Annotated in this window: 53 protein-coding genes and 1 tRNA gene (2 of these 54 only partly in view); 22 read left to right on the top strand and 32 right to left on the bottom strand. The window is 63.4% G+C overall.

Annotated features, from left to right (window positions below; translation table 11 throughout):
* The 3 genes in view from moaB to ACMC5O_RS10670 are tightly spaced (each overlapping or abutting the next) and all read left to right on the top strand, a layout consistent with a single transcriptional unit that may run on beyond the window.
* On the top strand, positions 1 to 158 hold the 3' end of the coding sequence (moaB, locus tag ACMC5O_RS10680) for a molybdenum cofactor biosynthesis protein B (RefSeq protein ID WP_426692829.1). It extends 379 nt beyond the left edge of the window; 158 of the gene's 537 nt are visible here — the last part of the coding sequence; its start codon lies beyond the left edge, outside the window; its stop codon occupies positions 156 to 158.
* On the top strand, positions 155 to 640 hold the full coding sequence (gene moaC, locus ACMC5O_RS10675; protein WP_187708806.1) for a cyclic pyranopterin monophosphate synthase MoaC: 486 nt from the start codon (positions 155 to 157) through the stop codon (positions 638 to 640). The genes moaB and moaC overlap by 4 nt, the downstream gene beginning before the upstream one ends.
* Positions 637 to 1821 (top strand): molybdopterin molybdotransferase MoeA, encoded by a 1185-nt coding sequence (locus ACMC5O_RS10670; RefSeq protein ID WP_246444286.1) that lies wholly within the window; start codon positions 637 to 639, stop codon positions 1819 to 1821. Before moaC ends, ACMC5O_RS10670 begins: the two co-directional genes overlap by 4 nt.
* On the opposite strand, the gene mobA is transcribed toward ACMC5O_RS10670, so the two are convergent.
* Together mobA and ACMC5O_RS10660 are read right to left on the bottom strand one after the other, a co-directional pair.
* Positions 1818 to 2396, bottom strand: coding sequence for a molybdenum cofactor guanylyltransferase (gene mobA / locus ACMC5O_RS10665; protein ID WP_426692828.1), 579 nt, complete (start codon positions 2394 to 2396; stop codon positions 1818 to 1820). The two genes, ACMC5O_RS10670 and mobA, sit on opposite strands and share 4 nt — an antisense overlap.
* On the bottom strand, positions 2393 to 3133 hold the full coding sequence (locus ACMC5O_RS10660) for a sulfite exporter TauE/SafE family protein (protein ID WP_426692827.1): 741 nt from the start codon (positions 3131 to 3133) through the stop codon (positions 2393 to 2395). The genes mobA and ACMC5O_RS10660 overlap by 4 nt, the downstream gene beginning before the upstream one ends.
* A 108-nt stretch (positions 3134 to 3241) precedes the next feature.
* Here ACMC5O_RS10660 and ACMC5O_RS10655 point away from each other — a divergent pair, with 108 nt between their 5' ends.
* Positions 3242 to 4483, top strand: a complete 1242-nt coding sequence (locus ACMC5O_RS10655; protein WP_426692826.1) for an alginate export family protein — start codon at positions 3242 to 3244, stop codon at positions 4481 to 4483.
* Here ACMC5O_RS10655 and ACMC5O_RS10650 read toward each other — a convergent pair.
* From ACMC5O_RS10650 to moaA, 9 genes are all read right to left on the bottom strand, one after another.
* Positions 4480 to 4686: a hypothetical protein gene (locus ACMC5O_RS10650; RefSeq protein ID WP_187708808.1), complete on the bottom strand. Its 207-nt coding sequence runs from the start codon at positions 4684 to 4686 to the stop codon at positions 4480 to 4482. The two genes, ACMC5O_RS10655 and ACMC5O_RS10650, sit on opposite strands and share 4 nt — an antisense overlap.
* Complete coding sequence (locus ACMC5O_RS10645) at positions 4683 to 5021, bottom strand: hypothetical protein (protein WP_187708809.1); 339 nt, start codon at positions 5019 to 5021, stop codon at positions 4683 to 4685. The genes ACMC5O_RS10650 and ACMC5O_RS10645 overlap by 4 nt, the downstream gene beginning before the upstream one ends.
* Positions 5021 to 5929 (bottom strand): peptidylprolyl isomerase, encoded by a 909-nt coding sequence (locus ACMC5O_RS10640; protein WP_187708810.1) that lies wholly within the window; start codon positions 5927 to 5929, stop codon positions 5021 to 5023. The genes ACMC5O_RS10645 and ACMC5O_RS10640 overlap by 1 nt, the downstream gene beginning before the upstream one ends.
* Entirely contained in the window at positions 5926 to 6720 is a 795-nt protein-coding gene (narI, locus tag ACMC5O_RS10635; protein ID WP_187708811.1) for a respiratory nitrate reductase subunit gamma, read from the bottom strand. The genes ACMC5O_RS10640 and narI overlap by 4 nt, the downstream gene beginning before the upstream one ends.
* Positions 6717 to 7415, bottom strand: a complete 699-nt coding sequence (gene narJ, locus ACMC5O_RS10630) for a nitrate reductase molybdenum cofactor assembly chaperone (RefSeq protein WP_187708812.1) — start codon at positions 7413 to 7415, stop codon at positions 6717 to 6719. Before narJ ends, narI begins: the two co-directional genes overlap by 4 nt.
* A complete protein-coding gene (gene narH / locus ACMC5O_RS10625) occupies positions 7412 to 8947 on the bottom strand; it encodes a nitrate reductase subunit beta (RefSeq protein WP_187708813.1) in 1536 nt (511 codons plus the stop codon). Before narH ends, narJ begins: the two co-directional genes overlap by 4 nt.
* Positions 8944 to 12744: a nitrate reductase subunit alpha gene (locus ACMC5O_RS10620; RefSeq protein WP_426692825.1), complete on the bottom strand. Its 3801-nt coding sequence runs from the start codon at positions 12742 to 12744 to the stop codon at positions 8944 to 8946. Before ACMC5O_RS10620 ends, narH begins: the two co-directional genes overlap by 4 nt.
* A gap of 12 nt (positions 12745 to 12756) precedes the next feature.
* Complete coding sequence (locus tag ACMC5O_RS10615; protein ID WP_426692824.1) at positions 12757 to 15489, bottom strand: nitrate/nitrite transporter; 2733 nt, start codon at positions 15487 to 15489, stop codon at positions 12757 to 12759.
* Between the two features lie 91 nt (positions 15490 to 15580).
* Complete coding sequence (moaA, locus tag ACMC5O_RS10610) at positions 15581 to 16588, bottom strand: GTP 3',8-cyclase MoaA (RefSeq protein WP_187708816.1); 1008 nt, start codon at positions 16586 to 16588, stop codon at positions 15581 to 15583.
* 109 nt (positions 16589 to 16697) lie between these two features.
* Between moaA and hemN the strand changes: the two genes are divergently transcribed.
* Positions 16698 to 18056, top strand: a complete 1359-nt coding sequence (hemN, locus tag ACMC5O_RS10605) for an oxygen-independent coproporphyrinogen III oxidase (protein WP_222949872.1) — start codon at positions 16698 to 16700, stop codon at positions 18054 to 18056.
* Between the two features lies 1 nt (position 18057).
* Here hemN and ACMC5O_RS10600 read toward each other — a convergent pair whose 3' ends face one another.
* The 3 genes from ACMC5O_RS10600 to ACMC5O_RS10590 all read right to left on the bottom strand — a co-directional run bounded on the left by ACMC5O_RS10600 (position 18058) and on the right by ACMC5O_RS10590 (position 21416).
* Positions 18058 to 20265, bottom strand: a complete 2208-nt coding sequence (locus ACMC5O_RS10600; protein ID WP_426692823.1) for an adenosylcobalamin-dependent ribonucleoside-diphosphate reductase — start codon at positions 20263 to 20265, stop codon at positions 18058 to 18060.
* Between the two features lie 112 nt (positions 20266 to 20377).
* Positions 20378 to 20470 (bottom strand) — tRNA-Ser (locus tag ACMC5O_RS10595).
* Between the two features lie 61 nt (positions 20471 to 20531).
* Positions 20532 to 21416, bottom strand: a complete 885-nt coding sequence (locus ACMC5O_RS10590) for an aldose 1-epimerase (RefSeq protein ID WP_246444292.1) — start codon at positions 21414 to 21416, stop codon at positions 20532 to 20534.
* A gap of 126 nt (positions 21417 to 21542) precedes the next feature.
* Here ACMC5O_RS10590 and ACMC5O_RS10585 point away from each other — a divergent pair, with 126 nt between their 5' ends.
* Positions 21543 to 21872, top strand: a complete 330-nt coding sequence (locus tag ACMC5O_RS10585; RefSeq protein WP_187708818.1) for a hypothetical protein — start codon at positions 21543 to 21545, stop codon at positions 21870 to 21872.
* 4 nt (positions 21873 to 21876) lie between these two features.
* Here ACMC5O_RS10585 and dgoD read toward each other — a convergent pair whose 3' ends face one another.
* Both dgoD and ACMC5O_RS10575 read right to left on the bottom strand, forming a co-directional pair.
* On the bottom strand, positions 21877 to 23016 hold the full coding sequence (gene dgoD, locus ACMC5O_RS10580; RefSeq protein ID WP_187708819.1) for a galactonate dehydratase: 1140 nt from the start codon (positions 23014 to 23016) through the stop codon (positions 21877 to 21879).
* Entirely contained in the window at positions 23013 to 24320 is a 1308-nt protein-coding gene (locus tag ACMC5O_RS10575) for a family 1 glycosylhydrolase (protein ID WP_187708820.1), read from the bottom strand. Before ACMC5O_RS10575 ends, dgoD begins: the two co-directional genes overlap by 4 nt.
* A gap of 116 nt (positions 24321 to 24436) precedes the next feature.
* Between ACMC5O_RS10575 and ACMC5O_RS10570 the strand changes: the two genes are divergently transcribed.
* The 4 genes from ACMC5O_RS10570 to ACMC5O_RS10555 all read left to right on the top strand — a co-directional run bounded on the left by ACMC5O_RS10570 (position 24437) and on the right by ACMC5O_RS10555 (position 27738).
* Complete coding sequence (locus ACMC5O_RS10570; protein WP_187708821.1) at positions 24437 to 25324, top strand: 2-dehydro-3-deoxygalactonokinase; 888 nt, start codon at positions 24437 to 24439, stop codon at positions 25322 to 25324.
* Positions 25321 to 25950 carry a 2-dehydro-3-deoxy-6-phosphogalactonate aldolase gene (locus ACMC5O_RS10565; protein ID WP_187708822.1) on the top strand — a complete coding sequence of 210 codons (630 nt, stop codon included), beginning with the start codon at positions 25321 to 25323 and terminating at the stop codon, positions 25948 to 25950. The genes ACMC5O_RS10570 and ACMC5O_RS10565 overlap by 4 nt, the downstream gene beginning before the upstream one ends.
* Entirely contained in the window at positions 25950 to 26879 is a 930-nt protein-coding gene (locus ACMC5O_RS10560) for a Gfo/Idh/MocA family protein (protein WP_426692822.1), read from the top strand. The genes ACMC5O_RS10565 and ACMC5O_RS10560 overlap by 1 nt, the downstream gene beginning before the upstream one ends.
* A gap of 97 nt (positions 26880 to 26976) precedes the next feature.
* On the top strand, positions 26977 to 27738 hold the full coding sequence (locus ACMC5O_RS10555) for a Crp/Fnr family transcriptional regulator (RefSeq protein ID WP_187708824.1): 762 nt from the start codon (positions 26977 to 26979) through the stop codon (positions 27736 to 27738).
* On the opposite strand, the gene pyrC is transcribed toward ACMC5O_RS10555, so the two are convergent.
* Positions 27735 to 28763, bottom strand: a complete 1029-nt coding sequence (gene pyrC / locus ACMC5O_RS10550) for a dihydroorotase (protein WP_187709809.1) — start codon at positions 28761 to 28763, stop codon at positions 27735 to 27737. The genes ACMC5O_RS10555 and pyrC overlap by 4 nt on opposite strands.
* A 28-nt stretch (positions 28764 to 28791) precedes the next feature.
* On the opposite strand from pyrC, the gene ACMC5O_RS10545 reads away from it, so the two are divergent.
* The gene (locus ACMC5O_RS10545; protein WP_187708825.1) at positions 28792 to 29499 is read left to right on the top strand and encodes a YgfZ/GcvT domain-containing protein; all 708 of its coding nucleotides are present in this window, start codon (positions 28792 to 28794) and stop codon (positions 29497 to 29499) included.
* Here the strand turns inward: ACMC5O_RS10545 and ACMC5O_RS10540 are convergent.
* From ACMC5O_RS10540 to ACMC5O_RS10520, 5 genes are all read right to left on the bottom strand, one after another.
* Positions 29481 to 30155, bottom strand: coding sequence for a cyclase family protein (locus ACMC5O_RS10540; protein ID WP_187708826.1), 675 nt, complete (start codon positions 30153 to 30155; stop codon positions 29481 to 29483). The genes ACMC5O_RS10545 and ACMC5O_RS10540 overlap by 19 nt on opposite strands.
* Positions 30119 to 30382 carry a CBU_0592 family membrane protein gene (locus ACMC5O_RS10535; protein WP_187708827.1) on the bottom strand — a complete coding sequence of 88 codons (264 nt, stop codon included), beginning with the start codon at positions 30380 to 30382 and terminating at the stop codon, positions 30119 to 30121. Before ACMC5O_RS10535 ends, ACMC5O_RS10540 begins: the two co-directional genes overlap by 37 nt.
* Positions 30379 to 30726: a hypothetical protein gene (locus ACMC5O_RS10530; protein WP_222949877.1), complete on the bottom strand. Its 348-nt coding sequence runs from the start codon at positions 30724 to 30726 to the stop codon at positions 30379 to 30381. The genes ACMC5O_RS10535 and ACMC5O_RS10530 overlap by 4 nt, the downstream gene beginning before the upstream one ends.
* On the bottom strand, positions 30723 to 33404 hold the full coding sequence (gene acnA / locus ACMC5O_RS10525; RefSeq protein WP_426692821.1) for an aconitate hydratase AcnA: 2682 nt from the start codon (positions 33402 to 33404) through the stop codon (positions 30723 to 30725). The genes ACMC5O_RS10530 and acnA overlap by 4 nt, the downstream gene beginning before the upstream one ends.
* Before the next feature lie 95 nt (positions 33405 to 33499).
* Positions 33500 to 34480, bottom strand: coding sequence for a magnesium transporter CorA family protein (locus ACMC5O_RS10520; protein ID WP_187708829.1), 981 nt, complete (start codon positions 34478 to 34480; stop codon positions 33500 to 33502).
* Between the two features lie 65 nt (positions 34481 to 34545).
* Between ACMC5O_RS10520 and ACMC5O_RS10515 the strand changes: the two genes are divergently transcribed.
* Together ACMC5O_RS10515 and ACMC5O_RS10510 are read left to right on the top strand one after the other, a co-directional pair.
* The gene (locus ACMC5O_RS10515; protein WP_187708830.1) at positions 34546 to 35139 is read left to right on the top strand and encodes a DUF2585 family protein; all 594 of its coding nucleotides are present in this window, start codon (positions 34546 to 34548) and stop codon (positions 35137 to 35139) included.
* A gap of 22 nt (positions 35140 to 35161) precedes the next feature.
* Positions 35162 to 35686: an acyloxyacyl hydrolase gene (locus ACMC5O_RS10510; protein WP_187708831.1), complete on the top strand. Its 525-nt coding sequence runs from the start codon at positions 35162 to 35164 to the stop codon at positions 35684 to 35686.
* On the opposite strand, the gene ACMC5O_RS10505 is transcribed toward ACMC5O_RS10510, so the two are convergent.
* The 3 genes from ACMC5O_RS10505 to ACMC5O_RS10495 form a co-directional block, all read right to left on the bottom strand.
* Positions 35687 to 36079 (bottom strand): hypothetical protein, encoded by a 393-nt coding sequence (locus ACMC5O_RS10505; RefSeq protein ID WP_187708832.1) that lies wholly within the window; start codon positions 36077 to 36079, stop codon positions 35687 to 35689. It abuts the gene before it with no gap.
* 13 nt (positions 36080 to 36092) lie between these two features.
* Positions 36093 to 37484, bottom strand: coding sequence for a class II fumarate hydratase (fumC, locus tag ACMC5O_RS10500; protein WP_426692820.1), 1392 nt, complete (start codon positions 37482 to 37484; stop codon positions 36093 to 36095).
* Between the two features lie 105 nt (positions 37485 to 37589).
* Complete coding sequence (locus ACMC5O_RS10495) at positions 37590 to 38072, bottom strand: SspB family protein (RefSeq protein WP_426692819.1); 483 nt, start codon at positions 38070 to 38072, stop codon at positions 37590 to 37592.
* 48 nt (positions 38073 to 38120) lie between these two features.
* Here ACMC5O_RS10495 and ACMC5O_RS10490 point away from each other — a divergent pair, with 48 nt between their 5' ends.
* Positions 38121 to 38498: a histidine triad nucleotide-binding protein gene (locus ACMC5O_RS10490; protein ID WP_426692818.1), complete on the top strand. Its 378-nt coding sequence runs from the start codon at positions 38121 to 38123 to the stop codon at positions 38496 to 38498.
* A 69-nt stretch (positions 38499 to 38567) separates the two neighbouring features.
* Positions 38568 to 40142: an amino acid permease gene (locus tag ACMC5O_RS10485; RefSeq protein ID WP_246444295.1), complete on the top strand. Its 1575-nt coding sequence runs from the start codon at positions 38568 to 38570 to the stop codon at positions 40140 to 40142.
* Positions 40143 to 40193: 51 nt separating this feature from the next.
* Here the strand turns inward: ACMC5O_RS10485 and ACMC5O_RS10480 are convergent, their stop codons facing one another.
* The gene (locus ACMC5O_RS10480) at positions 40194 to 41189 is read right to left on the bottom strand and encodes an adenosine kinase (RefSeq protein WP_187708834.1); all 996 of its coding nucleotides are present in this window, start codon (positions 41187 to 41189) and stop codon (positions 40194 to 40196) included.
* Between the two features lie 102 nt (positions 41190 to 41291).
* Between ACMC5O_RS10480 and ACMC5O_RS10475 the strand changes: the two genes are divergently transcribed.
* Entirely contained in the window at positions 41292 to 41648 is a 357-nt protein-coding gene (locus ACMC5O_RS10475; protein ID WP_187708835.1) for a hypothetical protein, read from the top strand.
* Here ACMC5O_RS10475 and queG read toward each other — a convergent pair.
* Positions 41612 to 42700, bottom strand: a complete 1089-nt coding sequence (queG, locus tag ACMC5O_RS10470) for a tRNA epoxyqueuosine(34) reductase QueG (RefSeq protein ID WP_187708836.1) — start codon at positions 42698 to 42700, stop codon at positions 41612 to 41614. The two genes, ACMC5O_RS10475 and queG, sit on opposite strands and share 37 nt — an antisense overlap.
* 34 nt (positions 42701 to 42734) lie before the next feature.
* Between queG and ACMC5O_RS10465 the strand changes: the two genes are divergently transcribed.
* A complete protein-coding gene (locus ACMC5O_RS10465; RefSeq protein ID WP_187708837.1) occupies positions 42735 to 43700 on the top strand; it encodes an ABC transporter ATP-binding protein in 966 nt (321 codons plus the stop codon).
* Complete coding sequence (locus ACMC5O_RS10460; protein WP_426692817.1) at positions 43697 to 44899, top strand: ABC transporter permease; 1203 nt, start codon at positions 43697 to 43699, stop codon at positions 44897 to 44899. The genes ACMC5O_RS10465 and ACMC5O_RS10460 overlap by 4 nt, the downstream gene beginning before the upstream one ends.
* Here the strand turns inward: ACMC5O_RS10460 and ACMC5O_RS10455 are convergent.
* Entirely contained in the window at positions 44896 to 45771 is an 876-nt protein-coding gene (locus tag ACMC5O_RS10455; RefSeq protein ID WP_246444299.1) for an isocitrate lyase/PEP mutase family protein, read from the bottom strand. The genes ACMC5O_RS10460 and ACMC5O_RS10455 overlap by 4 nt on opposite strands.
* 151 nt (positions 45772 to 45922) lie before the next feature.
* Between ACMC5O_RS10455 and ACMC5O_RS10450 the strand changes: the two genes are divergently transcribed.
* Positions 45923 to 46189, top strand: a complete 267-nt coding sequence (locus tag ACMC5O_RS10450) for a hypothetical protein (RefSeq protein ID WP_187708838.1) — start codon at positions 45923 to 45925, stop codon at positions 46187 to 46189.
* A 77-nt stretch (positions 46190 to 46266) separates the two neighbouring features.
* On the opposite strand, the gene ACMC5O_RS10445 is transcribed toward ACMC5O_RS10450, so the two are convergent.
* On the bottom strand, positions 46267 to 47070 hold the full coding sequence (locus tag ACMC5O_RS10445) for a LytR/AlgR family response regulator transcription factor (protein ID WP_187708839.1): 804 nt from the start codon (positions 47068 to 47070) through the stop codon (positions 46267 to 46269).
* Complete coding sequence (locus tag ACMC5O_RS10440) at positions 47067 to 48251, bottom strand: sensor histidine kinase (RefSeq protein WP_426692816.1); 1185 nt, start codon at positions 48249 to 48251, stop codon at positions 47067 to 47069. The genes ACMC5O_RS10445 and ACMC5O_RS10440 overlap by 4 nt, the downstream gene beginning before the upstream one ends.
* Before the next feature lie 86 nt (positions 48252 to 48337).
* Between ACMC5O_RS10440 and ACMC5O_RS10435 the strand changes: the two genes are divergently transcribed.
* The 3 genes from ACMC5O_RS10435 (at position 48338) to ACMC5O_RS10425 (ending at position 53254) form a co-directional block, all read left to right on the top strand.
* Positions 48338 to 48922, top strand: coding sequence for an HD domain-containing protein (locus ACMC5O_RS10435; protein ID WP_187708840.1), 585 nt, complete (start codon positions 48338 to 48340; stop codon positions 48920 to 48922).
* A gap of 9 nt (positions 48923 to 48931) precedes the next feature.
* Positions 48932 to 50848: a M1 family metallopeptidase gene (locus tag ACMC5O_RS10430; RefSeq protein ID WP_187708841.1), complete on the top strand. Its 1917-nt coding sequence runs from the start codon at positions 48932 to 48934 to the stop codon at positions 50846 to 50848.
* Between the two features lie 69 nt (positions 50849 to 50917).
* The gene (locus ACMC5O_RS10425; protein ID WP_187708842.1) at positions 50918 to 53254 is read left to right on the top strand and encodes a putative bifunctional diguanylate cyclase/phosphodiesterase; all 2337 of its coding nucleotides are present in this window, start codon (positions 50918 to 50920) and stop codon (positions 53252 to 53254) included.
* Positions 53255 to 53259: 5 nt separating this feature from the next.
* On the opposite strand, the gene ACMC5O_RS10420 is transcribed toward ACMC5O_RS10425, so the two are convergent.
* Both ACMC5O_RS10420 and ACMC5O_RS10415 read right to left on the bottom strand, forming a co-directional pair.
* Positions 53260 to 53544 (bottom strand): hypothetical protein, encoded by a 285-nt coding sequence (locus tag ACMC5O_RS10420; protein ID WP_187708843.1) that lies wholly within the window; start codon positions 53542 to 53544, stop codon positions 53260 to 53262.
* A 35-nt stretch (positions 53545 to 53579) separates the two neighbouring features.
* Positions 53580 to 55250 carry the 3' portion of a PAS domain-containing protein gene (locus ACMC5O_RS10415; RefSeq protein WP_187708844.1) on the bottom strand. The gene runs 690 nt beyond the window's last position, so 1671 of the gene's 2361 nt are visible here — the last part of the coding sequence; its start codon lies off the right edge, out of view; it ends in the stop codon at positions 53580 to 53582.

The raw sequence follows: 55250 nt of genomic DNA, 5'->3' as shown, positions 1-55250 counted from the left end.
CCGGTCAGATCGACGATACGTTCGTCTTTTGCCTGCCGGGCTCGACCGGGGCTTGCCGGGACGGCTGGGACCTCGTGCTGCGCCACGAGCTCGACAGCCGCTATCGCCCCTGCTCTCTAGCCGGACAGATCCCCCGTCTGAGGCATTTGTGCGCGTGAGCAAGCTCACCCATCTCGACGAGCAAGGACGCGCGCGGATGGTCGACGTGTCCGGAAAGGATGTGACCGCGCGCGTTGCGGTGGCTGAGGGCGCGCTTTCGTGCAGTGCCGTCACGCTTGAGCAGGTGAAGGCCGGAACGGCGCCTAAAGGCTCTGTCATTCGGACTGCCGAACTTGCGGGCATCATGGCCGCGAAGCGCACCGCCGAGCTGATCCCGCTCTGCCATCCGCTGCCGATCACGAAGGCGGACGTGAAGATCGAAATGGACGATTCGCTTCCCGGCTTCCGGGTCGCGGCCGAGGTGCGCACCAACGGCGTAACCGGCGTCGAGATGGAGGCGCTGACCGCCGTATCCGTCGCCTGCCTCACCTTGTTCGACATGCTCAAGGCGATCGACCGGACGATGTCGATCGGCGCGATTAGGGTCGTTTCGAAGAGCGGCGGCAAGTCCGGCGACTGGGAGCGGTCGGAGGCGCAATGATCAGCTTCGACGAGGCACTCGAGCGCGTTCGCGGCGCTGCGCATCCGCTTGGGACCGAGACCGTCGCAATCGACGCGGCAGCCGGGCGAGTGCTCGCGGCGCCCGCCATTGCGCGAATTGCATCGCCCCGCCGGGACGTGTCGGCGATGGATGGCTATGCGGTGCGCGAGGCCGACCTCTCAACCCTTCCGGCAAAGCTGAAGATCGTCGGGGATTCCTTCGCTGGCGGCGGCTGGAATGGTGCGATCGGATCGGGCAAGTGCGTCAGGATCTTTACCGGTGCGCCCGTTCCCGAAGGAGCCGATCGGGTCGTCATTCAGGAGAATGTGCGGCGCGAAGACGACCTCGCCGTGATCGGACAGGCCGGCGACGCGCGTCATATCCGGAAGCGTGGCAGCGACTTCGAGCAGGGGCAGCAGCTTCTCGCTGCAGGCCGCCTGCTCGACAAGAGGGCTATCGTGGCCACGGCCGCTGCGGACCTCGCCCAGGTCGAAGTCTATTCGAGGCCGCGCGTGGCGATCCTCGGTACGGGCGATGAGCTCGCTGAGCCTGGGATGGCGGCGGAACTTCCGGACGCGATTCCAGAAAGCGTATCGCTTGGCATTGCAGCGATGGTGGCCGATTGGGGCGCTGACGTCGTCCGGAGGAAACGCCTTCGCGACAAGCTTCCAGTAATGGAGGAAGCTGCAGTCGAGGCCCTAACGGACGCGGATTTGGTGGTCGTCACCGGTGGCGCCTCGGTGGGGGAGAAGGACTTCGCGAAGGCGATGTTCGAGCCATTGGGCCTCGACCTGATTTTCTCGAAGGTTGCCATCAAGCCCGGAAAGCCGGTCTGGCTCGGCCGCGCCAGTTCCAAGCTGGTGATCGGACTTCCCGGAAATCCGACGTCCGCGCTCGTCACCGGAAGGCTGTTCCTCGCGCCATTGCTAGCCGGGTTGTCGGGGCGAAACCCGGACGAAGCGCTGAAGTGGCGGACCGCAAGTCTGGGCACGCCGCTGAAAGAGTGCGGTTCTCGCGAGACGTTTCACCGGGCGCGGTGGAGCGGGGGCAAGGTCGAAATCCTCGGCTTCCAGGATTCGAGCGCCCAGCAGGCGTTGGCAGACGCCGACGTACTCGTCCGCCAACTCGCAGATGCGTCAGCCGTGCCGGCAGGCGCGGAAGTCGAAGTCCTCGACTTCTAGCGCTGAACCCTTCGCTCCGCCTGAGCGAGTTCGGCCGAAGTATTGATATTGAAGAACGGGTCTTCGGGGTCGGCAGGCCAGTCGACAGCGACATAGCCGACCGTTTCCGCGAGCCCCCTAAGTGACCGCCTCCCCGATGCGAGATACTCCGGCACGAAATCGAGCGTTGCGGTGAGCCAAAGCCCGCAGACCGGATGGAGGTACCCGCCGCTCGTCGCGATCGCGGCGCCGTTATTCGCCAATCTTTCAGCAAGTCGATCGGCGAGATCCGGTGGCAGGAACGGCATGTCCGCGGGCAATGTCAGGACTGCATCCGCATCCTCATCGCGTCCGAAGCCGAGCGCAGCGACCAAGCCGGCTAGCGGACCTTCTATCGTCGGGTTGTCCCGAATGATCGCCACTCCCGCATGGCCAACCAGCTGGTCGCGCACCGCCACCGCGACCTCGTCTGACAGTCCGCTCGCGTAATCGATCGCCCGGTCCAGCAAGGTGGTTCCGCCGAGCAGTCGCATCGGTTTATCGCCGCCGATGCGGCTCCCTTCGCCGCCAGCAAGGATGACGGCGGCGATCTTCACGTCAGTAGCAGCTTGACGGCGGCAATCACGAGGACGATCGCCAGTCCCTGCAGCAGGCGATGCCTTGGCAGGCGCGACACGCCCAGCCAGGTCCCGAGAAGCGCACCGGCGAAGACCGACGCGACGAGGACCGGCAGTTCGATCGGAAGCTTCTGAACGCTCGCCAGATTGCCGAGCAGCCCCGCCGCGGAATTGAGAACAATGAACGCCGCGGCGATGCCCGAAGTCTTTCGCGCCTCCTCCCACCCAAACAGGATAATCAGCGGGCTGAGGAAGATTCCGCCGCCGGTTCCGGTCAGCCCCGCAAGCAAGCCGAGGGCTGCTCCCGCCGGTAGTGTCACCGCCAGCGAAGGCGTGTGCACCGGGCGCGCAGCGAGCCGTTCCGGCTGCCAGAAGAGCCTGGCCGCAGCGAGCAGGAGTATTACGCCGACGAGCGGTCTATAGATTTCGGGCGGAAGTTCGACACTGCCGCCGATGTAAGCAGCCGGCACCGCGGTCGCCGCAAAGGCGGCAAGCAGTCTCCAGTTCGTCTGGCCCTTCAGCGCGAAGCTTGCGGCTGCGAACGTCGCGACGACCAGGTTAAGCGCGAGCGCCGTCGGACGCATCGTCTCGGGCGCGATGGAGAACAAGGCCATGATCGCGAGATAGGCCGACGCCCCGCCATGGCCGACGCTCGAATAGAGTGCTGCAGCTATGGCCATCAGAGCGGCGATCCAGATGATCGTGGTCCCGTCCATCGCCCCTCCCTCGATGCAGCCTACCCAAAAGGCTTTGCGCTAGATCACTTCGCCAACGCTCGCCCGGACTAATGAGAATAGCGGGAAACGACAAACGGCGGGCAGCTTATGCGCAAGTTGAACCATCTGGCGGGGGCGGCGGTGGCCGTCCTGGCGACGCTCGCGATCTCGAGCCCTGCACTCGCGGCCGAAGCGGACAAGTCGACTGGAGCCGACCAGCTGCAGATCAAGCCGATCCTCGATGCGCGGCTGCGTTACGAGGCCGTCGATCAGGGCGCGCTCGATGCGGACGCGTTCACGCTGCGCCTGCGCGCCGGAGCCGAAGCGAAGCTGGGCAAGCTCTCGATCCTCGCGGAAGGCGAGGGCACGGCGGCGCTGGTCAATCACTACAATGCCTTCCCCTTCCCGATCGCCGACAGCCAGAGGCGTCCGCAATATGGGGTGGTCTCGGACCCCGAGAACATCGAGCTCAACCGGCTGCAGCTTCAGTACAAGTCGAAGAACGTCGGCGTGACGATTGGCCGCCAGCGCATCAACCTGGACGACCAGCGCTGGGTAGGATCGGTCGGCTGGCGCCAGAACGAGCAGACGTTCGACGGCGTTCGCGGCGAGGGGAAGCTTGGCCCGGTCACGGCCGACCTGACCTACGCGATCAGCCAGCGGACGATCTTCGGCGGCGATGCAGGTCCGCGAACCTCGATCGACGGCAATTTCGTATTTGCCGGTGTCGGTTCGAAGCTCGGTCCGGTGCAGGGTAAGCTGTTCGCCTATTTGATCGACTATGACGAGACCTTCGCCCTGCCGAATAGCAGCCAGACCTATGGCGGCTTTGTAAGCGGCGCCATTCCCCTGGGCGGAAAGACGAAACTGATACTCCGCGGAAGCTATGCCCGGCAGTCGGACTACGGCGATAATCCGTTCAACTATGCGGCGGATTACTGGTCGTTCGAGGCTGGCACGAAGCTCGCCGGCTTCAACCTTACGGGAGGCTGGGAACGGCTCGGCAGCGACAATGGGCGATCGGTGCAAACGCCGCTGGCCACGCTTCACAAGTTCAATGGATGGGCGGACATCTTCCTCACGACTCCGCCGGCAGGACTTGAGGACGCCTATGTCTCCGTCGGCAGGACGTTCGATAAGGTGAAGGCGCTACCCGGCCTCAACGCGGTTGTCGCCTTCCACCAGTTCGACAGCGCCAAAGGCGGTCTGGAATATGGAACGGAGTGGGACGCTTCGGCAGGCTTCAAGCTCGGCAAGATCGGCTTCCTGCTGAAATATGCGGACTACAACGCCAGGGACTTCGGGATCGACACCCGCAAGCTTTGGCTTCAGGCCGAGTGGAGCCTCTAGACGAGGAAGTAGACAGCCAAAATGAGACCCAGGAAGGTCACCAGCAGCCAGACTATCGGCCAGGTCTCGCCCTCATTCTCCTTGGCCGAAGTCGTCTCGATCGGAGCGGGCGACGAGACCTTCGTCTCGTAGACGGTTTCGGTCTCGCTCTTCAGTGCCGGATTGAGCGGGACATTTTGCCGTTCGTCTTTTCGGTCGTTCATGATCGATGCTCCGCCGACGCTCCACCGCGCGGGATTGAAGAGTGCTCCGCACACCCGCGGGCGGTCAAGCGCCAGTGCACCATTCCTAGCAGGCACAGGGTTCCCGGATCGTCCGTTGTCTTCAGACTCGAGGTGAGCGTCGCCCAATCCTCTTCGGAGGCGAAGCGGTTGAAGTCCGACATCGCGGCACGGACGTAGCCGGTCGGAGACATGCCCTGCAGGGTGGAAACTCGCTGAACTTCTTTCGCAAGTTCCGGATCGGACCGTTCGAGCCAGGCCTGGAAATGGCCCGATGAATCCCGAGCCGCCGCCAGCATGTCGCCGAGCATCGGCATCAGGGCGCTCCCGCGATCTGCACGCCCTCGACCTCGTTTCGAGCGGCGAGCGAAGCCACGTAGCGCGCCGCCTCGACCGACCAGCTGCGCGCTTCGAGCATGTCGGCGATCCTGCCCTGCACGACGTCGAAGGGAATTGTGCGTCCCTCGATGCGGCGATGGAGGCGAAGGATATGCCAGCCGAAGCGGGAGCGGATCGGCTCGCGGGCCGTGCTTCCTTCGCCCAGCGCTTCGAGCCCGGCCTGCACTTCCGGCACCAACTCGCCGCGACGGATTTGGCCTAGCGAGCCGTCCTGCTGTGCCGAAGGACATGCGGAGTGTGAGCGAGCCGCAGCGGCGAATGCTTCCGGTCTGTCGCCGACCTGCTCGACAATGCCTTGGGCGCGTTCGAGCGCTGTCTTCCAGGCCTCTTCGCTATCGCCTTCAGGCTCGATCAGGATGTGGGCCGCCTCAAACAGCTCCGGAGTCCGGAAGCGGTTTTCGTTCGCCTGATAGTAGCGAAGGCATTCGGATTCGCCCGGCTCCGCTGGAACGACTTCCTCTTCAAGCAGGGCCCGGATCGTAGCATCGTCGCCGATCTCGGAACGGCCGGAATCGTCGGTGCCCGGCTCTGCTTCGACACCGAGGCGGCGGGCTTCCTGAAGCAGCAACTCACGGACGGCGAGCGCGCGTGCCGCCTCCACCCATGCGGTCTCGGCGTCAGGTGCCGGGTGGTGCTGGATCTCCTGTGCGATCGCTTCGGGCGAAATCTCCACGCCGTTGATCCGGACTTCCCCGAATGTTGGCGGCGGCGGGATCAGCGGTTCCGCGCCGCCGCCGCATCCGCCGGTCTCGCAGGAACTCATCATCCGCGGATCCGGCCGCTGCGCCGGATCGCCGAGATTGATGACGTCGAGGCGGCGGCTCATGCGCCTTCCTGCCCGCTTTCGGCCATCTGCCGAAGCACGGTCGGCCCGCCGTAGCTGGGTGCCCCGCCTGCCGGTCCGCGGGTCGGCGATGCGGCGGTGTGCTTTGAGCGCCGGGTCCGGACGATCTGGTATCCGGGCCGCAGCAGGAACCAGACCGGCGCGCTCCAGATGTGCACGAGGCGCGTGAACGGCGTGATCAGGAACAGCGTCAGCCCAAGGATGATGTGGAGCTTGTAGACGAGCGCCACGTCCTTGAGGATTTCCGGTGCCGCAGGGTTGAGCCGAAGCATTCCGTTCGCCCAGCTCATGAACTTCACCATCTCGCTGCCGTCGAGATGCTTCAACGTCCACCAGGTAGTGAGCAAGCCGAGCGTGAGCTGGAGCCATAGCAGGACCAGGACGAGGATGTCGCCGACCGACGAACTCTTGCGGATCCGCGAATCGAATAGCCGCCGGTGGAGCAGTAAGGTGCAGCCAATGTAGGCGAAGAGGCCGGCGATCCCGCCGACCACCAGCGCCGTGGTCTGCTTGAAAGAATGGCTCACGCCGAGCGCGTCGAAGACGTTGATCGGGGTCAGCAGGCCGACGAAATGGCCCATCAAGAGCACCAGGATTCCCATGTGGAAGAGGTTGGAGCCGAGCACCATCTGGCGGCGGCGGAGGAACTGGCTCGACTGCGATCGCCAGCTGTACTGGTTGGAATCGAAACGCAGGATGCTTCCGACGACCAGCACCGTGACCGCAAGATACGGATACCAGCCGAACGCGAGCTGGTTGATGAAATCGGTCATCGTGCGGCCTCCTGGTTCACCGGGCGGTTCGAGGCCCTGATCTTGGCGACGACTCCCGTCGGGCCGCCCATTTCATGTGCTCCGCCGAGGTTGAACGAGACCGGTGCCTCCTCCCATTCGGCATCGATATCCGCGGCATCCACGGCGGGAGTGTTCTCGTCGACCAGCGCGCGGGCGTCGGCGTCCACGCGAACCTTCGACAGGGCGACGAGCGCGTGGAAGACGGCGCCGTAGGGTGCCTCCCTCTTGTCGAGGCGCTCGGCGAGGGCGGCGAAGACATGCGCGGGCTGACCGAGCATCTCGCGAGCGTCCCGAGCGGAGAGGCAGGACGCATATTCGAGGAACACCGGCACGAAGTCCGGAAGTTCGCTGGCTTCGAGGAAGAAGCCGCTTTCCATATATTGCTGGCCAAGGTCGATCATCGCCTGGCCCCGCTCGCGGCTGTCGCCATGGACATGCTCGAACAGGTGCAACGAAAGCGAGCGGGAGCGGTCGAACAACTCGCTGTAGGCGGACTGAAGGTCGAGCAATTCCGTCGTCCCGATCTTGGTTAGAAGAGTCTCCAGCCGGGCCAATTCGGCGGCGGGCAATACCGCCTCCGATCGAAGCACATGGCGGATTTCGCCGGCGTTCTCCTTCAGCTCCGCCGAAGGATAGCCGAGCAATGCGGCGAGCGATCTCAGCGTTAGCTTCATGAGGGAATGTCCAATCGAGGTTCGCGCTTTGCCCTGGCCTTGTCCGCGCCGCCGCCGAACAAATTGACCTTGGTCCTGCCCTGCGTGCCCTCGCGGAAGCCGAAGCCGGACGATCCGCGAAGGACATAGGCGTCTTCATCCAACTCGCGGCGCGCAGTCGGGATGACATAGCGGTCCTCATAGGCGGCGAGCGCCATGATCCGGTACATTTCCTCGATGCGGGTGCGGGTCAGTCCCACGCGTTCCGGGATGGACTCGTCGATGCGGCCTTCGACGCTCTTCGCACGCATGTAGGCGCGCATCGCCAGCATCCGCTCGAGCGCCGCCGCGATCGGTTCCTCGTCGCCTGCAGTCAGCAGATTGGCGAGGTAGCGCAGCGGAATCCGGAGCGACCGGACGTCCGGCATTCCGTCCTGGACCGACATCTTGCCGGCCTCCGCCGCGGACTGGATTGGCGACAATGGCGGGACGTACCAGACCATCGGAAGTGTCCGGTATTCCGGGTGGAGCGGGAAGGCGATCTTCCACTCGACGGCCATCTTGTAGACCGGCGAGCGCATCGCCGCCTCGAGCCACTGATCGGTGATCCCTTCGGCTCGCGCGGCTTCCTGCACCGCGACGTCATTGGGGTCGAGGAAAACGTCGAGTTGTGCGGGATAGAGGTCCTTCGGATCCTCAACCGAGGCCGCGGAATCGATCCGGTCCGCGTCGTAAAGGACGACGCCGAGATAGCGGATGCGGCCGACGCAGGTTTCCGAGCAGACCGTCGGCTGCCCGGTCTCGATACGCGGGTAGCAGAAGATGCACTTCTCCGACTTTCCGGTCGCCCAGTTGTAATAGATCTTCTTGTACGGGCAGCCCGAGACGCACATCCGCCAGCCACGGCACTTTTCCTGGTCGATCAGGACGATGCCGTCCTCGGCCCGCTTGTAGATCGCGCCGGACGGGCAGGAAGCGAGACAGGCCGGGTTGAGGCAATGCTCGCACAGCCTCGGCAGGTACATCATGAACGTCTTTTCGAACTGGCCGTAGATTTCCTTCTGGACGCCGTCGAAATTGTAATCGTGGCTGCGCTTCTCGAACTCGCCGCCGAGCATATCCTCCCAGTTGCCGCTCCACTCGATCTTGTTGAGCTTTTCGCCGGTGATCAGCGATCGCGGCCGCGCCGTCGGCTGCGCCTGCAGTTCCGGTGCATTTTGCAGCCATTCGTATTCGAAGGTGTACGGCTCGTAGAAGTCGTCGATCTCGGGCAAATGCGGATTGGCGAAGATCTTCGACAGGATGCGCCACTTGGCGCCCTGGCGCGGAACGATCTTTCCGTTTTTCCTGCGGACCCAGCCGCCCTTCCAGCGATCCTGGTTTTCCCAGTCCTTCGGGTAGCCGATGCCGGGCTTGGTCTCGACGTTGTTGAACCAGGCGTATTCGACGCCTTCGCGGTTGGTCCAGACGTTCTTGCAGGTGATCGAGCAGGTGTGACAGCCGATGCACTTGTCGAGGTTCAGGACCATCGCGATCTGCGCACGGACCTTCATCGCGCCGTCTCCTTTCGGGCGGCAAGGTCGCCTCTAACGCCTGTTCCCCAGTCGGCAGTCCCACCCTCGACGTTGGCGGAATCGTCGGCCGCTTTATCGAACCAGTTCACTTCGCTCATCTTGCGGACGATCACGAACTCGTCGCGGTTGGCTCCGACGGTGCCGTAGTAATTGAATCCGTAGGCGAGTTGGACATAGCCGCCGATCATGTGCGTCGGCTTCATGTTGATGCGCGTGACGCTGTTGTGGATTCCGCCGCGCTGGCCGGTGATCTCCGACCCCACCGTGTTCACCAGCTTTTCCTGCGCATGGTACATGATGGCGGAGCCCGGCATGATCCGCTGCGACACGATCGCCCGGGCGGTCAGAGCGCCGTTGACGTTGAACACCTCGATCCAGTCGTTGTCGACAATGCCTGCTGCCTTTGCGTCATCCTCGCTGATCCACACCGTCGGCCCGCCCCGGTTGAGGCTGAGCATGATCAGGTTCTCGGTGTAGGTCGAATGGATGCCCCACTTCTGGTGGGGCGTGAGGATGTTGAGCAGGATCTCCTGGTTGCCGTTCGGCAGCTTGCCGAGAACCTGGCGCACGGTCTTGGTGTCGATCGGCGGACGCCAGGTAACAAACGCCTCGCCGAACGCCCGCATCCAGTGATGGTCCTGATAGAGCTGCTGCCGGCCGGTCAGTGTCCGCCACGGGATCAACTCGTGCACGTTAGTATAGCCGGCGTTGTAGCAGACGTGCTCGCTTTCGAGCCCCGACCAGATCGGTGACGAGATGATCTTGCGCGGCTGCGCGGCGACGTCGCGGAAGCGGATCTTCTCCTCCTCCTTGCCCACGGCGAGATGCGAGTGGTCGCGGCCGGTGATCTTGCCGAGCGACTCCCAGGCCTTCACCGCGACCTCCCCGTTGGTCTCCGGAGCGAGCATGAGGATGGTCTCGCAGGCGTCGATGTCGGAATCGATCTTCGGGCGCCCGGCGGTCGTTCCCTCGATGACCCTGCCGTTGAGATCGCCGAGAAGCTGGACCTCGTGCTTGGTGTCCCAGTTGAGGCCCTTGGCGCCATTGCCGAGCTTTTCGAGCAACGGACCCATCGACGTGAAGCGCGCGAACGTCTCCGGATAGTTGCGTTCGACGATCGTCACGTTCGGCATGGTCTTGCCGGGGATCGGCTCGCATTCGCCCTTCAACCAGTCCTTCGGCTCATAGGGCTGCGCAAGCTCGGCCGGCGTGTCATGCAAGATCGGAGTCATCACCAGGTCGTGCTCGACCCTGAGAACTTCCGGCGCGACGTCGGAGAATTTCTTCGCGATCTCCCGGAAGATGTTCCAGTCGCTTTTCGTTTCCCACGCCGGATCCACCGCCGCCGAAAGCGGGTGGATGAACGGGTGCATGTCCGACGTGTTGAGGTCGTGCTTCTCGTACCAGGTGGCGGTTGGAAGGACTACGTCGGAATAGATGCTGGTGGTCGACATGCGGAAGTCGATGTTGACCATCAGGTCGAGCTTCCCGACCGGCGCGTCTTCTCGCCACACGACGTCCTTCGGGCGTTCGAGGCCCGCTGATTCTTCGTCCGTGCCGATCACTCCGTGCATCGAGCCAACGAGATGCTTTAGGAAATATTCGTGTCCCTTGCCGCTCGCGCCGAGCACGTTCGAGCGCCAGAAGAACATGTTGCGCGGCCAGTTGACCGGATTGTCGGGATCGAGGCTCGCGGGCTTGAGGTCCCCGGATTTCAGGGCGTCGACGACAACCGTCGCCGGGTCGGCGCCAATGCTCTTGATGCGGTTGCCCCATTCGATCGGATTGGCGTCGAACTGCGGCGCCGACGGAAGCCAGCCCATCCGCTCTGCCTTGGCATTGTAGTCGAGCAAACTCCCCGACCAGTCGCCTTCTGGAGCGAGCGGAGACAGAATCTCCGACATTTTCAGGCTCTCGTACCGCCACTGGTCCGTGTGCGCGTAGAAGAAGCTCGTTCCGTTCATCTGCCTCGGCGGGCGGCTCCAGTCGAGCCCGAACGCGAGCGGCAGCCAGCCGGTCTGCGGACGGAGCTTTTCCTGGCCGACATAGTGCGACCAGCCGCCGCCCGACTGGCCGACGCATCCACACATGACGAGCAGCGCGATGATCCCGCGATAGCTCATGTCCATGTGGTACCAATGGTTGAGGCCTGCCCCGAGGATCACCATCGAACGGCCGTTCGTGATCTCTGCGTTCGATGCGAATTCGCGCGCGACCTGGATGATGGCCTGGCGCGGGACACCGGTGACCTTCTCGGCCCACGCTGGCGTGAACGGTACGTCGTCATCGAAGCTCTTCGCGACGTTGGCGCCGCCAAACCTGCGGTCGACGCCGTAATTTGCGCAGAAGAGGTCGAACACCGTTGCGACCTGCGCTTTGCTGCCGTCGGCGAGCTTCAGCGTCTTGACGGGGATGTTGCGCAGCAGGACTTCGGGGTGATCCGTCGCGACGAAGTCGTGCGGGGCGTCGCCGCCGAAGTAGGGGAATGCCACGGGGACGATCTCGTCATGGTCGTCGGCCAGCGTTGTGCGGAGGCGGACGTCCTTGCCCTTCCCGTCCTTCTCCTCGAGATTCCATTTGCCCTTGTCGCCCCAGCGGTGGCCCGCCGATCCGAGCGGACAGACCAGCTTTCCACTGTTCTCGTCGTAGGCGACCGTTTTCCAATCGGGATTGGCATCTTCGCCAAGCGCCCCCTTGATGTCTGCCGCGCGGAGCAGCCGGTCCTGGACCAGGCGGCCGTCGCGTTCGACTAGCTTCACGAGCAACGGGAAGTCCGAATATTTGCGCGTGTAGTCGGTGAAGTATTCCGCCTGCCGGTCGACGTAAAATTCACGGAGCACGACGTGGCCGAGCGCCAGCGCGAGCGCGGCGTCGGTGCCCTGTTTGGGGTGCAGCCACATATCCGAGAATTTCGCGGCCTCGTTGTAGTCGGGCGCGATGACCACGCTCTTCGCGCCGCGGTAGCGAACTTCCGAGTAGAAGTGCGCGTCGGGCGCGCGTGTCATCGGGATGTTCGAGCCCCACACGAGCAGGAAGCCCGCGTTGTACCAGTCGGCGCTTTCCGGAACGTCGGTCTGCTCGCCCCAGGTCTGCGGGCTCGACGGCGGAAGGTCGCAATACCAGTCGTAGAAGCTGAGCAGATTGCCGCCGATCAGAGAGAGGTAACGGCTGCCCGCTGCGTAGGAGATCATCGACATCGCCGGGATCGGCGAGAAGCCCGCGATCCGGTCAGGGCCATATTCCTTGATCGTGTAGGCGTTGGCTGCGGCGATCAGCTCGGTCACTTCGTCCCAGCCAACGCGGACGAAACCGCCGCGACCGCGCTTCGACACCCAGTCGCGCCGCTTGTCGGTATCTTGGACGATCGACTTCCAGGCCGCGACGGGGGTCATGGTCTTCCGGGCCTCGCGCCAGTGGCGGACCAGCCGTGCGCGGACGAGCGGATATTTGATGCGCGTTCCGGAATAGAGGTACCAGCTGTAGCTCGCGCCGCGCGGACATCCGCGAGGCTCATGGTTCGGGAGGTCCGGCCGGGTGCGTGGATAATCGGTCTGCTGGGTCTCCCAGGTGACGATCCCGCCTTTCACGTAGATTTTCCACGAGCAGGAACCGGTGCAATTCACGCCGTGCGTGGAGCGAACTATCTTGTCGGCCGCCCAGCGCTTCCGATACGCATCCTCCCAATCGCGCGCCTCATCCGTCGTGATCCCGTGCCCATCCGCGAACTTTTCCTGAGTTCGACGGAAGTAAGTGAGGCGGTCGAGGAAATGACTCATCCTTGCGTCCTTTTATGCAGGCACGGCGGCGGCGGATCGGAGGGCAGGCTTCCGCTCTAGGTCACGAAGCACGCCGCGCGGGCCGCTGTAGGCAAACCAGGTCAGTGCGGCGCAGCTGAGGTAGAAGACCAGGAAGCCCCACAGCGCGGTGTCCGCGGCTCCCGTCATCTGGATCGACGAGCCGTAGGCCTTCGGAATGTAGAAGGCGCCGTAAGCAGCGATCGCAGAGGTGAAGCCGATCACCGCCGCGGATTCCCGTTCCGCCTGCGCACGGCGCTGCGGTTCCGGAAGTGCGGGCTCGGTGCGGTCGATTTCGCGGCGCATGATCCCGGGCACCATCTGGAAGGTCGATGCATTGCCGACACCGCTCGCGATGAACAGCAGCAGGACCATCGAGAAGAAGCCGGGGAAGCTCCGCGCGTCGAGGAACCAGATCATCCCGACGATCGCGACGATCTGAACGACGAACACCCAGAAGCTGACCCGCGCTCCGCCGTAGCGGTCGGAGACCCAGCCGGTGGCTGCCCGCGAGATTGCTCCGAGCAGCGGGCCGACGAAGGCATATTTGAGCGCATTGACGTCCGGGAACACGAGCTTGGCGAGCAGCGGGAAGCCCGCCGACATGCCGATGAAGGTCCCGAATGTGCCGGTGTAGAGCCAGCACATCAGCCAGGTATGAAGCCGACCGAAGATCGCCGACTGGTCGGCGAAAGAAGACTTGGCACTGAGGATGTCGTTCATCCCGAACCAGGCCGCGATCGCGCCGAGCATGACGAACGGCACCCAGACGAATCCGGCGTTCTGCATCCACAGCTGCGTGCCGTCCGAGGCGACCTGCGCCTGTCCGCCGAGCGCTCCGAACAGGCCCATGGTCACGACGACCGGAACTAGGAACTGCATGACGCTGACGCCGAGATTGCCGAGGCCCGCATTGAGCGCCAGCGCATTGCCCTTCTCTGCCTTCGGGAAGAAGTAGCTGATGTTCGCCATCGACGAGGCGAAGTTGCCGCCGCCAAGTCCGCACAGAAGCGCGAGCACGAGGAAGATGAGGTAGGGCGTGTCGGGCGACTGCACGGCGTAGCCGATCCCGAAGGCCGGGATGAGCAGCGACGCGGTCGATAGGGTCGTCCACAGGCGACCGCCGAAGATGGGTACGAGGAAAGCGTAGAAGATCCGAAGGGTGGCGCCGGAAAGGCCCGGAAGTGCTGCCAGCCAGAACAGCTGATCGGTGGTGAAGTCGAAGCCGATGGCGGGCAAGCGCGCGACGACGACGCTCCACACCATCCAGACCGCGAACGACAGCATCAGGCAGTAGGTGGAGATGCCGAGATTGCGCCTTGCGATCGCCTTGCCGCGGCTCCGCCAGAAATCCTCGTCCTCAGGACGCCAGTCGGCGATCGGTCCCGCGCGGCGCGGTGGAGCTTCGACACCCGGCTCTCCAAATCCCTGCATTTCGGGGAGCTCGGGAACGAGGGCCGCCTCGCCGCGACGCTGGGCCGAACGCTCCATTTGGCGGACCGCGAAGTGCATCCAGACCAGCGCGATCGAGACGAGCACGAACAGCAGTACGAAGCAGCTAGTCCAAACGCCGGTCAGATCATTGAGCGCTCCGAACGCAAGCGGGAGGATGAATCCGCCAAGCCCGCCGACCATCCCAACAAGGCCGCCGACGGCGCCGACATGGTTCGGATAGTAGACGGGGATGTGCTTGAAGACCGCGGCCTTGCCCAGGCTCATGAAGAAGCCGAGCACGAAGATGGTGACCAAGAACGGGATGAGGCCCATTTCGGTGCGGAAGGTGATCGGCCCCCGCACGCCCTCAATGATGTAGGTCGTCGGCGGATAAGACAGCATGAAGGTGCAGAGCACCGAGATCGCGAAAGTGACGTAGAGCACCGAGCGGGCGCCGTAGCGATCAGACAATTTCCCGCCGTAAATCCTGAACAGGCTCGCAGGCACGGAATAGAAGGCGGCGAGCATGCCTGCCGTCTTCACGTCTAGGTTGTAGACACCCATCAGGTAGCGGGGCAGCCACAGCGCAAGCGCCACGAACGCGCCGAAGACGAAGAAGTAATAAAGAGCGAACCGCCAGACCTGCAGGTTCTTCAGCACCGCAAGCTGGTTGCCCATGCTCGCGGCCTTGTGCCCCGACTTTGCGCGTCCGCGCTGTTCCGGGTCTTCCTTGGTGAACAGCAGGAAGAGGACCGCGGTTAAGCCGATCGCGCCCGCCCAGATCTGCGCGACCGCCTGCCAGCCCATCGCAACCATCACGAACGGTGCGAGGAACTTGGTCACCGCCGCGCCGACATTGCCGGCCCCAAAAATGCCGAGCGCCAGGCCCTGCTTCTCCTTGGGGTAGAATTTGGAGACGTAGGTGACGCCCACTGAGAAGGAGCCACCCGCAATGCCGACCCCGAGCGCCGCGATCAGCAGCTGCTCGTATGTGTGTGCGTAAGAAGTCAGGAACGTCGCGATCGCAGCGGCGATCATCACGCCCGCGAAGACGCGGCGGCCACCGAACTGGTCCGCCCAGACGCCAAGAACGACCCGTGTCAGCGAGCCTGTGAGTATCGGAGTTCCGATGAGCAGTCCGAACTCGGTCTCGTTCAGTCCGAGCTGATCCTTTACCCCCAACCCGACGATCGAGAAGATCGTCCAGACGGCGAAGCAGACTGTGAATGCGATGGTGCTGGACCAAAGTGCCTGATTGGCGCCTTCGGCGGGCCGTTCGGTCATCATGATCATCGGGCTTCCCCTCGCGATCCGCGATTCGTTGCAGGCGGCTTTTCGCAGCAACGAGGAGGGAGCCGATTGATCAGAATCATTTGGAGTGCGGCTATCCCCCAGTCACGCTCATGTGCCGGGCCACCGCCGGCGCGCCGCCGATTTGGAAGTCATGCCGGCGGGGCTTGCCCGCGAGCAGCCGGTCGAGCAGCCGGTCGACTTCCTCGCGCCCGCCAGACCGAAGCGCATCGCGAAGCTCGACCTTTTGGTCGTGACCGAGGCAGCCGTAGACCGTTCCGGTCGCGGCGATGCGGATGCGGTTACAGCCTTCGCAGAAATTGTTGGTCAGGGGAGTGATCAAGCCGAGCCGGGATCGCAGCTCCACGACATCGAAATAGCGCGCCGGACCGCCCGTGCGCTTTGTCGATGGCACGAGGGTGAAGCGCTCCTCGAGCCTGTGCTTTACGGCGTCGAGCGGAAGATAATGGTCGGTGCGATCCTCCTCGACTTGACCCAGCGGCATGGTCTCGATGAGGGTCAGGTCCATCGCCATCGCCGCGCACCAGCGCAGCATGCCCTCGATCTCGTCCTCGTTGATTCCGGCCAGCGCGACCATGTTGATCTTGACCGCGAGCCCTGCGGTCAGCGCCGCGTCGATTCCGCGAAGGACCTGGCTGAGATCGCCGCCTCGGGTGATGTGCCCGAAGCGTTCCGGCCGCCGGCTGTCGAGGCTGACGTTGATCCGCCGGATGCCCGCATCGTGAAGCTCGGTCGCGAATCGTTCGAGCCGGGTGCCGTTGGTCGTCAGCACCAGCTCGTCGAGCCCCGATCCGATGCGCTGGCCGAGCGAGCGGACGAGTTCCATCATTCCCTTGCGAACCAGCGGCTCGCCGCCTGTCAGCCTAATTTTTCGAACGCCACGCGCGATCAGGATTTCCGAAAGCTCGACCATCTCCTCCAGGGTCAGGATGTCGCGCTTCGGGAGGAACTGCATGTGCTCGGACATGCAGTAGCGGCACCTCAGGTCGCACCGGTCCGTGACCGACAGGCGCACGTAGGTGATTCGCCGGCCGAAGCTGTCGACAAGACCGTCCGGCCTTTCATTCGCAAGATTGGTCACGACCAATACTCACCTCGCGTTTCCACGCGCTTCGGCTAGCGCGCGGCTTAGGCCCCGATGGTGATTTGGATCAAGGCCTGTCGCTAACGCATTCGATAGCGCGATCGAAATGACCGATACGCTGTCGCCAGAACTGCTCGCCCGCTACGCAGATGCGCGGATGCCGCGCTACACGAGCTATCCCACCGCTCCGAATTTTTCGGTCGCGGTGGGCGAAGCGGATTACCGATCCTGGCTCGCGTCACTGACCCCGGGGCCCGCATCGCTCTACGTCCACATCCCGTTCTGCCGGGCGATGTGCTGGTATTGCGGATGCCACACGACGGTCGCCTCGCGCGAAGCGCCGGTCGCGAGGTATCTCGACAGCCTGACTAAGGAAATTGGACTGGTCTCGCGATACGTGCGGGGATTGCGGACGATCAGCCACCTCCATTTCGGCGGCGGCACTCCGACGATGATGAGCCCGGACCAGATGCGTTCGATCATGGGCGAACTGCGGACTCGATTCTCCTTCGAATCCGACGCGGAAGTCGCGATCGAGATCGATCCGCGCACGCTGTCGGAAGAAATGGCCCAGGCGCTCGGCGAACGTGGTTTCAATCGAGCAAGCCTTGGCGTCCAGAGCTTCGACATCCACGTGCAGCGTGCGATCAACCGTGTTCAAAGCTTCGAGCAAATCCAGGAAGCAATTCGGCTGCTTCGCGCGAACGGAATGAAGCGCATCAACTTCGACCTCATCTACGGCCTTCCGAAGCAGTCGCTGCAATCCTGCCTCGACACGGTCGAGCAGGCAGTGACCCTGCGTCCCGACCGGCTCGCTGTGTTCGGTTATGCGCACGTGCCGGCGTTCAAGCCGCACCAGCGCAAGATCCACGAGGCCGCGCTTCCGAATTCCGACGCGCGGTTCACCCATTCGCGCGCAATCGCCGACGCGCTGGTTCGCGCAGGTTACGTCGAGATCGGCCTCGACCATTTCGCTTTGCCCGACGATCCGCTTTCGCAAGCCGCAGCGAAGGGCAGACTTCACCGCAACTTCCAGGGCTATACGACCGACGAGGCCGAGGTGCTCATCGGGCTTGGCGCTTCGTCGATCGGGCGGATGCCGGAGGGCTACGTTCAGAACGAGACCCGCATACCGATCTACCAGCGGACCGTAGCCGAGGGTCGGCTGCCGATCGCGCGCGGGTATCGCTTCGAGGGCGAAGATCGCCTTCGCGGCGCAGTGATCGAGCGGCTGATGTGCGACAATCGCGTCGATGTCGCCGAGGTGTGCCGGGGGTTCGACACAGATCCCAAATGGCTTCTCCAAAGCGCAAGGCTCGAACCGTTGATTGCGGATGGATTGGTCGAACGAGACGGTGCGGAGATTGCGGTCAAGCCGCACGCGAGGCCGCTGGTGCGATCGATCGCCGCCGCTTTCGATGCGCACCTCGCGCCGTCGGCCGACCGCTACAGCCGCGCGGTCTAGCTCAACTGCACTTGGAGTAACCGCACTCCAGGCAATTGTTGCAGCCTTCGACCTTGATCAGCGACGACGCGCCGCACTGCGGGCATAGGGGCAGCGGCCGAGCCTGCGGTTCGAAGGCCTTCGCGGGCGCCTCAGCAACGATAAGGCCGGTGAGATGCCGCTCGACGATGTCGCCGATCGCCGCGAGCAGCGACGGCACGTAGCGGCCCTGCATCCAGGCGCCGCCGCGCGGGTCGAAGACCGCTTTCAGCTCCTCGGCAACGAAGGCCACGTCGGAACTCCGCCGAAACACGGCCGAGATCATCCGAGTGAGGCCCAGCGTCCAGGCATAATGCTCCATGTTCTTGGAGTTGATGAACATCTCGAACGGGCGGCGCTGACCATCCAAATCTACGTCGTTGATCGTTACGTAGACCGCGTGCGCGCTCTCGGGCCATTTGAGCTTGTAGGTGGTTCCGTGAAGCTGATCCGCGCGGGGCGCCAGCGGCTCTTCCGCCTTCGGTACAGGCTTCGCGGTCTCGGCGACGCTCAGGATTGATCCCGTAACCGGGTTCGGACGATAGGTCGTCAGTCCCTTCAGGCCAAGATGGTAGCCTTCAACATAGATGTCGGCGAACGCGCCGAAGCCGATGTCCTCGGGGCAGTTCACAGTCTTGGAGATCGAGCTGTCGACCAAAGCCTGGGCGGCCGCTTGCATGGTTAGATGGTCGGATGGCGTAAGGGTTTGCGCGCTGACGAACAGGTCCGCGGGAGGCGGCGCATCGCCCCTCACTTGCCGCCAGACGCGCATCGCGCAATCCTCGACTTGTTCCTCGCGCCTGGTCCCGTCGGGTTGGAGGATCTTGCGGGTGTAGCTGTAGGCGAACACCGGCTCGATACCCGAGGAGACATTGCCGGCGAGAAGCGACGTGGTGCCGGTAGGCGCGATCGACGTAAGGCAGCCGTTTCTCAGGCCATGCTCGCCGATGAGCGCGCGCGTCTCCTCGTCGAGATTTGCGAGGTTCGGCCGGTCGAGCATGCTTGGATCGTAGAGCGGGAAGGCGCCCTTCTCCGCCGCAAGCCCGGCCGAGGCTCGATAGGCCTCGCGCTTGACGATGCCGAGCCATTGACGCGTCAGCGCGACGGCTTCGCTGCTTCCGTAGGCCGCGCCGCAAAACAGCAGCGCATCGGCCAAGCCGGTAATGCCCAGCCCGATCCTGCGCTTGGCCTTGGCCTCCGCCTCCTGTCCCGGAAGCGGGTAGCGCGAAATGTCGATGACATTGTCGAGCATCCGCACGGCTGTACGAGTGAGGTCGGCAAGCTGCTCCTCGTCGAGCTCTCCGCCTTCAAAAGGATTGTTGACCAGCCGTGCGAGGTTGATCGATCCGAGCAGGCACGCGCCATAGGGCGGAAGCATCTGCTCGCCGCAGGGATTGCTCGCGCTGATCGACTCGCAGTGAGCGAGGTTGTTCTGCTGATTGACGCGGTCGACGAAGATTACGCCGGGCTCGGCGACATCGTAGGTCGCGCGCATCAGCCGCTCCCACAGCTCGCGAGCACGGACGGTGCGCACCGTTTCGCCGCCGAAAACGAGGGGCCAGTCCATATCGCTTCCAAGCGCCGTCATGAAGCTGTCGGTCACCAGCACCGACAGGTTGAAATTGCGGAACCTCGCTGGGTCGCGCTTCGCGTCGATGAACGCCTCGATGTCGGGATGGTCGATGCGGAGGCAGCCCATCATAGCCCCGCGCCGCTGCCCCGCGGACTGAACCGTCCGGCACATCGCATCCCAGCAGTCCATGAAGGTCAGCGGGCCTGACGCCTCCGCGCCCACTCCATGCACGGCGCTTCCCGAAGGGCGGATGGTGGAGAAGTCCATCCCGACGCCGCCGCCCTGCTGCATGGTCAGCGCGGCCTGCTTCAAATGCTCGAAGATGCCGTCGAGGCTGTCGGGGATGGTCCCCATGACGAAGCAGTTGAACAAGGTGACGCTGCGGTCCGTGCCTGCACCGGCAAGCACGCGGCCCGCCGGAATGAAGCGCATGCCTTCGATCGCATCGCGGAAGCGCGCCTGCCACTGCTCGCATAGCTCAGGAATCTCGGCTTCGGCGACGGCACGCGCGACCCGATCGGCCGTTTCCGCGAAGCTGGAGTCGCCCTCTCCATCGCCCGACCTGAAGCGATATTTCGCCGTCCAGATTTCCTCAGCGAGCGCGATTTCGAATGCCATCGTTCCCTCCAAACTTGGCGTCGAAGGAGGGTGGCACGCGCGGGCCGGTGCGCTTTTGATCCAGCGCAAATGCGGGCCGGGGATTTGCTTGGTCAGAAGCGGCGCAAGCCGGTGGCGGAGACGGAGGGATTCGAACCCTCGGTACGGGAATTCCCCGTACGGCGGTTTAGCAAACCGCTGGTTTCAGCCACTCACCCACGTCTCCGGAAGCGGCGCTAGGCCGCGGGCTATATAGGCGGCTTCCGGAAGCTTCAACCTGAACCGCGCTATTTCGCGCGGACTTCGATACGCATGTCGAGCCGCATTTCTTCGCCCGGCTCGATGATCCTCAATCCGAGCTCAGGCCAGTCGGGCTCCGGAGCATTGAGCGCTGAATTCGCGTGGGTGACCGGCTCGGCGACGAAGAAGCCCCCGCTTGTAGGCGAGAAGATCTGGAAAAAGCGGGCCTGCGGCGACGACAGCTCCAGTTCGCACGGCCAGTCGGGGTCGTTCATCACGACGCGCCCGCTCCAGCCCTCGAAGCCGTTGTCGAGGTCCTGCCCGCAGATGAGGCGGTCGCGGAGATCGTATCGTCCCGTCGCGGGGACCTTCGCGACCGGCAGGACTTGCGCGTCGATGGTCCATGCGAAACCGACTTCCGTGTCCAGTCGGGTTTGAGCAGTGCATGGAAAATAGGGATGCTGCCCAAGACCGCACGGCATGAGCTCGCTTGATTCGTTGCGGCAGGTGAGCGCCAGATCGAGAACGGGCCCGTCGAGCCGAAACTCTTGGCGCGCGGTATAGGCCCAGGGCCATTCGCCGGACTCGTGGTGATACGAAAGCGTCGCGAAACCATCGCTGGATTCCTCAACCTTCCACGGATTGAGCCAGCCCTGGCCATGCAGCGGACTCGAGTCCCCGCCCATGTTCGGCTCAAGCGAGACCGTCCGGCCCCGAAAGCTGAACGACCCGCCCCGAACCCGGTTCACGAACGGAACGAGTGGAAAGCTTGCGGCCTCCAGAACGTTTTGAAGCGGACTGTGTCCTTCGCGCAATATCGGCCGTGGGCCGCCTTCGCCGACATAGGTCAGTCGGGAAATTGCCCCGCCAATCGAAGGGCTTAGCTCCAATTCAAGGTCGGTTGAGGAAAGGGTTAGGGCATCGGAAGGCATGGCAATTCTAAACCTCACACAACCGAAACTTCACGGATGCGCAACTTCGCTGGGGATAAAACCCGATTAGACGTTGCGCCGGGATTCAGGCGATTGGTATTTTGCCCCCGGGACGGGGAGAGGGTCATGGGTAGACGCGTCAAAGATTTTATCGAGATCAGCGAGTACACCTCGCTCGACCAGCTCATCAACGCGCTGACGGCGATCAGGGACAATCTTCCGGCGGATTCCGATCCGGAACTTCGAATGAAGGGCGACGACGTGTTCGGCCGGCGCCTGTCGATCAGCTACTTCCGCGAACTGACGGAGGAAGAGGCAAGCGTGGAAGGCCGGTACAACGGTTCCGACCTGCCCGAGGCTAACGCCGAAATCGAGCAGCTTCGACATCAGCTCGACGACGTCGACTTCGAGCGCGACGACCGTGTCGCCAAGCGCCGCATCCGCCGGGTAGCATAAGAGTTCACCACTCCGCGAAGCTCCCGTCCGCCTGGCGCCAGATCGGGTTGCGCCACGAATGCGGGTCCTTGTGAGCCTCGCGCACGATGTCTTCGTCGATGTCTACGCCGAGACCCGGCCCGGCCGGAATCGGAAGGTATCCATCCTGCGGAGTCAGCTGCTCTTTCTGCTTGCAGTAGGTGAACAGGTCCGCGCCGACATTGTAATGGATGCCGAGGCTCATCTCCTGGATCGCGACGTTGGGCGCGCAGGCCGCAACCTGCAGGCAGGCCGCTAGCGCCAGCGGTCCAAGTGGGCAGTGCGGAGCGACGGCCACGTCATAGGCTTCGGCCATCGCCGCGATCTTCCGGCATTCGAGAATTCCGCCGGCGTGGCTCAGGTCAGGCTGGATGATGTCGACCGCACCTGCTTCGAAGAAGGGCTTGAAGTCCCAGCGCGAATAGAGCCGCTCGCCGAGCGCGATCGGCGTGCTGGTGAGATTGGCAATTTGCGCAAGCCCTTCCGGATTCTCGGACAGCAATGGCTCCTCGATGAAGAGCAGGCCGAGCGGCTCGAGAGCTTTCGCCAACTGCTTCGCCAACGGGCGATGGACACGTCCATGGAAGTCGAGCCCGACGTCCATTCCAGCCGCCTGCGCGGCCTCGACCCGCGCGATTACGTCGTCGAAAATCCTGGGCGTGCCGATCCAGCCTAGCTCCGCGGTCGCATTCATCTTGACCGCCGAGAAGCCCTGCTCGCTGCGGGCTCTTGCGGCTGCGCCGATCTCGTGCGGCCGATCCCCGCCGATCCACGCATAGGCTCGAACCTTGTCGCGGACGCGCCCACCCAGCATTTCCCACGCGGGAAGATTCAGCGCGCGACCCTTGAGATCCCACAGCGCCTGCTCGAACCCCGCGAGCGCGGACATCAGCACCGGCCCGCCGCGATAGAATCCGCCGCGATATCCGATCTGCCAGATGTCCTCGATCCGGAAGGGGTCGTGGCCGATGAAGCGGTCGCGAAGCGCAGCGAAGGCGCCGTCAACCGCTTCAGCCCAGCCCTCTAAGCTCGCCTCGCCCCAGCCTACGGCACCGTCGTCGGACTCCACCCGCACGAACAGCCAGCGCGGCGGGACATAGAAGGTCTCGATCTTCCCAATCTTCATGTCGTTTCCTGCGGCGAGTTGGTTTGGCCGATATCGATCTCTTCAGTCTGAAGGCGGCGACGCGCCTGTTCCTCCTGCTCCCGCGCGTGCGCCATGTCGTAATGGGATGGTGGGACGATCGGGACGACGAGGCAGAGGCTCGATGCCGGAAGCACCTCGCGCCAGTCGCGGATCAGACGTTTGTAGGCGCGGCCAACGTTCCGAATGTTTCGGTCGAGATCGTAGAGCCCGAGCGCATTCACGTTGCCGTTCTGCTCCCGAAGCGCCGTGTCCCAGTCGACCTGGTCGGTCAGCGAGTACCAGGTGAAGCCGACGGTCGGGATGCCCACGTTGCGCAGGCGGAGGACGTTCGCCCACTCCTTCCACAGCCAGTGGACTGCCTCGTCGCCGACCGGCCCTTCGACCAGATTGGTCTCGGTGTGCATGATCGGAAGCCGGTAGCGGTTGTAATATTGCCGCGTGATCTCGGTGTAGCCGAACACTTCGCCCGAAGCGGTCGTGTGGCCGTTCTCGAACACTCGGTGTTCGTTCGTCCGGTAATAGTCGTTGCCCAGGATGCAGTGCTGCTTCAGCCGGTTGTGAAGGAAGAAATGATACTCATCCTTCGTCATCCCGTTCTCCATCAGATACTCGTACATCTCGCTGTCGACGCGGCGGCCGTAGTTGAGGTCGAGACTGAGGAAGCGGCGGGAGTTCAGCACTTCCGCCTGATGGATCGCTGCCGGTGAATCGGCGTGGAAATATTCCGACGATTCCGACTGGATGAAGATGGCGTCGGCGCGGTGCTTCAGGATTTCGAGCATCGCGAGAACGTTGGCTCGTACGATGTGCTTCAGCGCGGTGACGAACCCCCGGTCCGTCTTCATCTGCTCGTTCCACCAGCCGTACTTGGCCGAGAAGATCGCGCAGATGAACATCTCGTTGACCGGCGTGTAGAGCTGCACCCACGGGAAGCGCTCGGCGAACGCCGCCGCATATTGCGCGAACAGATGCGGGAAATCCGGATTCTGGAAATTGCCGATCCAGTCGGGAACGCCGAAGTGGCAGAGGTCCACGATCGGGATGATGTCGCGCCGCTTCAGCTCCGCAAAAGTGATGTCGGCGAATTCCCAGTCATACTTGCCGGGCCCGAGGTAGGTTTTGTGAATCGGCGGGCCATAGCGGAGGTAGTTGATCCCGATGTCCTGGACGCAGTCGAAGTCCTCGCGCCAGCGCTGATAGTGCCCGCAGCTTTCCATCTCGTCGACGCGGGTCTTGCCGTTATTGATCGTGGGGATGCTGTTCTCGATCCCGGTCGCGAACATGAAGTTTGCGATGGTCCAGTCTCCTTAGGCGCCGCTATTCCGGACGGGTGCCCGCCAGTCCCGTCAAACGACAAGAAACCATGGAGCCTTGTCGCGTTCCCAATGTTCTTTGACGCATGCACTGGGCAGAAGGTTTCATTGCCGCCGATTGGGGGACGACGAACCGCCGTGCGTACCTGATCGATGGTGACGGCAAGTGCATCGACGAGTTCGAGGACGAGAAGGGCATCCTTTCGGTTCCCAAGGGCGGGTTCGAAGCTGCTGTCCAGGAAATTCGCGAACGTCTCGGCGACCGGCCGCTGTTGCTCGCCGGCATGGTCGGATCGAACCGCGGCTGGATCGAGGCGCCCTACGTGCCCTGTCCCGCCGGGATCGAGGATCTCGCCAAGGCGCTGGTGTGGGCTGAGGCTGAGCAAACGGCGATCGTGCCCGGCGTCTCCTTCATCGATGCCGACGAAGCGGACGTCATGCGTGGTGAGGAAGTCCAGCTTTTGGGCGCCTATGCGGCCGGGCTCGTCTCCGCGAATGCTTTGGTCTGCCATCCCGGCACGCACAATAAATGGGCGCGGCTGGAAAGCGGGGGAATCGCGCGGTTCACGACTGTAATGACCGGCGAGCTCTTCAACCTCCTGCGTGAGCACAGCATCCTTGCCGACTTGCTGTCAGGGAGCGCCGAGCCCGGCGAGGCGTTTGCATCCGGGGTCCGCCGAGGCCTTGATGACGAATGCCTGACCGCCGAACTGTTCAAGGTCCGAGCCAGGGTCCTGCTTGGGCAAGCCGATGCGAAGGATGCGCCATCCTATGGAAGCGGCCTGTTGATCGGAGCGGACGTCCGCGCTGGCCTCCGTCAGCGTGGTGAGGCCGAGATCGTCGTAATGGGCCGACCGGAGCTGACCCGACTCTATTCGGAAGCGCTTCGGATCGCCGGCAAACGGTGCCACGAGGTGGACGGGGAGCAAGCGTTCCTTGCCGGTGCGAAACGGATCGTGGAGTTGATCGGATGAACGCAGCCAAAGACTTTCGGACCTATCTTGCGGAGTGCCCGCTCGTCGCGATCATCCGCGGCGTGACCCTCGCCGACGCGGAAGCAATAGCCGGCGCGATCTACGACGCCGGCATGCGGATCATCGAGGTTCCGCTCAACTCGCCGGAGCCGTTCGAAAGTATCCGGATCATCGCCGAAAGGTTCGGCGATCGAGTGCTGGTCGGCGCCGGAACCGTCCTCGATCCGGCAGACGTATCTCGGGTCGCGCAAGCAGGAGGCCGTCTGGTCGTTTCGCCCAACACGAATACGGCGGTGATCGGGGCCACCGTCGCCGCCGGGCTCGTCTCGTCGCCCGGCTATTTCACCCCGTCGGAAGCCTTTGAAGCGATCCGCGCGGGTGCGCACGCGATCAAACTGTTTCCGGCCGAAGCGGCATCTCCGACGGTCGTGAAATCACAGAGGGCCGTGCTTCCTAAGAACGTTCCGCTGATCGTAGTGGGAGGTGTGACGCCCGAATCCATTCCCGGCTGGATGGCTGAGGGTGCCGACGGCTTTGGGCTTGGTGGCGGGCTCTACAAATCGGGCCAGGACCCGCAAACGACGCTCGAGAAGGCGCGTGCCTTTGTGGCGGCGGTCAAGCGCTGATGCAGCCGATCCGAATTGCCATCATCGGCTTCGGCAAGATCGCCGCGGACCAGCATGTCCCCTCGATCGCCGGGAATCCACGGTTTGAGCTGGCCGCATCGTCGAGCCGTTCCGGGCAAGGCGTCCATCCCGTCTTTACGGACTGGCGCGAACTGTTGAAGCAAGTCGAAGGACTGGAAGCGGTCGCGATCACCACGCCACCCTCCCCGCGTTACGAGATTGTCCGCGAGTGCATTGCACGCGGCCTCCACGTACTGATGGAAAAGCCGCCAACGGTGACTCTCAGCGAGACCGACGAGCTGGCCCGCCTCGCGGAAGCGAAAGGTGTAACGCTTTTTGCGACCTGGCATGCGCGGCACAACCCGGCGGTCGCGACTGCAGCGCGGTTGCTCGCGGGAAAGCGCATTTCTGAAATGCGGATTCTCTGGCACGAGGACGTTCACAAATGGCACCCGGGTCAGCAATGGATCTGGGAACCGGGGGGCTTCGGCGTGTTCGATCCCGGCATCAACGCCTTCTCGATCGCGACGGCGATTTTCCCCGGCTCGCTGTTTGTTCGGTCAGCCGAGTTAAGCTTCCCCGAGAACGCGCAAACCCCCATCGCTGCGGAGATCGAATTCGCGGGCGACGTCGCCGACGGGCCGCTCCACTGCAGTCTCGATTGGCGCCGCACCGAGGGAGAAGAATGGACGATTTCGGCACGGACGGCCGATGGCGCGGAGGTCCAGCTGACCGAAGGGGGCTCACGGCTGTTTGTTGGCGGCGTGGAACAAAATGTCGGCAAAAGCGGTGAATACTCGGACATCTATCGTGAATTCGTCGATTTGATCGACGAACGTCGCAGTTCCGTGGATGTGCGTCCTCTGCGTTTGGTGGCCGATTGCCTCCTGGCATCGCGCCGGAGGATCGTCGAACCGGTTAGCCTATGAGATGATTGGCGTGGTTAATCCTTGTTAAATGCCGTACCGCAAGCGTAATGACTTGCGAGGCGGCGCTGTCAGCGCACGCTGAGGGGTTTTGTTGCGTATGTCAGACACCACTATCAACGAGCTGGACAGGCTCGATGGGGCATTTGCGGGCAATCTCTTGCTCGCGACCTTTTCCGCTGAAGTTCGCGGATTGCTCGAGCCGCATGGCGACGTCGTCAGCCTCGCTGTCGGCGATCACGTGCAGGTCCGGGGCCAGGACGTGGAGTGGAGCTACTTTCCATTCGGGACGACGATGATCTCGCTGGTCGTCGAGATGGACGACGGACGGACCGTGCAAGTCGCCTCGATCGGACGCGAAGGCGCAGTTGGGGGCATCGTCAGCTGCGGAAGCGCGCCCGCGTTCGCGCAGGCGCAAGTCATGGTCGGCGGGCCCGCGATGCGGGTTCCGATGGAAGCGCTCGAAGAAGCGAAGAGCCGATCCGGCTTCGTCGCCAATCTCTTCTGCAGATTCTCGGACTATCTCCTTGCAGAGGTCATGCAGTCGGCCGCGTGCAACAGCTTTCATTCGATCCAGCAGCGAGCTGCACGATGGCTGCTCACGGCACAGGACCGCGCAGGCGACCGGATCGAACTGACACAGGAGGCCCTGGCCGAGTTGCTTGGAGTGCAGCGCACGACGGTGAATGCGGTGGTCGGCGCGCTCCAGGACCTGGGTCTGATTTCGGCCCGGCGCGGCCGGGTAATCGTCGTCGACCGGGCCGGTCTGAAACGTCACGCCTGCGAGTGCTATTCGATCGTCGGCGAACATTTCGGATCGGTGATCGGCCCAAGCGGGTCGGGCGGAAGCGAGGGCTGCTAGCCGGCGAACGTCCAGTTCAGCCGCTGTCCGGCGTGGAACGGGACGAGTTCGATATCGCCGATGCCCAGCCGTTCGGGCACGTATTCCTCGTCCCGCTCCAGCGTGACCGTTCCCTCGTTAAGCGGCAGGGCGTAGAAATTCGCGCCATGCTCGGAGGCAAAGCCTTCGAATTTGTCGAGTGCGCCTTCCTCTTCGAAGACCGTAGCATAGCTTTCGAGAGCGTAGGGCGCGTTGAAAATCCCCGCGCAACCACACGCAGATTCCTTGGCATGGCGGGCATGCGGTGCGGTGTCGGTCCCGAGGAAGAATTTGGGCAAGCCTGAAACGGCAGCGGCGCGCACCGCCAACCTGTGCTTCTCCCGCTTTGCGACCGGCAGGCAGTAAGCGTGCGGCCGCAAGCCACCGGCGAACAGAGCGTTTCGGTTGAGGTGGAGGTGCTGCGGCGTAATCGTTGCCGCGATATTCGGGCCGGCGTCCCGCACGAAGTCCGCCGCTTCGGCGGTCGTGATGTGCTCGAGCACGATCTTCAGATCGGGAAAGTCGCGAGTGAGGCCGATGAGCACGCGGTCGATGAACACGGCTTCCCGATCGAAGACGTCCACGTCCGGGTCGGTCACTTCGCCATGGACGCACAGCACCATTCCGATCCGCTGCATCCTTTCCAAGGTCGGATGGAGATTGTGGACGTCCGTGACCCCAAATGCAGAGTTGGTCGTGGCATTAGCGGGGTAAAGCTTGGCCGCGATCCAGACATCGTCGTTGAAGCCGCTTTCGACGACGTCCGGATTTGACTCGTCGGTCAGGTAATAAGTCATCAACGGCCTGAACTCTCGTCCTGCCGCCTCCCAGATCCGCTCGCGATAATCGGCGGCCGCCGGAATAGTCGTAATCGGCGGGACGAGATTCGGCATGACGACGGCGCGCGCGAACTGCCGCGCTGTGAAGGGCGCGACCACTCGCAACATTTCGCCGTCACGCAAATGCACGTGCCAATCGTCGGGGCGGCGGATCGTCAGGCTTTGCATCGTCACGGCGGCTCCCTAACTGAAGGTCATGGCCGCTACCACCCTGACCGATCGCGCAATCGTCCGCCTGTCCGGAGAAGATGTGGGCAGCTTCGTGCAAGGATTGGTCACAAGCGACATCACCCAGTTGCCGGTTTGGGCGGCACTGCTGACCCCGCAAGGCAAATGCCTGTTCGATTTCATGATCTGGGCGGACGGCGAGGACCTGCTTTTCGATTGCGAGGCAGATTCGGCGGACGACTTGATCAAGCGGCTGTCGATGTATCGCCTGCGTCGTCCGATCCGGATCGAGCGAGACGAAACGGTGGCAGTGCATTGGTCGCTTAACGGCGCTGAAACCGCCGATCCGCGACTTGCGGAACTTGGCCATAGGTGGCTCGCCCCCGCTTCCGAAGCGGCCAGCGGCTGGCTCGAACATCGGCTCAACCTCGGTGTCTGCGAAGGCCGCGCGGAGCTTGGCGACCTGCTCTGGCTCGAATGCAATGCGGCGGAGCTCAACGGCGTCAGCTTTACGAAAGGTTGCTTTGTCGGCCAGGAAAACACCGCCCGGATGAACTGGCGGCAGAAGATCAATCGCCGGCTCGTCGTCGTGCCTGCAACGGAAGCAGGGCCTCGTACTCGCGTGCTTTACGAGCACCTCGGGTTGGCGGTTGAGCATCGGCGCTTGGACGACTTCGCCGGCGCAATCATCCCGCAGTGGCTCGCGACCGCGCTGGCTCAGCCAAGCACGGCGTAAGCCCGCACCGGGAAGGTCCCCATCCCCTTCACCTTCGGCGGTGTCGCCGAAAATCGGAAGCCTTTATCGGGCAGGCTCCCGAGGCCCGTCATATGCTCGCAAATCGGAATGCCGGCGCGAAGCAATGCGGTGTGCACGGGGCGCGTACGCACCCGCGTATCGTCTATGTTGTGGCTGTCGATCCCAACCAGAGCAGCGCCCTCAGCGACCAGCCGTTCGGCAGCCGCCGGGGTCAGGAAAGAATGATCGTGATAATAGGCGTCCTGCCCCCAATGCCGGTCCCAGCCAGTCGCAACGAGCACCGCGCATCCTCGCAAATGAAGCCCGTCGAACGCTCCGGCGTCGACCGCCAGTCCGGACTCAAACGGATGCCGAACGACAATTGCAGGAAGGTGTGCGAAGGATTCGACGCCGACCTCGCTCAAGTCCTTGCCGTCGGCAAAACGATGGGACGGAACGTCGACATAGGTGCCGGTATTGGCGACCATGTCGATCCGGCCGATCTGGAAGGTCGAGCCGTCGTCGTAATTGGCCGCCGACTGCTCGCGCGAGATGAAGTCGCAGACGTGGGGGCCGGGCAGGCCCTTGTAGGTCACCATACCCTCGGTGATGACGTGGCTTAGGTCGACGAGCCGCGGCGCTGAGTGATCTTCCATAGAGCCACCAATCCTATTCCCATCCAGACGATGTTGAGCGCGGTCGAAGGAAGCGCTCCGTGCCACCATCCGTTGATGGTGAAGCCGGCGGCGCCGACGACGTTCATGCCTTGGTAGACGACCGACTGGCCGGTCAGCTTCCCGGCGGAAAGCAAGAGATAGGCCAGCAGGATAAGCAGCGCGCCGGCCCAGCCGACGACTTCGACGGCAATCTCGACGGCCGTCATGCCGCTCGCCCCGATCTGCGGAGCAGACTTCCAAGGGCGGCAATCAGCATTCCGGGAAGAGCCAAGACCAGCAGCATCACGACGCCCGGAATCCAGAGGCTGCCGATGCCCCTGGTGACGGCCATGACCGGAAACTGCGCCAGCATGAGGATCAGGGGCCAGCGCCAGGTCCGCTCTGGAAATGCGTAGCCAAGTAGCCCGCTAAGCGCACAGGCGACGGGTAAGTAGATCGCCCAATATTCGCCTGTGTCCCACGGCTCGCGGCCGCCGGATGAAAGGGTCGCAGCAGACCACAGCAACGTGCCGCCGGCGAAGGACACAAGCCAGCCGGCAGCGTCCCTCACGCCGCCGCGAGCCTCCGAAGCACGTAGTGCAGGATGCCGCCCGACTTGAAATATTCGAGTTCGTTGTAGGTATCGATGCGGCAGCGAGCGGTGAAGCTGAACTCGCGCCCGTCGTCCTTCACCACCTGCACGGTGACATCCTGCCTCGGCTTCAACTCGCCGATGCCGGTGATCGTGTACTTCTCGTTTCCGTCGAGCCCGAGCTTCTCCGCATTCTCTCCAGTCTGGAACTGCAGCGGAAGCACGCCCATGCCGACAAGGTTCGAGCGATGGATGCGCTCGAAGCTTTCGGCGATCACCGCTCGGACGCCGAGCAGCACAGTGCCCTTGGCCGCCCAGTCGCGCGAGCTGCCTGTGCCATATTCCTTGCCCGCGATGACGACGAGCGGACGATTATCCTGCTTGTAGAGCATGGCCGCGTCGTAGATCGCCATCGTCTCGCCGGTCGGCGCGTAGCGGGTGAAGCCGCCCTCGACATTGTCGAGCATGCGGTTGCGGATGCGGATGTTGGCAAACGTGCCCCGCATCATCACTTCGTGATTGCCGCGCCGCGATCCGTAGCTGTTGAACTCGCCGCGGCTGACCTGTCGCTCCAGCAGATAGCGGCCGGCGGGACTGTCCGGCTTGATCGCGCCCGCAGGCGAAATGTGGTCGGTGGTGATCGAATCCCCGAACACGGCTAGCGGACGGGCCGCCTCGATGTCGCCCGGCGGAACCGGCTCCATCGTCATGCCGGTGAAGTAAGGCGGGTTCTGGATGTAGGTCGATGCGGCCGGCCATCCGTAGGTGTCGCCGCCCGAGACCGGGATCGCCCGCCAGCGCTCATCGCCGCGATAGACGTCCGCGTAGCGTGTCCGGAACATGTCCGAATGGACGTGCGCGTCGATCAGCGCGCGGATTTCCTCGTTCGACGGCCAGATATCCTTGAGGAATACCGGCTCGCCATTCGTCGCAGTGCCGATCGGCTCGTGAATCAGGTCGGCCCGAACGGAACCCTTCAGAGCATAAGCGACCACCAACGGGGGCGATGCGAGATAGTTGGCGCGGCAATCCGGCGAGACCCGGCCTTCGAAATTGCGGTTGCCCGACAGCACGCTGACCGCGACCAAGTCATTGTCGCTGATCGCCTTTGAAATTGGCTCGGCGAGAGGACCGGAATTGCCGATGCAGGTCGTGCAGCCGTAGCCGACGAGGTCGAAGCCCAAGGCGTCCAGATCCTCACCAAGCCCGCTGGCGTTCAGATAATCGGTGACCACCTGGCTGCCGGGGGCGAGGCTAGTCTTGACCCACGGCTTGGGAAGCAGGCCCTTGGCGCGAGCCTTCCTCGCGACCAGCCCGGCGGCGACGAGCACGGACGGGTTGGACGTGTTGGTGCAGCTGGTGATCGCGGCGATCACGACGTCGCCATTGCCAAGGTCGAACTGCTCGCCTTCGACCGCGACGCGAGGGTCTTTGTGCTTCTTGTAGGTGTGCTCAAGCTCGGCGTTGAACTGGTCGTCGACGTCGCCCAGCACGACGCGGTCCTGAGGGCGCTTCGGTCCGGCGAGCGACGGCTCGATTGTGCTCATGTCGAGCTCGAGCGTGTCGGTGAATACCGGCTCCGGGTTTGAGATGTCGTGCCAGAAGCCGTTGGCCTGGCAATAGGCGCGGACCAGCTCGATCGTCTCGTCGGAGCGGCCGGTGAGCTTCAGATATTCGATCGTTCGATCGTCGATCGGGAAGAAGCCGCAGGTCGCGCCATATTCCGGCGCCATATTGGCGATGGTCGCGCGGTCGGCGACGCTCATCGTCGCGAGGCCCGGACCGTAGAATTCGACGAAGCGTCCGACGACGCCCTTGGCCCGAAGCAGCTGGGTGACGGTCAGCACGAGGTCGGTGGCGGTGATGCCTTCCTTGAGCTGACCCGACAGCCGGAAGCCGACGACCTCCGGAATGAGCATCGACACCGGCTGGCCGAGCATCGCCGCCTCGGCTTCGATGCCGCCGACGCCCCAGCCGAGAACGCCGAGGCCATTGACCATCGTCGTATGGCTGTCGGTTCCGACGAGCGTATCCGGGAACGCGACCGTCTCGCCGTTCTGGTCCTCACCGCTCCAGACACCCTGCGCGATGTGCTCTAGGTTCACCTGGTGGCAGATGCCGGTTCCGGGAGGCACGACCTTGAAATTGTCGAACGCGCCGCTGCCCCACTTTAGAAACTCGTAGCGCTCTCCGTTGCGGGCATATTCCAGCTCGACATTTCGTTCGAAGGCCTTGGGCGTGCCGAACTCGTCGACCATCACGCTGTGATCGATGACGAGGTGAACGGGTACCAGCGGATTGATCTTTTGCGGGTCGCCCCCGAGCTGCTTCATCGCGTCGCGCATGGCGGCAAGGTCGACGACCGCCGGTACGCCGGTGAAATCCTGCATCAGCACGCGCGCGGGCCGGTACTGGATCTCGCGGGAGATGCTCCGTTCCTTCTGCCAGTCGACCATTGCCTGCAGGTCGTCGCGAGTGACGGTCGTGCCGTCCTCGAAGCGGAGCAGATTCTCCAACAGCACTTTCATCGAGAAGGGCAGGCGGCTGATGTCGCCAAGCTGTTCCGCCGCCTTTGGCAGCGAATAATAAGCGTAGGTTCGGCTTCCGACGGTCAGGTTCGAGCGAGTGTTGAGGCTGTCCTGGCCGGTCGGAATCATCGATGAGGTCCTGTGAGTGCTTGAGTTCTGGGAGCGCCCGCTAGATGGGCAGCGCACCGGCCCTTAGCAATCACCTAGGCAGGCCGCAAACCACCTCAGATCCAGCCGCGCCGCTTCAGATACCAGATCGGCGCGACGGCGCTGATGAGGATGAGCGTAAGCGCCATGGGATAGCCGAATACCCACTGAAGCTCCGGCATGTGCTTGAAATTCATGCCGTAGATGCCGGCGATCAGGGTCGGCGGGAGAAACACGAGCGCCGCCCACGAAAACAGCTTCATCGCGGCGTTCTGCTCGATGCTGATCAAGCCGAGCGATGCGTCGAGCAGGAAGATGAGGTTGTCGCCGAGAAAGCTACTGTGTTCGATCAGGGAATGAACGTCGGTCGATAGGCTGCCGACGCGATCCTTGATGATAGCGGCCCCCTCGCTCTTCATGTGCGTAGACGCCGAAAGGAAGCTGAGCAGCCGGCCGGTGCTCACCGCAGTCTCCCGGACCTTCGCGAGCAATGTTTGCGCACGGCCTATGCGGGTCAGCAGCGCGGTCAGCCGGTCGGCCGGGATTCTGCGCGCATTCGTCTGCTTGGCAAAGATATGCGTCGAGATCTTCTCGATCTCCAAACCCGCCGATTCCAGCTCATCGGCGAGCCGGTCAACGATCGCGTCGAGGATTCCGTACAGTGCAGTCAGGGAGTCCTGAACCAGCGAGTGCTCGCGCCGCGCATGCTGCTGGAAAGCGCGCACCGGCTTCGGGGTGACATAGCGAACCGTCACGAGGCGATCCTTGGTGAGAACGAAGCCGACGGGATCGCTTTTCGGTCCGCCTTCCTCGACGCCGTAAAGGGCGCTCAAGGTCATGTAGAGCGCGCCATTCTGCTCGTAGAGACGGCTCGACGGCTCGATCTCGCGCATGTCCTCGCGGGTCGGCACCTGGACGCGAACGCACTCTTCGACGAGCTTGTCTTCCTCGCGGGTCGGTTCCTCGAGGTCGATCCAGGTCGCGTCGTCGGGAATCCGTTGGCCCTTGCCCGGATCGATGATGCTTCCGTCACAATTTGGTCCGTAGGCGCGCAACATCGTGCGTCGTGTCCACCCAACAGACCGGCTTTGCAAGCCGCTTCGCTCTGCTAAGCCTAGCAGGAATGACTCGCTCGAAGCGCGCGGCCGTCGCCGCCATTGTCCTCCTCGCTGCGACCGCCATGCTGCTGTACCTGATGGGACGGCCGCCAATCTGCACTTGCGGGGCGATCGATCTGTGGGTCGGCGAGCCGAACAGCTCGCGAACCAGCCAGATGCTGTCGGACTGGTACAGCCCGAGCCACATCGTTCACGGCTTTCTGTTCTTTGCCGGCCTGTGGCTGGTTGGGCGGCGCTGGCCGTTGGAAAGGCGATTCCTCATCGCGCTAGCCATCGAGGCGGCGTGGGAGATCGTCGAGAACACGCCCTTGATCATCAATCGCTACCGCGAAGAAACCGCGGCGCTCGGCTACACCGGCGACAGTGTGCTCAATTCCATTTCCGATATCGCGATGATGATCGGCGGCTTCCTGGTGGCGCGCAGGCTTCCGGTCTGGGCCTCCGTCGCCATCGTGCTGGTCCTCGAGCTCGTCCCATTGTTCGTCATCCGCGACAATCTGACTCTCAACGTCTGGATGTTGCTCGCGCCGAACGAAGCGCTCAAGGCGTGGCAGTCGGGCGGCTCCGCTTCGGCACTAATTGCGCACTTCATGCATTGAACCCGCCAAGGAACACACCAACGTGAAATCAATTGCCCTCGCCGCGACTGCTCTTCTTGCAACTGCCTTCGCAGCGGCCCCCGCACAGGCCGACGAGATCGTAGGCGGCGTCTATGTCCACGACGTCGACACCATCCTGACGATCGCCGGCGTCGAGAAGGGCGCGGACGTGCAGATCGGATGGCGGGGAGACCGGATCGGCAAGACCCCGCTGCAGCCCTATGCCTTCGTTGCCATCAACACTGCCGGGGAGACGAACTACGGAGCGATCGGGCTCTCAGCGAAGTTCGGCAAGCGATTCTTCATTCGCCCTGGTCTCGGCATCGCGGTCCACACGGGCTCGGCGAAAAATTACCAAATCGAGGGCAATGGCGAGCTGGAATTCGGCAGCCGCATCTTGTTCGAACCGGAACTGGGCATTGGCACGCGCATCAACGATCGAATGACGATCGAGGCGAGCTGGGTCCACATGAGCCACGGCACTCTGTTTGGAAAGCAGAACCCGGGCATCGATAACATCGGCGGCCGGCTGAGTTTCAAACTCTAGCTAAAGGCACCGATTGATCTGGGGCGCCGTGCCCTGGGTCAGCTTGAACGGCCCCAGCTCGGTCCCGTCTTCCAGCTTCACGCTAAGCGTTAGGTCCTGCTTGATCGCAAGCCCGGTGTAGGTCGCGCGTTGCGACGTGAAGATCTGCCCGGTGCGGATCGGCCCCGACGCTCCGGTCCGATGTGTCCCGGTCACGGTGAAGGGGACCTCGGCGGACGGGATGGCCTGGTCGATCGTCCCCGACGCGCAGTCGTACTCGACTGTCCCGAGGCCGCCCTCCAGCACGAGGCCGATGCCCGGTCCGCCCCAGGAGCCGCTCAATGTCGTCGGTCCCTGGCCGAGCGTTGAGCAGCCCGCCAGCGCAAATAGGGAAACTGCAAAAAGCGCTTTCATCCACCCCCCTTGTCTAGCCGCCGATCATGTTCTCCGGCTTCACTACCCGATCAAAGGTTGCCTCATCGACAAGGCCAAGCTCAAGCCCCGCCTCCTTCAGCGTCTGGCCGGTCTTGTGTGCATGCTTCGCGATCGCCGCCGCATTGTCGTACCCGATCTCCGGAGCCAGGGCGGTAACCAGCATGAGCGAGCGGCTCATATGCTCGGCGATGCGGCTCTCGTCCGGCTGTAGCCCGTCGAGCAGCCGCTTGGTGAAGCTCTCCATGCCGGTGCTGAGCAGGTTGATCGAGCGGATCACATTGGCCCCGATCAACGGCTTGAACACGTTAAGCTCGAGGTGGCCCTGAAGACCGCCGATCGTCACCGCGACGTGATTGCCCATGACCTGCGCGCCGACCATCGTCAGCATTTCCGCCTGGGTCGGATTGACCTTGCCAGGCATGATCGAGCTCCCCGGCTCGTTCTCCGGCAGCTTCAGCTCGCCGAGGCCGGAGCGCGGGCCGGAGCCGAGCAGACGGATGTCGTTCGCGATCTTGGTCAGCGATACGGCAATTGTGTTCAGAATGCCCGAAAGCTCAACCATCGTGTCATGGGCGGCGAGCTCGGCGAACTTGTTCGGGGCGCTCGTGAACGGAAGGCGCGTAAGGTTGGCCATCTCCTTGGCGAAGGCCTCCGCAAAGCCCTTGGGTGCGTTCAGGCCGGTGCCAACGGCCGTTCCACCCTGCGCCAGGCGATAGATCCTCGGAAGCACGCCTTCGACGCGCTCGATGTTGTCCGCGAGCTGTTGGGCGTAACCGGAGAATTCCTGTCCCAGCGTGAGCGGCGTCGCGTCCTGCAAGTGCGTCCGCCCGATCTTGACGATCTTGTCCCAGCGGCCCGCGAGGTCGACCAGACGGTCGTGCATCGTCTTTAGCGCCGGCAGGAGCCGGGCATTAATCGCCCTCGCGGCCGAGACGTGGAGGGCAGTCGGGAAGCTGTCGTTGGACGACTGGCCCTTGTTCACGTGATCGTTGGGGTGAACCGGCTCCTTGCCGCCGCGCGTCCCGGCCAGCTTTTCGTTGGCTCGCCCCGCAATCACCTCGTTCGCATTCATGTTCGACTGCGTGCCGGAGCCGGTCTGCCAGATGACCAGCGGAAACTGGCTGTCGAGATCGCCCTTGGCGACTTCGGCGGCTGCCTGCTGGATCGCTTCTGCGAGCTGCGGGTCCAAGCCTCCGATCCGGGCATTCACCCGCGCCGCGGCCTGCTTGATGAACCCCAAGGCGTGGACGATTTCGAGCGGCATCTGCTCGCGCGGGCCGAACGGGAAATTCTCGATCGACCGCTCGGTCTGAGCGCCCCAATAGGCGTCCGCGCGGACTTCAATCGGGCCGAAGCTGTCGGTTTCGGTGCGCGTGCTTTTCAAATGTTCCTCCGTCATCCCGGCCTCGATCCGGGACCCGCATCCTCGTTTGGGCGCATTGGAAGGCAGGCGGTCGCCGGGTCAAGCCCGGCACGACGAAAGCGCACGCTACTTCTTGCGAGTGAAGTCCACGTTGACGACGTTCGAGCCATCCTCGCCCGGCTCAACCTGGGGAGTGTCGTTCTCCGCTTCCTCATGTTCCTCGTGAAGGTCCTCGGCGCCGTTAGCCTGGAACTTGAGGCTGAAGTCGACGCACGGGTCCACGAAATCGGTGACCGCGGCGAACGGCACCTGAAGTGTCGACGGCACGCCTCCGAATGACAGGCCCACGGTGAAGCCGTCTTTCTCGACCTTCAGGTCCCAGAAGCGATGCTGGAGCACGATGGTCATCTCATCCGGGAAGCGCTCGGAGAGATGCTTGGGGATACTGACCCCCGGCATCTTGGTCTTGAAGGTGATGTAGAAATGATGGTCGCCGGGCAGTGCTCCGGTGCGCTCGACCTGCCCCAGAACGCGGCCGACCACGTCGCGCAGAGCCTCCTGCACGATCTCGTCGTACGGGATGAGGCTTTCTGGAGTCTCGTCGCTCATAAGCAAAGGTGGTAGCGAGGCAGCGCCCCCGGTCAAGCGGAGTCCGCAATGCCAATCGATCCGACGCAACCCTATGACGACAATAATGTCTTTGCCCGCATCCTGCGCGGGGAACTGCCGTCGAAGAAGGTCTACGAGGACGATTTTGCCTTTGCATTTCACGACATAAACCCGCTCGCGCCGGTTCACATTCTCGTCATCCCGAAGGGGTCATACGTCTCCTGGGACGATTTCTCGGAAAGGGCTTCCGACGAGGAGATCGCCGGCTTCATCCGCGCCGTGGGCAGAATTGCCCGGGAAGAGGGACTCGTCGCGCAGGGGTATCGCATTCTCGCCAACATCGGAATGCGCGGAGGCCAAGAAGTGCCGCACCTCCACGCGCACATCTTCGGGGGCGAGCCTCTCGGGCCGATGCTCGCGCGCTAGGGGATTGCCCTCTCGGGCTGAGCCGCTAGGCTCCGCCGCAAACCTATCTGCCATTTAAGGGGAGAATTGATGGCGACTGCCGCACCACGGGGCGTGCTCGGACGCATGATGCTGCGCAAGAGCGTGGCCCAGGTTCAAGAAGAGACCCGGACTAGCGAACTCAAAAGATCCCTCGGACCGTGGAATCTCGTCTTCCTCGGCATCGGCTGCATCATCGGCGCCGGCATTTTCGTCCGTACGGGCAATGCCGCCGCGCTCCACGCTGGCCCAGCGGTGCTCATTTCCTACCTGATCGCCGGCGTTGTCTGCGCGTTCGCCGGCCTATGCTACGCTGAGCTAGCCTCGACGCTCCCGGTGTCGGGCTCCGCCTACACCTACAGTTACACGACCATCGGCGAGTTCGCCGCATGGGTCATGGGCGCGCTGCTCCTCCTCGAATACGGTCTGGCGGCATCCGTCGTCGCGGTGGGTTGGTCGGGCTACATGGTCAGCCTGCTGGGCGACATGGGACTTCACATACCAGCCGATCTCACCGGTCCGACGGGTCATCCGATCATGGTCGACGGCGTGGCTACCGGCGCAAGCTATTTGTTCAACTTGCCCGCGTTCCTCGTCTGCGGCGCCCTGGCAATGTTGCTGGTGATCGGCGTCTCGGAATCGGCAAAGTTCAACAACGCCATCGTCGCCATCAAGGTGACGGTGCTGGTCGCATTCATCATCGTCGGCGGCTTCATCATTCTGAAGAACCTGCCGGCCTATACGCCCAACTGGGATCCGTTCATTCCGGCACCGACCGGAGAGAAGGGCGAGTTCGGCTGGAGCGGAATCCTCCGCGCCGCCTCGATCGTCTTCTTCGCCTACATCGGGTTCGAAGCGGTCTCGACCGCGGGCCAGGAAGCCAAGGACCCGGGCAAGGACATGCCTTTCGGAATCATCGGCTCGCTGCTCGCTTGCACGGTGATCTACATCCTGGTGTCGATCGTCCTGACGATGATCGTGAACTACAAGATGCTGAACGTGCCGGATCCCGTCGCCGTAGCCGTCGACGCTTTCGGTCCGCAGTGGGCGTGGTTCGCCAAGACCATCAAGGTCGGCGCGATCATCGGCCTGACTTCGGTCATCCTCGTGCTGATGTATGGACAGACTCGCATCTTCTATACGATGGCTCGCGACGGCCTGCTTCCGAAGCCTTTCGCCAAGGTCCACCCGAAGTTTCGCACGCCGTATATCAACACGATGCTCGTCGGCGTGATCGTGGCCTGTGCCGCGGGCTTCTTCGACATCAACACGCTGGGCGACATGACTTCGGTCGGAACGCTCGCGGCCTTCGGTATCGTCTGCTTGACGGTGATCTGGCTGCGCCGCACCCACCCAGACATTCCGCGCGGCTATCGCGTGCCACTCTATCCGGTGCTTCCGGCGCTCGGCATTCTCTCGTGCTTCGCGCTGATTTTCACCGTGGAGACAAGGGTGTTGGTCTTCTTCGCCTGGTACACAGGAGCGATGATCGTCCTCTACTTCGTCTACGGAATGAGGAACTCGGAGCTCGCCAAGGGCCACTTCGAGACCGGCGAGGGCGAGTTCCCGCTGTTCCCGGAGGACGCCCCGCTCGACGAAAAGGGCGAGCCCATCGTCCGTCCGTAACGACGGGAAAGTACCAAAAGTTGAGGGCGGTCCTTCGGGGCCGCCCTTTTCTTATTCGACCAAATCGCCTGCCAGCGCCTTGAGGTCCGCCTCGGGCCGAGCACCATAGTGCTGGATAACCTCGGCGGCCGCGATCGCGCCCATACGCAGCGACTCTTCGAGGCTCCGTCCGCGTGCCGAGCCGAGCAGGAAGCCGGCCGCGAACAGGTCGCCTGCGCCGGTCGTGTCGACCAGTTTGCCGATCGGCTCAGCGGGAACGTCGGCCCGCTCGCTGCCTCGGGTCGCCAGTGCGCCATCCTCGCTGCGGGTGACCACGAGCGTCTCGACTTTGTCCTTCACCGCGGCAACCGCGCTCTCGAGATGCGGGATTCCGGCGAGCGCCTCGATCTCGGCCTGGTTGGCGAAGAGGATGTCGATGCGGCCACCGTCGATCAGCTCGTTGAAGCCGTCGCGGTGACGATCGACACAGAACGTGTCCGACAGAGTGAACGCCACCTTCCGGCCCGCTTCACGTGCGACCTCGATCGCCCGGACCATCGCATAGCGCGGCGTTTCCGGGTCCCACAGATAGCCTTCAAGATAGAGGATCTTGGCCGAGCGGATCTGCTCCTCGTCGAGTGCGCTCGCCGGCAGATGCTGCGCAGCGCCCAGGAACGTGTTCATCGTCCGGTGGCCATCCGGAGTGACGAGAATCATCGACCGCGCAGTCGGAATGCCGATGTCGGAGGCAGGCGTTATGAACTCCACGCCCGCGGCAGTGAGGTCGTGCCGGTAGAATTGTCCAAGCTGGTCCGGAGCGACCTGGCCGATGAAGCCTGCGCGACCGCCAAACGCCGCGATCCCCGCAGCCGTGTTACCGGCCGATCCGCCGCTTACCTCGTGCGCAGGCCCCATGTGCGAGTAGAGCCGCTCGGCCTCTTCGGCGTCGATCAGGCGCATCGAGCCCTTCACCAGCCCTTCGGCGTCCAGGAAGTCGTCGGTTGCGTTGGCGATGACGTCGACGATCGCATTACCAATGCACAGAACGTCGAGGCGGCAGTCGGTCATGTAAGGGCACCTGTTGAATTTACGGGGGAAAGCGCGCGCCTAGCTTCGCCGGGCGCGGGCGGCAAGCTTGCCTCGCACCTCGACCGCCGCCATGACTAGGCGATGCGCCGTATCCTCTTAGTCGCCGCTGCCTTGTCGCTCGCCGGGTGTATGGCACGAGCGCCGCAGCCCGAGCCAGCGAAGCCGCCACCGGTCGTGGAGACTCCGCAGGCAAGGAGCAACCTGATCGGCATGTCGGCCGGCGAGTTGATCCAGCGCATGGGCCAGCCCGCGCTTCAGGTCCGCGAGGGACCGGGCCTCAAGCTGCAGTTTCGCGGACGCTCCTGCATCCTCGATGCCTATCTCTACCCACCGACCGAAGGGACTGGAGTCGAGCGTGTCACGCATGTCGACACGCGACTTGAGAACGGCAACGACACGTCTCAGCCTGCCTGCATCGCCTCGCTGACCCGCTCCTGAAGCCGGCTCATCGCCCAGCTAGCTGCCTCGGCGATTACTGGATCGGGATCGGAAAGGTGCGGCTCGACGCTTGCTGCGAGTGCCGCTGATCCACTGTTTCCGGCGGCGACCAGGCAATTGCGCACCATCCGGTTGCGGCCGATCCGCTTGATCGGCGAGCCCGCGAACATCTCGCGAAAGGCTGCATCGTCGAGTCCGAGCAAGTCCGCGAGTTGGGGCGCGGTGAGCTCTGCTCGAGGCAGGAACGCCTTATTGGCTGCCGCCGCCTCGGCGAACCGGTTCCACGGGCAAACCGCCAGGCAGTCGTCGCAACCGTAGATATGGTTCCCCATCGCTTCCCGGAGTTCGACTGGAATCGGCCCGTCATGCTCGATCGTCAGGTAGGATATGCACCTGCGCGCATCGATCCGATGGCTCGGCCCGATCGCTTGGGTCGGACAGGCATCAAGGCAGCGGGTGCAGGTGCCGCAGTGGACGCCATCGGTCGCGGGCTCATCCGGCTCAAGCTCCAGTTCCGTCAGGATCACGCCCAGGAACAGCCAGCTGCCATGCTCGCGCGAAACGAGGTTGGTGTGCTTGCCCTGCCATCCGATTCCGGCCGCTTGGGCCAGGGGCTTTTCCATCACTGGAGCCGTGTCGACGAACACCTTCAGTTCCGACGGCGAGCGCCCGACGATGAACCGCGCCAACGCCTTCAGCGCCTTCTTGACCGTCTTGTGATAGTCGCCGCCCTGGGCATAGACCGAGATGCGTCCGCGCTCCGCCTCGTCGGCGAGCACCATCGGGTCCGAAGCGGGCGCGTAGCTCATTCCAAGTGCGATCGCCGACTTCGCGCCCGCCCACAGAGCCGTCGGCGACACGCGATGGTCGGCGCGAGCCTCCATCCAGTCCATCGTCCCGTGATGCCCGGCCTCAAGCCAGCGCCGGATAGCGAGCCCGGCCGCATCGGCCGCATCCGCCCGCGTGAAGCCGCAGGCAACGAAGCCCAGGCGCTCGGCCTCGGCCCGTATTGCCTCCTTAAGGGTTTGGCTCCTATCCACAGGTCGCGCCATAGCTCGCAAATGCGGGTTTCTGTAAGGAATTCCAGTGCTTCGACAGGCCTCGCCGCAAAGCTGGACCAGCGAATATGCCGTCGAAGCCCGAAACCTGGTCAAAGACTTCGCCGAGAAGCGCGCGGTCGATGGCCTGAGCCTCGAGGTCCCGAAAGGCTCGATCTTCGGACTGCTCGGCCCGAATGGCGCGGGCAAGACGACCACGCTCCGCATGTTGCTCGGAATCATCGAGCCGTCATCGGGCGAGCGCTGCGTCCTCGGACATACGCGGCCGATCGAAGCGGCGCACCAGATCGGATACCTGCCGGAAGAGCGCGGCCTCTACCCCTCGATGAATGCGCGTGAAGGCATCGCTTTCATGGGTGCTTTGCGGGGCATGCATCTGTCTGCCGCGCGGCGCGGCGCCGATCAGCTTTTGGAAGAAAACGGGCTCGGCGACTGGGCGAAGAAGCCGATCCGCAACCTGTCGAAGGGAATGGCGCAAACGGTCCAGTTGCTCGGTACCCTCGTCCACGACCCACGCCTGATCATCCTCGACGAACCCTTTTCCGGCCTAGACCCTTTCAACCAGGGAAAGCTGGAGCGCGTGATCCGCGGCCGCGCTGCGGACGGCGTGACGGTCATCTTCTCGACCCACGTCATCGCTCATGCCGAGCGGCTGTGCGAGCAGATCGCGATCATCGCCGCCGGAAAGGTCGCCTTCAACGGCCGGGTCGACGAGGCCCGGGCGAAGCTCCGGCCGATCGTTCGGCTGCGAACGCGCGAAACTAACGGGCCCTGGCGCTCGGCGATCCCAAGCGATGCGCGGAACGAAGGCGGCGAGTGGATCTTCGAATTGCCTGAAACGGGTCCGGAGCCGTTGTTGAAGGCGCTGATCGATGGCGGCGCGGGTATCGAGACGTTGGCCATCGAGCGGCCCGGCCTTCACGAAGCGTTCGTGGCGATCGCCGGCGCGGCTGCCGCGCGGGCAATGGACGAACCCGAGGAGATCGCCCCATGAAGGAGCTCCTTCGCGCAGCCTTCGTGATCGCCCGCCGCGACTTCTCTGCGACCGTGCTTTCTCGAACCTTCCTGTTGTTCCTGCTCGGACCCTTCTTCCCTGTCCTAATGATCGCCGTGTTCGGTGCGGCAACCGCTCCGATGAGTGCAACCGAGCGCCCGACCGTCGGCGTCATTGCGCCGGCCGCGGAGTTCCAGCAGATCGACCAGGCGCGTAACCGGCTGCAGGACACGTTCGGCGCGATCTCGATGATCAATCTGCAGCGCGTCGAGCCCTCTAGCGAGCCTCAACAGGCTGCACACGTGCTTCGGAGCAGCAAGCCCGCCTTCATCGCAGTCCTGGACGGCGGCCTTGCCAATCCCCGCTTGGTCGGATCGGTCAGCGCGCAAAGCGGGACTGCAAAGCAGATTCGGCTGTTCATTGCGGAAGCACGGCGATCGACCGGCGCCGGAGACGCTGTCCATCTGCCGGTCCTGCTTACCAGTCCTTCCCCGAGCGCCCCCAACGCCGGAGCGCAGGCGCTTACCGCGCGCGGTGGGCAATCCCTGCTCTTCCTGCTGACGATTCTGCTGGCGGGCATGCTGCTGTCCCAGCTGATCGAGGAAAAGTCGAACAAGGTGATTGAGGTGCTGGCCGCCGCTGTTCCGGTAGACGCAATCTTCCTCGGGAAGCTGCTCGCCATGCTCGCCGCTTCGCTCACCGGGATCGCGATCTGGGCTGGTGTCGCCGCTGCCGCCGTTGCGGCCTTTGCCCCCAACGGGCTCAGCGCGTTGCCGCCGCCTGCGGTGGGATGGCCGATGTTCGTCATTTTGGGCGTGGTCTATTTCGCCATGAGCTATTTGCTGCTCGGCGCGATCTTCCTCGGCATCGGCGCCCACGCGTCGAGCGCGCGCGAGGTCCAGACCCTGTCGATGCCGGTGACCATGGCGCAGGTCGTCATCTTCGCCCTCGCATCGATCGCTGTCGGCGCGCCGGACAGCAGTCGCGCGCTGGCCGCAGCGATCTTCCCGCTCTCATCTCCCTACGTAATGATCGCCCGTGCCGGCGAAGTCTCCGACCTGTGGCCGCACGTCATGGCGGTCGTCTGGCAACTTCTCTGGGTCGCCTTGTTCCTGCGCGTCGCGTCGAACATCTTCCGCAAGAACGTCCTCAAGTCCGGACCTGTCCGACAGAAACCACGGAAGCCTGCGCGAACTTAGCCGATCGCCTCGCGGGCCATTTCCTCGAGCTTCGCCATGAGCGCGCGGTGAGGGAAGGGGCCGTGGCTGATTCGCGCGACGCCGGCATCTGCCCACACCGACTTGGGCGGCGCTCCAGGGAAGGCGATGACGTTCAGCGGAAGCGGCACTTCACGGACGATGCGCTCGATCTGTGCGGGATCGGCGAGGCGAGGGACGAAGAAGCCGCTTGCTCCAGCGTCGGCGAAGGCCTTGCCGCGTTCGATTACCTGGTCGACCAGGGCGTCGCTGTAATCCTGCGTCTTGAGAAAGGCGTCGGTTCGCGCGTTGATGAAGAACGCATCGCCGACGGCGCGGCGGATCGCGGCTATCCGGCGAACCTGAAGGTCCAGCGGGTGGAGGCCTTCTCCGCCGATGACCTGGTCCTCGAAATTGCAGCCGACCGCGCCAGTGGCGGCCAGCTGAACCACGTTCGCGCCGCCCTGCTCGGGATCGTCTGAGTAAGCGCCCTCGAAATCGACGGTGAGAGGGATGTCGACCGCGTCAGCGATCCGCTTTGCATTGGCGAGCGTGAAATCCAGCGGGACCTGCTGCCCGTCGAGCCAACCCTGCGCGTCGGCCACGGGATGGCTCCCGGTCGCGAGCGCCTTCGCTCCGGCCTTTACGACCGCATGGGCGCTGCCGACGTCCCAGATATTATAGAGGATTACCGGACTTCCGGGAACGTGAAGCTCTGCGAACTGCTCGAATTTAGATGCCATCTGTTCGGCTCCGACCGATGTGAACGGCGCGCCAGTAGCATCCGGGATCCGGAATTGCATCGAAACTGTCTGGGCGAGCGTCGCCTGCAAGACATCGGATTTGCCGAGCGATGTTCCCTCAAATCGCTGCATTATATGAAGAATCCTGCTTCAAAATGGATTTCACTGCGCCTCCGGCTCTAAATATTCCGGTGCTGGAACAGAAAAGCGTGCCCAAGCGTATTGCCCACTCCGAGGTCTTGGCGCTAACCCAAGGGTCCTCAACCACAACAGGGAATTTGCGATGAAGAAGATTTCGACCGCTTTCGCAGTGGCCCTCGGCGCTGCTGCTCTCGCAGCGTGCAACCAGAGCCCGCAAGAGCAGGCCGCTGACAACATCGAGGCGAATGCTGAGAACGTTGCTGACACCATCGAGGCGAATGCCGAGAACGTCACCGACACGATGCAGGCGAATGCCGAGAACGCCGCCGACACGGTTCGCGCGGAAGGCGAGAATGCTGCTGATGCGACCCGCAACGGTGCGGACGCTGACGGCAACAGCGCCAACTAAGTTCATTCAGGCCGCTCGCACGCAGGCGGCTTGAAAGGGGCGCTCCTAACGGGGCGCCCCTTTTTTATGCCCTCAGCCTAGTGGACGAAGCGCGCGACGACGTCGCGGTACGACCGGCTCACCTTCACTTGAGCACCGGAATCCAGCACGAGGAAGCATTCGCCGTTGGTGTGCGGCTTCACCTGCCGGACGAGATCGAGATTGACGATCGTCGAGCGGTGGACGCGCTGGAAGCGGCGCGGATCAAGGCGCTTCTCTAGGTCCTTCATCGTCTCGCGCAGGATCAAGGTGTTGTCGCCGGTCTGGATGCACATGTAGTCACCTGCGGCATCGATCCGCTCGATCGTGTCCACGTCGACGCGGAAGATCTGGCCCTGGTCCTTGATGTTGATCATCTTCTCGAAGCGATCGGGTGCGGGGCCTTCGGGCGCTGCATCCGCCAGCTCTTCGGCGGCTTCCGGCGCATGCTCTGCAAGCGCCTCTTTCAGCCGCTCGGCTTCGCCGGCGCTGCGCTTTTCGGAAAGACGCTGACGCACACGGTCAAGAGTGGCCGCCAGCCTGTCTTCCTCGACCGGCTTCATCAGGTAATCGACCGCCTGCGCCTCGAATGCGCGGAGCGCGTGGTCGCCATAGGCCGTCACGAATACGAATAGAGGCGGCTCCACGTCCATCAGGCCCTGGATCACGGAAAAGCCGTCGAAACCGGGCATCTGGATGTCAAGGAAGACGAGGTCGGGCTTGTGGGTCTTGATCGCCCGGATGGCCTCACGCCCGTTGGCGGCGGTAGCCACCACCTCGACGTCGTCGTGCGCCTCAAGGCGCAACTGAAGCCCCTGAGTCGCAAGCGGCTCGTCGTCGACGAGCACGGTGCGGATGGTCATGTGTCCTTGTCTCCGGTTTCGTAGGGAATTTCGATGATAACGCTGAAGCCCCCCTTGTCGTTCTCTCTCGTCGTAAAGCCATGGGCCGGGCCGTAGGCTTGCGTCAAACGGTCCCGAATGTTCGCCAGTCCGACTCCGGTGGAAGGACTTGCAGAAAGTTCGGAGCCTTCGCCGGTTCCATTATCGGCCACTTCGATGCGCACAGCCTGCCCCTCGCGATGCGCGGTGATCCAGATGTCCGCGCCATCCTCGCTCGGCGTGACCGCATATTTGATCGCATTCTCGATCAAGGGCTGCAGCAGCAGCGACGGCAGCCTCGCGCCGATCGTCTCGGACTCGATCTTGAAGTGCGGCCGTAGCCGGTCTTCGAAGCGCATCTTCTCAATTTCGAGATAGAGCTTCAGGGTTTCAACCTCCTGCGCCAGCGTCACCTTGGCCGTCGGCTCGTTGGCGAGCGTGTAGCGAAGGAAGGATGACAGCCGCGCCAGCATCGCATTGGCCCGTTCCGTCTGCTTCAGAAGCACCAGGGTCGAGATCGAGTTGAGCGTGTTGAACAGGAAGTGCGGATTGAGCTGGTAGCGGAGCATCGCGAGCTGAGCCGTCGACGCCTGGCTTTCCAGCCGCTCGCGCTGCTTGATCTCCCCTTCGAGCAGCAGGAAGTAATTGATGCCGTAATAGAGCGCGGCCCAGGCCGCGAGCAGTGCGAAATTGAGCAGGATGGCACTGAGATAGGTGCGCGGGCCAAGCTCCAGGTTCGGCTTGAGGAAGGTGGCGACGCTCCAAGTCTCGATGATCGAGAAGACGGTCGAGGCCAGGACTACCACGGCCAGCGACAGGACCAGGGTGAAGAGCGGCCGCATGACGATCAGCCGCCGGAACAGCGACGCCATCAGCAGGGTCAGCGAATAGCCGGTCGCGGTGAGCAGCGCGGTGTGGACGATCCAGATCGCGCCCATGCTGTTGGAAAAACCGGAGAGCGAACGCAGGATGAAATAGCCGGTCCAGCCGGCGCTCTGGAGCAGCCAGAATGCGCGGTTCTTGTCGTCGAAGAAGGGACGGTCGAGACCGACCCCGCGTGCGATCGGAGCCGCGGGCGAGCGGTCGGCGGAAGGCTTTGCTCCCCCCGCTCGCCCGCTTCCCAGCCCGTGCTGCTGCTTCAATACCGCGCTATCGGTTGCCATCTCCGGTTGAGATATAGAGAGGCAAATCGGCCATTGCGAGCAGCAGCGGGAAGGGGCAATCCGTTTCCGCCACGGGAGAGGCACGGATGAACGAACACGCACCGCGCGCGAAGTTTCGCAGCATGGACGAGGGCACGGCCGAGGATTGGGCGTTGATCGGCAGCCATTTCTTTCCTTACGCCAAGGGCCTTCCCGAGCGCGTGTTGACCCACCTCAAGCTGCTGGACGGCGACTACGGCGGCTTCCCGATTGACCGGCTGCAGCATTCCTTACAGACCGCGACCCGCGCGCACCGGGGAGGAGAATCCGAGGATTACGTCGTGATGGCGCTCCTCCACGACATTGGCGACACGCTCGGAACGCTCAATCATCCCGACATCGCCGCCGCGATCATCAAGCCCTTCGCCGATGAAAAGCTGCACTGGATGTGCGAGCACCACGGCATCTTCCAAGGCTATTATTTCTTTCACTACCTCGGGATGGATCGCGACATGCGCGAGCAGTTCCGCGGGCATCCGCATTTTGAGGACACTGCCCGGTTCTGCGAGCTCTACGACCAGACGGCCTTCGACGAGACCTACGATACGGCGCCGCTCGAATTCTTCGAGCCGATGGTGCAGCGCTTTTTCTCGGCACCTAAACGCTCGATCTACGTTAGCACCGCCGAATAAGGATCCTTCATGACGTTCTTACGTACGGCCGTTGCCGCGGCCGCTCTCGTGCTTGCCGGCTGTCAGATGTCCGAAGACAACAGCGCGGCGCCGGCGGAAAATCAGCAGGAAGCGCAGATCGCGCCGATCCTCACGACTCCGGAAGCCAAGGATACGGCCAGCTACGCGCGGCCGCTGGAAGCGCGGGTTCACCACATCGCGCTCGACCTTAACGTCGACTTCGAAGCGAAGCGCATAGGCGGAACTGCGACGCTCGATATCGATCGCAAGCCCGACGCCAAGGAAATCGTCCTCGATGACAAGGGCCTGGAGATCGAGAGCATCGCCGATGGCGCGGGCCAGCCGCTGCAATGGAAGGTAGGCGCCGCCGATCCCAAGCTCGGGTCGCCTCTGGCGGTGACGCTAGGACCCGACACGAAGCGGTTGGTGATCAAGTACAAGAGTGCTCCGGACGCGGGAGCTCTCCAGTGGCTGACGCCTGAGCAGACTGCGGGGAAGAAGAAGCCCTATCTCTTCAGCCAGGGTCAGGCGATCGAGAACCGGACTTGGATTCCGACGCAGGATTCACCCGGAATCCGCCAGACCTGGGAGGCGACCATCCACGTCCCGGCCGGGCTGACCGCGGTGATGAGCGCACCGAAAGCGGCTGAGCCAATCACCCAGGGCGGAGAAAGCGTTTTCTCCTATCGGATGGACCACAGCGTCGCGCCCTACATGATCGCGATCGGGGTAGGGGACCTGGCGTTCAAGTCGCTTGGCCCCCGGACCGGCGTCTGGACCGAGCCGGTCATGCTCGACCGGGCAGCGAAGGAGCTCGAAGACACGGAGAAAATGGTCGAGGCCGCCGAGAAGCTCTACGGCCCTTACCGCTGGGGACGCTACGACCTGCTCGTCCTTCCGCCGGCCTTCCCGTACGGCGGGATGGAAAATCCGACGCTCACATTCCTGACTCCGACCTTCATTGCCGGCGACAAGAGCCTTGTCAGTCTTGTTGCGCATGAACTTGCGCACAGCTGGTCGGGCAATCTGGTGACGAATGCGACCTGGGCGGACAGCTGGCTCAACGAAGGCGTTACCTCCTATTTCGAAAACCGGATCATGGAGGCCCTCTACGGTCCGCGTCGCGCAAGGCAGGAGGCAGCGCTCAGCTTCGACGAAATCGAGAAAGCGTTCGCCGAAGAAGGCCGCAACGCTCCCATCACCCGGCTGAATCTGCCGCCCGCGCAGGCGGTGCCGGACGGCGGAACGAGCGGAATCATCTACGACAAGGGCGCGGTTTTCCTTCGAACGATGGAAAAAATTGTCGGCCGCGAAAAATGGGATGCCTATCTGCGCTCCTACTTCGATCGCCACGCCTTCCAGCCGATGACCTCGGCGCTCTTCCTGGCCGACATGCGCGCGAATCTCGTGAACGGCGACAAGGCACTCGAGCAGAAGCTCCAGCTTGACGATTGGGTCTACAAGCCAGGATTGCCGTCGAACGTCGTTCGCCCGGATCCGGCAGCGTTCGCCGAAGTCGATCAGGCGGTTAAGGCCTTTGCATCAGGCGGCCCTGTCCCGGCTGCTTTCGGCAGCTGGACTACCGCCGAAAAAATGCGTTTTCTCAACAAGTTGCCAAGGAAGATGCCAACTGCGCGCCTTGAAGAGCTGAACCGGCGCCTGAAGCTGAATGAAGTGGGCAATTACGAGGTCATGTTCTCGTGGCTCGACCTTGCAATCCGCAATCGCTTCGATCCCGCGGTGCCGGCGCTGGAGAGGTTCCTGACCACTCAGGGACGGCGCAGGTTCGTCAGACCATTGATCGAAACGCTTGCGGAGGATCGGCAGTGGGGGCGCCCGATCGCGGTGCGGATTTATAGGGTCGCACGGGCCTCTTATCACCCGATTACGCAGCGTGATTTGGACAAGCTAAATCTGACGAACTGAGGTCGGTTCTTAACCGCGTCTCAACCCTCTTCAGCTACCGCTCGCTGAGACCAGATTTAGCGAGCGCTGATGTACGAAGCTCCCGACCGTTACAAGCGGATGATTGCGGCGCGCCTGCCCGATGGCGAGTCCCTTGGACTTGCCAGTGAGCAGGACGACAATGCGAGTTCACCGCTGAAGGACGCCCAGCTGATCTCGCGGGCTCAGCTCGCACCCTTTTTCGCGGCCGCGAACATCGTCGCCGCGGTGATGATGATCGCTGCCTTGTGGGATGAGGTAAGCTCCGTGCTACTGCTCCCCTGGCTGGGCGCCGTCGCCATCGTAAACCTCGCCGCGATGCAAATCGCGAAGACCCAGTCGATCACCCACGTCGGTCGATCGGGACGGAAGATCCCCGACTGGATGTTGGTGGGGGAAGTGCTCGCTCGCGCTGCGATCTGGTTGTCGATCCCTCTCTACTTCTTCACGACGATCCCGCCCGGAGCGCAGGTCATCGCAGCGTCGATCGCTGCGGGTCTCGGCATCGCCGGGCTCGGCCTGGTGGTCCATCCGCGCTCCGCCATAGGGTGGATGTCGGCGTTCACGGCCGGCCTTTGCGGAGCCCTGTTCCTGGGACGGGACACGGTGCCGTTTCCGCACATGCTATCGATCCTGTTCACGTTGGGAGTTTCCATCTTCGGCGTCCTCAACGTCGCCCGCTGGGCGTTCGAGCAGTTGAGGACGAACGCCGATTTCAGCGCCCAGAGCGAGAGCGCGAGCCTGCTTCTGCAGGAGTATGAACAGCGCGGCGTGGGCTGGCTGTGGCAGGTCGATGCGGAAAATCGCGTCACCTACATCAGCTCGCGAATGACGGCCCTGCTGGGCCGACCGGCCAGCGCCTTGCTCGGCCATTCGATGCCTTCCCTGCTCGGCGGAAATGCGGAGCTCGGGCGCAAGCTGCTCGAGAAACAGCCGTTCAATCAGCTTGACATGGAGCTTCAGACAGCACGCGGACCGCGATGGATCTCGATCGCGGGCGACCCGATTATCGATACCGCCGGCCGTTTCGAAGGCTTCCGCGGCGTCGGCAGCGACATCACCGAGATGCGCCAGACGCAGGAGCGGCTGACCCACCTCGCCAACATGGATGTGCTTTCCGGACTTCCGAACCGCGGCCGGGTGCGCCAGCTGCTCGGCGATTGCCTCCGCGCCGCGACGGCATCCAGCGTCCCCTGCGCGATCCTCTTCCTCGATCTCGACGGCTTCAAGCCGGTCAACGACACGTTCGGTCACCCGAAGGGAGATGCCGTGCTCCGCGCGGTCGCCAAGCGACTCGTCGACGAGGTAGGCGCCGACGGTCATGTCGGACGCATGGGCGGCGACGAGTTCGCCATCGTCATCGTCGACGCGCAGAGCCGCAAGAAGGTCGAACAGCTCGCCGATCGCATCATCGTTGCGATCAAGGAGCCGTACATGATCGACCAGACCGAGATCCGGATCGGCGTGTCGATAGGCTGCGCCTTCGGCCCGATCGATGGCGCCACGGTCGACGACCTGATCCTCAAGGCCGATCTTGCCCTCTACCAGGCAAAGGATTCCGGCCGCGGCGTCGCGCGGTACTTCTCGTCCGAGCTCCAGTCGGAACAGGAAGATCGCGTCCGGCTCGAGAACGATCTGCGCCAGGCGGTTGCGGCGAAGCAATTTCACCTCGTGTTTCAGCCGCTCGTCAGCGCGAAGACGCAAAAGCTCGTCGGGTTCGAGGCCCTCATCCGCTGGAACCATCCGCAGCGCGGGTTCGTCCCGCCCAACGTCTTCATCCCGGTCGCCGAGGAAACTGGCCTGATGGTCGCCATCGGCGAGTGGGTGATCGACGAGGCGTGCCGCGCCGTCGCCACGTGGCCAGACCCGATCACCCTGGCGCTCAACATCAGCCCTAAGCAGATCGTATTGCCGTCGCTGCCCAACGTTGTCAGCGAGGCCCTGTCGCGTTGGAAAGTCCCGGGCAACCGGATCGAGCTAGAGGTTACCGAAGGCATATTCCTTGGCGACAATGGCCCGACGCTCGACGTGATGAAGCGCCTTCGTGCCCTTGGCGTCGGCATTGCGCTAGACGATTTCGGCACCGGCTATTCGTCGATTGGCTATCTGAACAAGGCGATCTTCCACAAGCTCAAGATCGACGGCAGCTTCGTCCGCGAAGCGGGCTCGCGCCCTGAGAACGTCGCTATCATCAAGTCGATCGTTCAGCTGGCTAAAAGCTTCCGCATGTCGGTCACCGCGGAAGGTGTGGAGACTGCCGAAGACTTCGAGCGCATGCGTGAACTCGGCTGCGACACGATCCAGGGTTACCTCTTCGGCAAGCCTTTGTCCTACGAGCGCGCGAACCAGATGGTTGTCGGGCTCGGCGCTAAGAGGCTAGCCGGCTAATCCGGTCAATAGCGGGCGATGATGAACTCCCGCGCCCGCTCGTACTCATAGGGTGTCACCCGGCCATCGCCGTCACCGTCGGCGATTTCCTTGAACTCGAGCGCGGCGGGCTGAGCCTCCTGGACCGAGATGATCCCGTCCCCGTTCGTGTCGAACCGACGCTTCGCCCACTGATTGAGGACCCAGTCGCGCTCGAACAGCTCGACTGCGCGCGGGTTGAATGCCGCGTTGGATGCGGAGGGAGGAGTTGCCGCCTGCACGGCCAGCAAGACGACAAGCGCATCGAACATCGGAGGTCAAACGCTCCGATGCGGAGCTTGTGCCGTCAGGCTCGAAGCGCTGACCGAACCGCCTTGGAAAGAGCCTCGGCTCGGAACGGCTTGGTCAGTAGCGGCGCATTGGGTGCGATGCGCTTGATCGAGTCCGTTTCGCTGTAACCGGAGACGAACAGAATCGGCTGTAGTGGCTGCTTGGACAGGATCCGGCTCGCGACATCCGCTCCGGACAGGCCGGGCATGATGAAGTCGAGGACGACGAGATCCGGCGGCTCCGCCGCGAAGGCGCTCAGACCCGATTTGCCGTCGGCCGCTTCCCGAACACTGTATCCTTCCTCGGCAAGGGATTCGCTGATGAACGCCCGGACGTCCGGGTCGTCGTCGATGACGAGAATGCGCTCGGCTGCCACCTCGCGGTGAGCCGTGGCCTCGTCCGACTCGCTCGCTCCAGAATGGTCGGCCGCGCGACCGGCGACCCTGAAATAGATCCTGACGGTCGTGCCCTTGCCTGGCTCGCTTTCGATCCGGGCGACGCCGCCGGACTGCCGAGCCATGCCGTACACCATCGACAGTCCAAGGCCGGTGCCCTTGCCGACTTCCTTAGTGGTGAAGAACGGCTCGAACGCACGATCGAGCACGTCTTCAGGCATTCCAACGCCCGTGTCGCTAATGCAAAGCTCGATATACTCGCCGTCCTCGAGGCCCGGGTCGTTGGCGATCTCGACGGGACGAGAAACGAACGACAACACGCCACCGTTGGGCATGGCATCGCGCGCGTTGATGGCGAGATTCAATACCGCGACTTCGACCTGCGTGGGATCCGCGAGCACCGGCTTAAGGTTCTCGTGCAGATCGAAGTTCTTCTCGATGCCTGGGCCGAGGACGTTGCGCAGCAGAGGCCGCATGTTCTCGATCAGTGGAGCGATATTGGTTGCGCGCACTTCGAGCCGCTGCACTCGGCTGAACGCCAGGAGCTGGCCGGTCAGCCGCGCGCCGCGCTCGGCGGCAGTCAGTGCGTTGGTTGCATATTTGCGAAGCTTCTCGTCCTCGATCCGCTTCGAAATCAGGTCCAGCCCGCCCACGACCACCGTCAGCAGGTTGTTGAAGTCGTGCGCGATGCCGCCCGTGAGCTGGCCGAGAGCCTCCATCTTTTGGCTCTGGCGAAGCTGCTCCTGCGCCGCCTTCAGCTCCGTGATGTCGCGCGCTTCGAAGAGAAGGTAGATGATGGTTCCATCCTGGTCGCGGACCGGCTGCACAGAGACGTCCAGGTGCGCGGTGGGCAGCCCCTCGCGCTCCATCCGGATCTCGGCGGTGAAGATATGGCCTTTCGCAGCCTGCGCGATGCCTTTCTTCATTGTCTGGATGTGTTGCGGATAGGCCTGCATGGTCGGCGAATTCCACAGCTTCTGCCCGATCGCATCGTCGGGATTCGGGTGCCGCCAGATCTCGCGCCGGTTGTTGACGGCAAGGACGGTGCCGTCGGGCTCTAGGAGAACCATGACTTCCAGTGCGGCTTCGAACACCGCTCGGAACTGAGCTTCGCGCCGTGCTAGCTCGGCGGTGCGCTGTTCGACCTGTCTTTTGAGGTCGAGCTCGGCTTCCTTCGCGACAGTGATGTCGGTGGCCGCTCCAATGAAGCCCGCCAGCTCGCCGTCAGGGTTAAAACGCGGCGAAGAGGTGCTCTTCAGCCATCGCCATTCGCCGTCGCCGCGCTTGTAGCG

Origin of the sequence: Sphingomonas sediminicola (assembly GCF_049991885.1) — a bacterium.
GTDB classification, from domain to species: domain Bacteria; phylum Pseudomonadota; class Alphaproteobacteria; order Sphingomonadales; family Sphingomonadaceae; genus Sphingomicrobium; species Sphingomicrobium sediminicola.
Note: the sequence above shows the minus strand (reverse complement) of the source record. Positions and strands in the feature narration are given on the sequence as shown.

Coding starts and splice junctions, on each gene's coding strand:
- ACMC5O_RS10445 (WP_187708839.1), bottom strand. CDS start 47,070: ATGACCATCCGCACCGTGCTCGTCGACGACGAGCCGCTTGCGACTCAG.
- ACMC5O_RS10520 (WP_187708829.1), bottom strand. CDS start 34,480: ATGTTGCGCGCCTACGGACCAAATTGTGACGGAAGCATCATCGATCCG.
- ACMC5O_RS10430 (WP_187708841.1), top strand. CDS start 48,932: ATGACGTTCTTACGTACGGCCGTTGCCGCGGCCGCTCTCGTGCTTGCC.
- ACMC5O_RS10570 (WP_187708821.1), top strand. CDS start 24,437: ATGCACTGGGCAGAAGGTTTCATTGCCGCCGATTGGGGGACGACGAAC.
- ACMC5O_RS10575 (WP_187708820.1), bottom strand. CDS start 24,320: ATGTTCGCGACCGGGATCGAGAACAGCATCCCCACGATCAATAACGGC.
- ACMC5O_RS10585 (WP_187708818.1), top strand. CDS start 21,543: ATGGGTAGACGCGTCAAAGATTTTATCGAGATCAGCGAGTACACCTCG.
- ACMC5O_RS10600 (WP_426692823.1), bottom strand. CDS start 20,265: ATGGCATTCGAAATCGCGCTCGCTGAGGAAATCTGGACGGCGAAATAT.
- hemN (WP_222949872.1), top strand. CDS start 16,698: ATGACCGATACGCTGTCGCCAGAACTGCTCGCCCGCTACGCAGATGCG.
- ACMC5O_RS10590 (WP_246444292.1), bottom strand. CDS start 21,416: ATGCCTTCCGATGCCCTAACCCTTTCCTCAACCGACCTTGAATTGGAG.
- ACMC5O_RS10515 (WP_187708830.1), top strand. CDS start 34,546: ATGACTCGCTCGAAGCGCGCGGCCGTCGCCGCCATTGTCCTCCTCGCT.
- ACMC5O_RS10475 (WP_187708835.1), top strand. CDS start 41,292: ATGCGCCGTATCCTCTTAGTCGCCGCTGCCTTGTCGCTCGCCGGGTGT.
- ACMC5O_RS10440 (WP_426692816.1), bottom strand. CDS start 48,251: ATGGCAACCGATAGCGCGGTATTGAAGCAGCAGCACGGGCTGGGAAGC.
- ACMC5O_RS10490 (WP_426692818.1), top strand. CDS start 38,121: ATGCCAATCGATCCGACGCAACCCTATGACGACAATAATGTCTTTGCC.
- narH (WP_187708813.1), bottom strand. CDS start 8,947: ATGAAGGTCCGTGCGCAGATCGCGATGGTCCTGAACCTCGACAAGTGC.
- ACMC5O_RS10485 (WP_246444295.1), top strand. CDS start 38,568: ATGGCGACTGCCGCACCACGGGGCGTGCTCGGACGCATGATGCTGCGC.
- ACMC5O_RS10620 (WP_426692825.1), bottom strand. CDS start 12,744: ATGAGTCATTTCCTCGACCGCCTCACTTACTTCCGTCGAACTCAGGAA.
- ACMC5O_RS10655 (WP_426692826.1), top strand. CDS start 3,242: ATGCGCAAGTTGAACCATCTGGCGGGGGCGGCGGTGGCCGTCCTGGCG.
- ACMC5O_RS10435 (WP_187708840.1), top strand. CDS start 48,338: ATGAACGAACACGCACCGCGCGCGAAGTTTCGCAGCATGGACGAGGGC.
- ACMC5O_RS10540 (WP_187708826.1), bottom strand. CDS start 30,155: ATGGAAGATCACTCAGCGCCGCGGCTCGTCGACCTAAGCCACGTCATC.
- narJ (WP_187708812.1), bottom strand. CDS start 7,415: ATGAAGCTAACGCTGAGATCGCTCGCCGCATTGCTCGGCTATCCTTCG.
- ACMC5O_RS10535 (WP_187708827.1), bottom strand. CDS start 30,382: ATGACGGCCGTCGAGATTGCCGTCGAAGTCGTCGGCTGGGCCGGCGCG.
- ACMC5O_RS10650 (WP_187708808.1), bottom strand. CDS start 4,686: ATGAACGACCGAAAAGACGAACGGCAAAATGTCCCGCTCAATCCGGCA.
- dgoD (WP_187708819.1), bottom strand. CDS start 23,016: ATGAAGATTGGGAAGATCGAGACCTTCTATGTCCCGCCGCGCTGGCTG.
- ACMC5O_RS10565 (WP_187708822.1), top strand. CDS start 25,321: ATGAACGCAGCCAAAGACTTTCGGACCTATCTTGCGGAGTGCCCGCTC.
- ACMC5O_RS10505 (WP_187708832.1), bottom strand. CDS start 36,079: ATGAAAGCGCTTTTTGCAGTTTCCCTATTTGCGCTGGCGGGCTGCTCA.
- ACMC5O_RS10460 (WP_426692817.1), top strand. CDS start 43,697: ATGAAGGAGCTCCTTCGCGCAGCCTTCGTGATCGCCCGCCGCGACTTC.
- ACMC5O_RS10560 (WP_426692822.1), top strand. CDS start 25,950: ATGCAGCCGATCCGAATTGCCATCATCGGCTTCGGCAAGATCGCCGCG.
- ACMC5O_RS10640 (WP_187708810.1), bottom strand. CDS start 5,929: ATGAGCCGCCGCCTCGACGTCATCAATCTCGGCGATCCGGCGCAGCGG.
- pyrC (WP_187709809.1), bottom strand. CDS start 28,763: ATGCAAAGCCTGACGATCCGCCGCCCCGACGATTGGCACGTGCATTTG.
- ACMC5O_RS10670 (WP_246444286.1), top strand. CDS start 637: ATGATCAGCTTCGACGAGGCACTCGAGCGCGTTCGCGGCGCTGCGCAT.
- ACMC5O_RS10480 (WP_187708834.1), bottom strand. CDS start 41,189: ATGACCGACTGCCGCCTCGACGTTCTGTGCATTGGTAATGCGATCGTC.
- ACMC5O_RS10450 (WP_187708838.1), top strand. CDS start 45,923: ATGAAGAAGATTTCGACCGCTTTCGCAGTGGCCCTCGGCGCTGCTGCT.
- ACMC5O_RS10425 (WP_187708842.1), top strand. CDS start 50,918: ATGTACGAAGCTCCCGACCGTTACAAGCGGATGATTGCGGCGCGCCTG.
- queG (WP_187708836.1), bottom strand. CDS start 42,700: ATGGCGCGACCTGTGGATAGGAGCCAAACCCTTAAGGAGGCAATACGG.
- acnA (WP_426692821.1), bottom strand. CDS start 33,404: ATGATTCCGACCGGCCAGGACAGCCTCAACACTCGCTCGAACCTGACC.
- ACMC5O_RS10545 (WP_187708825.1), top strand. CDS start 28,792: ATGGCCGCTACCACCCTGACCGATCGCGCAATCGTCCGCCTGTCCGGA.
- ACMC5O_RS10495 (WP_426692819.1), bottom strand. CDS start 38,072: ATGAGCGACGAGACTCCAGAAAGCCTCATCCCGTACGACGAGATCGTG.
- ACMC5O_RS10645 (WP_187708809.1), bottom strand. CDS start 5,021: ATGCCGATGCTCGGCGACATGCTGGCGGCGGCTCGGGATTCATCGGGC.
- ACMC5O_RS10660 (WP_426692827.1), bottom strand. CDS start 3,133: ATGGACGGGACCACGATCATCTGGATCGCCGCTCTGATGGCCATAGCT.
- ACMC5O_RS10420 (WP_187708843.1), bottom strand. CDS start 53,544: ATGTTCGATGCGCTTGTCGTCTTGCTGGCCGTGCAGGCGGCAACTCCT.
- ACMC5O_RS10555 (WP_187708824.1), top strand. CDS start 26,977: ATGTCAGACACCACTATCAACGAGCTGGACAGGCTCGATGGGGCATTT.
- ACMC5O_RS10455 (WP_246444299.1), bottom strand. CDS start 45,771: ATGCAGCGATTTGAGGGAACATCGCTCGGCAAATCCGATGTCTTGCAG.
- narI (WP_187708811.1), bottom strand. CDS start 6,720: ATGACCGATTTCATCAACCAGCTCGCGTTCGGCTGGTATCCGTATCTT.
- ACMC5O_RS10615 (WP_426692824.1), bottom strand. CDS start 15,489: ATGATCATGATGACCGAACGGCCCGCCGAAGGCGCCAATCAGGCACTT.